At 65.9% G+C, this 55,365-nt stretch carries 61 protein-coding genes and 1 pseudogene (2 of these 62 running past the window's edge); 40 read left to right on the top strand and 22 right to left on the bottom strand.

What is annotated here, in order from left to right; genetic code table 11:
* From tsf to ACM608_RS08490, 13 genes are all read left to right on the top strand, one after another.
* Positions 1-657, top strand: the 3' portion of a protein-coding gene (gene tsf / locus ACM608_RS08430) for a translation elongation factor Ts (RefSeq protein WP_419682775.1). The gene continues 273 nt to the left of window position 1, outside the view; 657 of the gene's 930 nt are visible here — the last part of the coding sequence; the start codon falls outside the window, past its left edge; its stop codon occupies positions 655-657.
* Between the two features lie 96 nt (positions 658-753).
* A complete protein-coding gene (pyrH, locus tag ACM608_RS08435) occupies positions 754-1,485 on the top strand; it encodes a UMP kinase (RefSeq protein ID WP_419682776.1) in 732 nt (243 codons plus the stop codon).
* Complete coding sequence (frr, locus tag ACM608_RS08440) at positions 1,485-2,042, top strand: ribosome recycling factor (protein WP_419682777.1); 558 nt, start codon at positions 1,485-1,487, stop codon at positions 2,040-2,042. Before pyrH ends, frr begins: the two co-directional genes overlap by 1 nt.
* Positions 2,039-2,785 (top strand): isoprenyl transferase, encoded by a 747-nt coding sequence (locus ACM608_RS08445; RefSeq protein ID WP_419682778.1) that lies wholly within the window; start codon positions 2,039-2,041, stop codon positions 2,783-2,785. Before frr ends, ACM608_RS08445 begins: the two co-directional genes overlap by 4 nt.
* Positions 2,782-3,588 (top strand): phosphatidate cytidylyltransferase, encoded by an 807-nt coding sequence (locus ACM608_RS08450; RefSeq protein ID WP_419682779.1) that lies wholly within the window; start codon positions 2,782-2,784, stop codon positions 3,586-3,588. Before ACM608_RS08445 ends, ACM608_RS08450 begins: the two co-directional genes overlap by 4 nt.
* On the top strand, positions 3,585-4,742 hold the full coding sequence (locus tag ACM608_RS08455) for a 1-deoxy-D-xylulose-5-phosphate reductoisomerase (RefSeq protein ID WP_419682780.1): 1,158 nt from the start codon (positions 3,585-3,587) through the stop codon (positions 4,740-4,742). The genes ACM608_RS08450 and ACM608_RS08455 overlap by 4 nt, the downstream gene beginning before the upstream one ends.
* Positions 4,739-5,881 carry an RIP metalloprotease RseP gene (gene rseP, locus ACM608_RS08460; protein ID WP_419682781.1) on the top strand — a complete coding sequence of 381 codons (1,143 nt, stop codon included), beginning with the start codon at positions 4,739-4,741 and terminating at the stop codon, positions 5,879-5,881. Before ACM608_RS08455 ends, rseP begins: the two co-directional genes overlap by 4 nt.
* Before the next feature lie 138 nt (positions 5,882-6,019).
* On the top strand, positions 6,020-8,617 hold the full coding sequence (gene bamA / locus ACM608_RS08465) for an outer membrane protein assembly factor BamA (RefSeq protein WP_419685143.1): 2,598 nt from the start codon (positions 6,020-6,022) through the stop codon (positions 8,615-8,617).
* Positions 8,617-9,210: an OmpH family outer membrane protein gene (locus tag ACM608_RS08470; RefSeq protein WP_419682782.1), complete on the top strand. Its 594-nt coding sequence runs from the start codon at positions 8,617-8,619 to the stop codon at positions 9,208-9,210. The genes bamA and ACM608_RS08470 overlap by 1 nt, the downstream gene beginning before the upstream one ends.
* Before the next feature lie 7 nt (positions 9,211-9,217).
* The gene (gene fabZ / locus ACM608_RS08475) at positions 9,218-9,697 is read left to right on the top strand and encodes a 3-hydroxyacyl-ACP dehydratase FabZ (RefSeq protein WP_419682783.1); all 480 of its coding nucleotides are present in this window, start codon (positions 9,218-9,220) and stop codon (positions 9,695-9,697) included.
* A 99-nt stretch (positions 9,698-9,796) separates the two neighbouring features.
* On the top strand, positions 9,797-10,027 hold the full coding sequence (gene rpmE / locus ACM608_RS08480; RefSeq protein WP_419682784.1) for a 50S ribosomal protein L31: 231 nt from the start codon (positions 9,797-9,799) through the stop codon (positions 10,025-10,027).
* Positions 10,028-10,096: 69 nt separating this feature from the next.
* Positions 10,097-11,491, top strand: a complete 1,395-nt coding sequence (gene rmuC / locus ACM608_RS08485) for a DNA recombination protein RmuC (RefSeq protein WP_419682785.1) — start codon at positions 10,097-10,099, stop codon at positions 11,489-11,491.
* Between the two features lie 42 nt (positions 11,492-11,533).
* Positions 11,534-11,938, top strand: coding sequence for a hypothetical protein (locus tag ACM608_RS08490; protein ID WP_419682786.1), 405 nt, complete (start codon positions 11,534-11,536; stop codon positions 11,936-11,938).
* Between the two features lie 42 nt (positions 11,939-11,980).
* On the opposite strand, the gene ACM608_RS08495 is transcribed toward ACM608_RS08490, so the two are convergent.
* The 8 genes from ACM608_RS08495 to ACM608_RS08530 form a co-directional block, all read right to left on the bottom strand.
* Positions 11,981-12,784 (bottom strand): TrmH family RNA methyltransferase, encoded by an 804-nt coding sequence (locus tag ACM608_RS08495; RefSeq protein WP_419682787.1) that lies wholly within the window; start codon positions 12,782-12,784, stop codon positions 11,981-11,983.
* 16 nt (positions 12,785-12,800) lie between these two features.
* Positions 12,801-13,073 (bottom strand): HPr family phosphocarrier protein, encoded by a 273-nt coding sequence (locus tag ACM608_RS08500; protein WP_419682788.1) that lies wholly within the window; start codon positions 13,071-13,073, stop codon positions 12,801-12,803.
* Positions 13,070-13,474 carry a PTS sugar transporter subunit IIA gene (locus tag ACM608_RS08505; protein ID WP_419682789.1) on the bottom strand — a complete coding sequence of 135 codons (405 nt, stop codon included), beginning with the start codon at positions 13,472-13,474 and terminating at the stop codon, positions 13,070-13,072. Before ACM608_RS08505 ends, ACM608_RS08500 begins: the two co-directional genes overlap by 4 nt.
* A 60-nt stretch (positions 13,475-13,534) precedes the next feature.
* Positions 13,535-14,395, bottom strand: coding sequence for an RNase adapter RapZ (rapZ, locus tag ACM608_RS08510; protein ID WP_419682790.1), 861 nt, complete (start codon positions 14,393-14,395; stop codon positions 13,535-13,537).
* Positions 14,392-14,808 carry an HPr kinase/phosphorylase gene (locus ACM608_RS08515; protein ID WP_419682791.1) on the bottom strand — a complete coding sequence of 139 codons (417 nt, stop codon included), beginning with the start codon at positions 14,806-14,808 and terminating at the stop codon, positions 14,392-14,394. Before ACM608_RS08515 ends, rapZ begins: the two co-directional genes overlap by 4 nt.
* Entirely contained in the window at positions 14,805-16,379 is a 1,575-nt protein-coding gene (locus ACM608_RS08520) for an ATP-binding protein (RefSeq protein WP_419682792.1), read from the bottom strand. Before ACM608_RS08520 ends, ACM608_RS08515 begins: the two co-directional genes overlap by 4 nt.
* Positions 16,348-17,055, bottom strand: coding sequence for a response regulator (locus ACM608_RS08525; protein WP_419682793.1), 708 nt, complete (start codon positions 17,053-17,055; stop codon positions 16,348-16,350). Before ACM608_RS08525 ends, ACM608_RS08520 begins: the two co-directional genes overlap by 32 nt.
* Before the next feature lie 82 nt (positions 17,056-17,137).
* On the bottom strand, positions 17,138-17,599 hold the full coding sequence (locus ACM608_RS08530; RefSeq protein ID WP_419682794.1) for an NfeD family protein: 462 nt from the start codon (positions 17,597-17,599) through the stop codon (positions 17,138-17,140).
* A 185-nt stretch (positions 17,600-17,784) separates the two neighbouring features.
* On the opposite strand from ACM608_RS08530, the gene guaB reads away from it, so the two are divergent.
* From guaB to ACM608_RS08595, 13 genes are all read left to right on the top strand, one after another.
* Positions 17,785-19,245 carry an IMP dehydrogenase gene (gene guaB, locus ACM608_RS08535; RefSeq protein WP_419682795.1) on the top strand — a complete coding sequence of 487 codons (1,461 nt, stop codon included), beginning with the start codon at positions 17,785-17,787 and terminating at the stop codon, positions 19,243-19,245.
* A 117-nt stretch (positions 19,246-19,362) separates the two neighbouring features.
* Positions 19,363-20,550: an RsmB/NOP family class I SAM-dependent RNA methyltransferase gene (locus ACM608_RS08540; RefSeq protein ID WP_419682796.1), complete on the top strand. Its 1,188-nt coding sequence runs from the start codon at positions 19,363-19,365 to the stop codon at positions 20,548-20,550.
* Between the two features lie 32 nt (positions 20,551-20,582).
* The gene (locus ACM608_RS08545; RefSeq protein ID WP_419682797.1) at positions 20,583-21,113 is read left to right on the top strand and encodes a tetratricopeptide repeat protein; all 531 of its coding nucleotides are present in this window, start codon (positions 20,583-20,585) and stop codon (positions 21,111-21,113) included.
* Between the two features lie 203 nt (positions 21,114-21,316).
* Positions 21,317-22,339 carry a lytic murein transglycosylase gene (locus tag ACM608_RS08550; RefSeq protein WP_419682798.1) on the top strand — a complete coding sequence of 341 codons (1,023 nt, stop codon included), beginning with the start codon at positions 21,317-21,319 and terminating at the stop codon, positions 22,337-22,339.
* Positions 22,340-22,460: 121 nt separating this feature from the next.
* Positions 22,461-23,279: a septal ring lytic transglycosylase RlpA family protein gene (locus ACM608_RS08555; RefSeq protein WP_419682799.1), complete on the top strand. Its 819-nt coding sequence runs from the start codon at positions 22,461-22,463 to the stop codon at positions 23,277-23,279.
* 26 nt (positions 23,280-23,305) lie between these two features.
* A complete protein-coding gene (locus tag ACM608_RS08560) occupies positions 23,306-24,469 on the top strand; it encodes a D-alanyl-D-alanine carboxypeptidase family protein (RefSeq protein WP_419682800.1) in 1,164 nt (387 codons plus the stop codon).
* Positions 24,470-24,471: 2 nt separating this feature from the next.
* Positions 24,472-25,095 carry a dTMP kinase gene (gene tmk, locus ACM608_RS08565; RefSeq protein ID WP_419682801.1) on the top strand — a complete coding sequence of 208 codons (624 nt, stop codon included), beginning with the start codon at positions 24,472-24,474 and terminating at the stop codon, positions 25,093-25,095.
* On the top strand, positions 25,092-26,060 hold the full coding sequence (locus ACM608_RS08570; RefSeq protein ID WP_419682802.1) for a DNA polymerase III subunit delta': 969 nt from the start codon (positions 25,092-25,094) through the stop codon (positions 26,058-26,060). The genes tmk and ACM608_RS08570 overlap by 4 nt, the downstream gene beginning before the upstream one ends.
* A 66-nt stretch (positions 26,061-26,126) precedes the next feature.
* On the top strand, positions 26,127-27,650 hold the full coding sequence (gene metG, locus ACM608_RS08575; protein WP_419682803.1) for a methionine--tRNA ligase: 1,524 nt from the start codon (positions 26,127-26,129) through the stop codon (positions 27,648-27,650).
* A gap of 3 nt (positions 27,651-27,653) precedes the next feature.
* Positions 27,654-28,430 (top strand): TatD family hydrolase, encoded by a 777-nt coding sequence (locus ACM608_RS08580; protein ID WP_419682804.1) that lies wholly within the window; start codon positions 27,654-27,656, stop codon positions 28,428-28,430.
* Positions 28,427-29,206 (top strand): MBL fold metallo-hydrolase, encoded by a 780-nt coding sequence (locus ACM608_RS08585; protein ID WP_419682805.1) that lies wholly within the window; start codon positions 28,427-28,429, stop codon positions 29,204-29,206. The genes ACM608_RS08580 and ACM608_RS08585 overlap by 4 nt, the downstream gene beginning before the upstream one ends.
* A gap of 144 nt (positions 29,207-29,350) precedes the next feature.
* Positions 29,351-30,775 carry an ISNCY family transposase gene (locus ACM608_RS08590; protein ID WP_419682806.1) on the top strand — a complete coding sequence of 475 codons (1,425 nt, stop codon included), beginning with the start codon at positions 29,351-29,353 and terminating at the stop codon, positions 30,773-30,775.
* A gap of 365 nt (positions 30,776-31,140) precedes the next feature.
* The gene (locus ACM608_RS08595; protein WP_419682809.1) at positions 31,141-31,395 is read left to right on the top strand and encodes a hypothetical protein; all 255 of its coding nucleotides are present in this window, start codon (positions 31,141-31,143) and stop codon (positions 31,393-31,395) included.
* A gap of 39 nt (positions 31,396-31,434) precedes the next feature.
* On the opposite strand, the pseudogene ACM608_RS08600 reads toward ACM608_RS08595, so the two are convergent.
* Positions 31,435-31,773 (bottom strand): annotated as a pseudogene (locus ACM608_RS08600) (AAA family ATPase); the annotation flags it as partial.
* Positions 31,774-31,836: 63 nt separating this feature from the next.
* On the opposite strand from ACM608_RS08600, the gene ACM608_RS08605 reads away from it, so the two are divergent.
* From ACM608_RS08605 to ACM608_RS08615, 3 genes are all read left to right on the top strand, one after another.
* A protein-coding gene (locus tag ACM608_RS08605; RefSeq protein WP_419681056.1) for an IS3 family transposase occupies positions 31,837-32,987 on the top strand; the annotation gives its coding sequence in 2 pieces (ribosomal slippage) (positions 31,837-32,089 and positions 32,089-32,987; 1,152 coding nt in all).
* A gap of 334 nt (positions 32,988-33,321) precedes the next feature.
* Positions 33,322-33,510 (top strand): hypothetical protein, encoded by a 189-nt coding sequence (locus tag ACM608_RS08610; protein WP_419682810.1) that lies wholly within the window; start codon positions 33,322-33,324, stop codon positions 33,508-33,510.
* Positions 33,511-33,854: 344 nt separating this feature from the next.
* Positions 33,855-34,262, top strand: a complete 408-nt coding sequence (locus ACM608_RS08615) for a nuclear transport factor 2 family protein (protein WP_419682811.1) — start codon at positions 33,855-33,857, stop codon at positions 34,260-34,262.
* On the opposite strand, the gene ACM608_RS08620 is transcribed toward ACM608_RS08615, so the two are convergent.
* Positions 34,259-35,440, bottom strand: a complete 1,182-nt coding sequence (locus ACM608_RS08620) for a thiolase family protein (RefSeq protein ID WP_419682812.1) — start codon at positions 35,438-35,440, stop codon at positions 34,259-34,261. The genes ACM608_RS08615 and ACM608_RS08620 overlap by 4 nt on opposite strands.
* 122 nt (positions 35,441-35,562) lie before the next feature.
* Here ACM608_RS08620 and ACM608_RS08625 point away from each other — a divergent pair, with 122 nt between their 5' ends.
* Positions 35,563-35,694, top strand: coding sequence for a hypothetical protein (locus ACM608_RS08625; protein WP_419682813.1), 132 nt, complete (start codon positions 35,563-35,565; stop codon positions 35,692-35,694).
* On the opposite strand, the gene ACM608_RS08630 is transcribed toward ACM608_RS08625, so the two are convergent.
* Entirely contained in the window at positions 35,674-36,207 is a 534-nt protein-coding gene (locus ACM608_RS08630) for a CvpA family protein (RefSeq protein ID WP_419682814.1), read from the bottom strand. The two genes, ACM608_RS08625 and ACM608_RS08630, sit on opposite strands and share 21 nt — an antisense overlap.
* A 9-nt stretch (positions 36,208-36,216) precedes the next feature.
* The gene (radA, locus tag ACM608_RS08635) at positions 36,217-37,590 is read right to left on the bottom strand and encodes a DNA repair protein RadA (protein ID WP_419682815.1); all 1,374 of its coding nucleotides are present in this window, start codon (positions 37,588-37,590) and stop codon (positions 36,217-36,219) included.
* Between the two features lie 206 nt (positions 37,591-37,796).
* On the opposite strand from radA, the gene ACM608_RS08640 reads away from it, so the two are divergent.
* Positions 37,797-38,270: an Hsp20 family protein gene (locus tag ACM608_RS08640; RefSeq protein ID WP_419682816.1), complete on the top strand. Its 474-nt coding sequence runs from the start codon at positions 37,797-37,799 to the stop codon at positions 38,268-38,270.
* Between the two features lie 59 nt (positions 38,271-38,329).
* Here ACM608_RS08640 and ACM608_RS08645 read toward each other — a convergent pair whose 3' ends face one another.
* From ACM608_RS08645 to ACM608_RS08655, 3 genes are read right to left on the bottom strand one after another with little or no spacing between them, the layout of a single operon-like run.
* Complete coding sequence (locus tag ACM608_RS08645; RefSeq protein ID WP_419682817.1) at positions 38,330-38,890, bottom strand: Smr/MutS family protein; 561 nt, start codon at positions 38,888-38,890, stop codon at positions 38,330-38,332.
* Positions 38,865-40,097: a murein transglycosylase A gene (locus ACM608_RS08650; RefSeq protein ID WP_419682818.1), complete on the bottom strand. Its 1,233-nt coding sequence runs from the start codon at positions 40,095-40,097 to the stop codon at positions 38,865-38,867. Before ACM608_RS08650 ends, ACM608_RS08645 begins: the two co-directional genes overlap by 26 nt.
* Positions 40,098-40,102: 5 nt before the next feature.
* Complete coding sequence (locus tag ACM608_RS08655) at positions 40,103-40,753, bottom strand: Tim44/TimA family putative adaptor protein (RefSeq protein WP_419682819.1); 651 nt, start codon at positions 40,751-40,753, stop codon at positions 40,103-40,105.
* A gap of 172 nt (positions 40,754-40,925) precedes the next feature.
* Here ACM608_RS08655 and secB point away from each other — a divergent pair, with 172 nt between their 5' ends.
* The 4 genes from secB (at position 40,926) to ACM608_RS08675 (ending at position 45,243) form a co-directional block, all read left to right on the top strand.
* Entirely contained in the window at positions 40,926-41,429 is a 504-nt protein-coding gene (gene secB / locus ACM608_RS08660) for a protein-export chaperone SecB (RefSeq protein WP_419682820.1), read from the top strand.
* A gap of 120 nt (positions 41,430-41,549) precedes the next feature.
* Complete coding sequence (murJ, locus tag ACM608_RS08665) at positions 41,550-43,112, top strand: murein biosynthesis integral membrane protein MurJ (protein WP_419682821.1); 1,563 nt, start codon at positions 41,550-41,552, stop codon at positions 43,110-43,112.
* A 196-nt stretch (positions 43,113-43,308) separates the two neighbouring features.
* On the top strand, positions 43,309-44,319 hold the full coding sequence (trpS, locus tag ACM608_RS08670; protein ID WP_419682822.1) for a tryptophan--tRNA ligase: 1,011 nt from the start codon (positions 43,309-43,311) through the stop codon (positions 44,317-44,319).
* Between the two features lie 258 nt (positions 44,320-44,577).
* Positions 44,578-45,243 (top strand): DUF4136 domain-containing protein, encoded by a 666-nt coding sequence (locus ACM608_RS08675; RefSeq protein ID WP_419682823.1) that lies wholly within the window; start codon positions 44,578-44,580, stop codon positions 45,241-45,243.
* Positions 45,244-45,344: 101 nt separating this feature from the next.
* On the opposite strand, the gene dnaA is transcribed toward ACM608_RS08675, so the two are convergent.
* From dnaA to mutM, 3 genes are all read right to left on the bottom strand, one after another.
* Entirely contained in the window at positions 45,345-46,754 is a 1,410-nt protein-coding gene (dnaA, locus tag ACM608_RS08680) for a chromosomal replication initiator protein DnaA (RefSeq protein ID WP_419682824.1), read from the bottom strand.
* A 418-nt stretch (positions 46,755-47,172) separates the two neighbouring features.
* On the bottom strand, positions 47,173-47,436 hold the full coding sequence (gene rpsT, locus ACM608_RS08685) for a 30S ribosomal protein S20 (protein ID WP_419682825.1): 264 nt from the start codon (positions 47,434-47,436) through the stop codon (positions 47,173-47,175).
* 96 nt (positions 47,437-47,532) lie between these two features.
* A complete protein-coding gene (gene mutM / locus ACM608_RS08690) occupies positions 47,533-48,342 on the bottom strand; it encodes a bifunctional DNA-formamidopyrimidine glycosylase/DNA-(apurinic or apyrimidinic site) lyase (RefSeq protein WP_419682826.1) in 810 nt (269 codons plus the stop codon).
* A 46-nt stretch (positions 48,343-48,388) separates the two neighbouring features.
* Here mutM and ACM608_RS08695 point away from each other — a divergent pair, with 46 nt between their 5' ends.
* From ACM608_RS08695 to ACM608_RS08710, 4 genes are all read left to right on the top strand, one after another.
* The gene (locus tag ACM608_RS08695; protein WP_419682827.1) at positions 48,389-49,120 is read left to right on the top strand and encodes a class I SAM-dependent methyltransferase; all 732 of its coding nucleotides are present in this window, start codon (positions 48,389-48,391) and stop codon (positions 49,118-49,120) included.
* A gap of 142 nt (positions 49,121-49,262) precedes the next feature.
* Positions 49,263-50,795, top strand: a complete 1,533-nt coding sequence (gene ubiB / locus ACM608_RS08700; protein ID WP_419682828.1) for a 2-polyprenylphenol 6-hydroxylase — start codon at positions 49,263-49,265, stop codon at positions 50,793-50,795.
* Positions 50,796-50,839: 44 nt separating this feature from the next.
* Positions 50,840-51,448 (top strand): TetR/AcrR family transcriptional regulator, encoded by a 609-nt coding sequence (locus tag ACM608_RS08705; protein ID WP_419682829.1) that lies wholly within the window; start codon positions 50,840-50,842, stop codon positions 51,446-51,448.
* 91 nt (positions 51,449-51,539) lie between these two features.
* On the top strand, positions 51,540-51,920 hold the full coding sequence (locus ACM608_RS08710) for a hypothetical protein (RefSeq protein ID WP_419682830.1): 381 nt from the start codon (positions 51,540-51,542) through the stop codon (positions 51,918-51,920).
* A 270-nt stretch (positions 51,921-52,190) separates the two neighbouring features.
* On the opposite strand, the gene ACM608_RS08715 is transcribed toward ACM608_RS08710, so the two are convergent.
* Both ACM608_RS08715 and ACM608_RS08720 read right to left on the bottom strand, forming a co-directional pair.
* The gene (locus tag ACM608_RS08715; protein ID WP_419682831.1) at positions 52,191-52,802 is read right to left on the bottom strand and encodes a thioredoxin domain-containing protein; all 612 of its coding nucleotides are present in this window, start codon (positions 52,800-52,802) and stop codon (positions 52,191-52,193) included.
* A gap of 83 nt (positions 52,803-52,885) precedes the next feature.
* A complete protein-coding gene (locus ACM608_RS08720; RefSeq protein ID WP_419682832.1) occupies positions 52,886-54,520 on the bottom strand; it encodes a CTP synthase in 1,635 nt (544 codons plus the stop codon).
* A gap of 124 nt (positions 54,521-54,644) precedes the next feature.
* Between ACM608_RS08720 and ACM608_RS08725 the strand changes: the two genes are divergently transcribed.
* Positions 54,645-54,788 (top strand): hypothetical protein, encoded by a 144-nt coding sequence (locus tag ACM608_RS08725; RefSeq protein WP_419682833.1) that lies wholly within the window; start codon positions 54,645-54,647, stop codon positions 54,786-54,788.
* Here ACM608_RS08725 and ACM608_RS08730 read toward each other — a convergent pair.
* Both ACM608_RS08730 and gatB read right to left on the bottom strand, forming a co-directional pair.
* Positions 54,739-55,266: a serine acetyltransferase gene (locus ACM608_RS08730; protein ID WP_419682834.1), complete on the bottom strand. Its 528-nt coding sequence runs from the start codon at positions 55,264-55,266 to the stop codon at positions 54,739-54,741. The two genes, ACM608_RS08725 and ACM608_RS08730, sit on opposite strands and share 50 nt — an antisense overlap.
* Positions 55,266-55,365 carry the 3' end of an Asp-tRNA(Asn)/Glu-tRNA(Gln) amidotransferase subunit GatB gene (gene gatB, locus ACM608_RS08735; RefSeq protein ID WP_419682835.1) on the bottom strand. It continues 1,391 nt past the right edge of the window, so 100 of the gene's 1,491 nt are visible here — the last part of the coding sequence; the start codon falls outside the window, past its right edge; the stop codon is at positions 55,266-55,268. Before gatB ends, ACM608_RS08730 begins: the two co-directional genes overlap by 1 nt.

Consider the following 55,365-nt stretch of genomic DNA (forward strand, 5'->3'; position numbering starts at 1 on the left):
TTCGTTCGCACCGTGTCTCAGCTGGCGCTGACCACCGGCGACAGCATCGAGGCGCTGGCGGCGGCCCCGTATCCGGGCACCGAGGGCAGCGTGCAGGACAAGCTGACCGCGAACGTCGCGACGATCGGCGAGAACCAGCAGCTGCGCCGCGCCAAGGTGGTGTCGGTGAACGAGGGCGCGGTCGTGTCCTACGTCCACAACGCCGCCGGCACCGGCATCGGCAAGATCGGCGTGCTGGTCGCGCTCGAAGGTTCGGCCCCGGTCGAGAAGATCGAGGCGCTTGGCAAGCAGCTCGCCATGCACATCGCTGCCGCGTCGCCGCTGGCGCTGCACGAAGAGGGTCTGGACGAGGCGCTCGTCGAGCGCGAGCGTGCCATCGCCGCCGAGAAGGCCGGCGAGAGCGGCAAGCCCGCCAACATCATCGAGAAGATGATCGAGGGTGCGATAGCCAAGTTCCGTAAGGAGAATGCGCTGCTCAGCCAGCTCTTCGTCATGGACAACAAGACGAAGATCGCCGACGTGATCCAGGCGGCGGCCAAGGATGCCGGCGGCTCCATCGCGCTGACGGATTACGTCCGGTTCCAGCTCGGCGAGGGAATCGAGAAGGAAACCAGCGACTTCGCGGCGGAAGTTGCGGCGGCGGCTGGGGTCAACTGAGGGCAAACCTCGGTTCACCTTAGGAATGCTTGTGAGCGGCGCGGACCTCTTCTAAGGTCCGCGCCGCTTTCATTTTCAGCCACGGAAAACGCCTTAGTGACGCAGCGCCCGCGCTATCAACGCATCCTGCTCAAGCTGTCAGGCGAGGTCCTGATGGGCCAGGGCGCCTTCGGCATCGACTCGATCACCGTCGCGCGGGTGGCAGGCGAGATCGCCGCCGCGCGTGAAGCGGGGCATCAGGTCTGCGTGGTCGTGGGCGGCGGGAACATCTTCCGCGGCCTTGCGGCGGCTGCAAAAGGTTTCGAGCGGAGCAGCGCCGACTACATGGGCATGCTCGCCACGGTGATGAACGCGCTGGCCGTGCAGAACGCGCTGGAGCAGATCGGCGTGGATACGCGCGTCATGTCGGCCATTCCGATGCCGCAGGTGTGCGAGGCGTATATCCGCCGCCGCGCGATCCGGCATATGGAGAAGGGCCGTATCGTCATCTTCGCGGCGGGAACCGGCAACCCGTTCTTCACCACCGACACCGGCGCCGCGCTGCGTGCCGCCGAGATGAACTGCGACGCGCTGTTCAAGGGAACCTCGGTCGACGGCGTCTACGATGCCGATCCCAAGAAGGTGCCGGATGCGACGCGCTATGAAACAGTGACGTTCAGCCGGGTGCTCAGCGATGACCTGAAGGTCATGGACGCGAGTGCGGTGGCACTCTGCCGCGACAACGACATCCCGATCGTCGTCTTCAACATCCGCGAGACCGGCAATCTGGCTTCGGTCCTTGCGGGCGAGGGGACCGCCACGGTCGTGCTCAACGAAGGAAATGCATGATGCCCGCTTACGACAAGGCTGATCTCGAGCGCCGCATGAACGGCGCGGTCGAAGCGCTGAAGAGCGATCTCGTAGGCCTGCGGACCGGGCGGGCGTCGGTCAACCTGCTCGATCCGATCACCGTCGAGGTCTATGGATCGCAGATGCCGCTCAATCAGGTGGCGACGGTGTCTGCGCCGGAGCCGCGCCTGCTGTCGGTGCAGGTCTGGGACAAGTCTTCGGTCGGGCCGGCCGACAAGGCGATCCGTTCCGCGGGCCTGGGCCTCAACCCCATCGTCGATGGCCAGACGCTTCGCATCCCGATCCCCGACCTGACGGAGGAGCGCCGCAAGGAACTCGCCAAGCTGGCCGGGCAATATGCGGAAAAGGCGCGCGTCGCCGCCCGCAACGTTCGCCGCGACGGCATGGACAACCTCAAGACCGACGAGAAGAAGGGCGAGATCAGCGAGGACGAGCGCAAGAAGCGCGAGACCGAGGTGCAGAAGCTGACCGACAGCACGATCGCGGAGATCGATGCCGCCGCCGCCGCCAAGGAAAAGGAAATCCTCGGCAAGTGAGCTCCGCGCCGGCACCCGCGATACCGCCGGCAGGCGGCGGCGCCGGGCCGGTGCCGCGCCATGTCGCCATCATCATGGACGGCAATGGCCGCTGGGCGAAGCGCCGGCACCTGCCGCATTTGGCGGGCCATCGCCAGGGTGCGGAAGCGGTGCGCAAGACCATCGAGGCGGCGGCCGAGATGGGGATCGAGGCGCTCACCCTCTACGCCTTCTCATCGGAGAACTGGCGGCGTCCGGAGGATGAGATCAGCGGCCTCATGTCGCTCCTCAAGCATTTCCTGCGGATGGAACTCGGCCGCTTCCATAAGAACGGTCTCAGGTTGCAAGTGATCGGCGACTACCGCTGCTTTCCGGCGGATGTCGTGGACATGCTGGACGACGCCGTGGCGCATACCGCGCCGAACAGCGGGATGATCGTGGCGCTCGCGCTCAACTACGGATCGCAGCGGGAGTTGACGGAGGTCGCCCGCTCGATCGCGCTCGACGTGCGCGATGGGCGGCTGCGCGCCGAAGACATCGACGAGCGCGCGATCGAGGCGCGGCTCGATACGGCGAGCCTGCCGCCGCTCGATCTCTTGATCCGCACGTCCGGGGAGGTGCGGCTGTCGAACTTTTTGCTCTGGCAGGCGGCTTATGCCGAGTTCCTGTTCATCGATACGCTTTGGCCGGATTTCGACGGCGAGACGCTGGCGGCCGCGTTGGACGTCTTCGCGCGTCGTGAGAGGCGGTTCGGCGGTCGATGACCGATGCGGTCATCAAGCGTTCCGACCTTCCCGTCCGCCTCGCCACCGGTGTCACGGCGATCGTGGTGGCGGTCGCATGCTTGTGGATTGGCGGCTGGGCATTCTGGGCGCTGGTTACCGCCGCCGCGCTGTTGATGGCAGCGGAATGGGCGGGGCTGATGCACCTGCCGCGCCCCGCGATCATCGGCACGGTGCTGGCGATCGCCGGGCCGATGATCGTGGCGTCGCCGCTGGGTGCCGGGCCGGGAGAGGCGGCACTGGCCGCCGCAGCGGTGGCAGCTTCGGTGCTTGCCATATTCGGCCGCAGCGCGAGGCTCGGCCTCGGTATTCTTTACGCAGGATTTCCGGCCATCGCGCTCCTCTATCTCCGCGGCTGGCATGCGGACGCGACGCCATTCCCGCTGCTTCTCACATTGTGGACGATGGGGACGGTGTGGATGACGGACATCGGCGCCTATTTCGCGGGACGTGCGATCGGCGGGCCGAAGCTGTCCCCGCGCATCAGCCCGAACAAGACATGGGCCGGTTTGGGCGGCGGGATGGTCGCGAGCGGGCTATTTGGACTGTTCTTCGGGACTCTTGCCGGTGCTCCGCTGGCGATGGCAGCCTGGCTTCTGCTGATCGGCGCGGGGCTCGCGGTGCTGGCGCAGATGGGCGACCTCTTCGAGAGCTGGCTCAAGCGTCAGGCGGGCGTGAAGGATAGCGGTCGTTTCCTGCCCGGCCATGGCGGCGCGCTCGACCGCCTCGATGGGCTGGTGCCGGTCGCCTGCGTCGTCGCTCTGCTGGTGGCGGCACGGGGATGAAGACGATCACCATCCTGGGAGCGACCGGCTCGATCGGCACCTCGACGCTGGATCTTGTCGAGCGGGAGCCGGACCGGTTCGAAGTCGTGGCGCTTACCGCCAACAGCGATGTGGCGGGACTCTCCGCCGCTGCACGCAGAACGGGTGCCAAGTTCGCGGCGATCGGGGATGCTGCCCTGCTCGGCGAACTGCGCGCGGCACTTGCCGGAACCGGAACCGAGGCGGGGGCGGGGGAGGGTGCCGTGGCCGAAGCCGCATCAATGGGCGCGGACTGGACGATGGCGGCGATCGTCGGTGCGGCCGGGCTTCGCCCCACCATGCGCGCGCTGGAAGGCGGCGGGACGGTCGCGCTGGCCAACAAGGAATCGCTGGTCTGCGCGGGCGCGGTGATGACGCAGGCCGCCAGGCGGCATGGTGCGACGCTGCTGCCGGTGGATTCCGAGCACAACGCGATCTTTCAATGCTATGACCACGACGCACCCGAGCGGATATCGCGCGTCATCCTGACGGCGAGCGGCGGACCGTTCCGGACATGGACGACGGAGGAGATGCGCAGCGTCCCGCCGGAGCGCGCGGTGCAGCATCCGAACTGGTCGATGGGCGCGAAGATCTCGATCGATTCCGCGACCTTGATGAACAAGGGTCTGGAGCTGATCGAGGCGCATCACCTGTTCCCGATCGGCGCGGAAAGGTTCGAGGTGCTGGTTCACCCGCAGTCGGTGGTCCATTCGATGGTGGAGTATGTCGACGGGTCGGTCCTCGCCCAGTTGGGCACGCCCGATATGCGCACCCCGATCGCGCATACGCTCGCCTGGCCCGATCGGATGGAGACACCCTGCGCCCGCCTGGATCTCGCGAAAGTGGGCCGGCTCGACTTCGAAGCGCCGGATCTCGGTCGCTTCCCCGCATTGGGCCTTGCCCTTGCCGCCCTGAAGGCGGGCGGCGCGCGGCCGGCGGTGCTCAACGCGGCGAACGAAGTAGCGGTTGCCGCTTTCCTTGGTAAACGGCTCGGTTTCCTCGATATTGCCGCAATCGTGCAGGAGGTTCTGGACGACATCGATCCGCCGGCGCCCGAGTCGCTGGACGATGTTTTCACGGTCGACGCGCTGGCCCGTGCCGCCGCCGCCCGCCGGATGGAGAGGCTCGCCGCATGACGGTTCAGAACCCCGGTCTGCTGTGGACGGTGCTCAGCTTCGTCCTGCTGATCGGCCCGCTCGTCTTCATCCATGAGATGGGGCACTATCTCGCCGGGCGCTGGTGCGGAGTGAAGGCGGATGTGTTCTCAATTGGCTTCGGACGCGAGCTGATCGGGTGGGACGACCGTCGGGGGACTCGGTGGAAGGTCTCGGCCCTGCCGCTCGGCGGGTATGTGAAGTTCGCCGGTGACATGAACCCGGGTAGCCAGCCCGATCCGAAATGGCTGGCCCTGCCGCCCGAAGAGCGCGCGCAGACGTTCCAGGCGAAAGCGATCTGGCAGAAGCTGATCATCATCGCGGCGGGACCTGCCGCCAATTTCCTGTTCGCGATCGCCGTCTTCGCCGTCCTGTTCGGCACCTACGGCGTTCCGCGTACCCCGGCCATCGCGGGCAGCGTGATGCCGCAATCGGCGGCGGAACAGGCGGGCATTCAGCCGGGCGACCGCATCCTCAGCGTCGGTGGCAGGACGGTCGAGCGCTTCGAGGACATCCAGGAGGTCGTCTCGATCCGCCCGGCGACCGCGCTCGACCTGGAATACAGCCACAAGGGCCGGATCGTCTCGACCACGGTCACGACGGGCGTCGACATCCGTCGGGACAATTTCGGTAATGAGGCACGTATCGGCCTGCTCGGCTTGACGCCCGCCGGCCGCGCCATCGTGCCGCTGAAATGGTACCAGGTGCCTGGTGAGGCGGTCGGCTACACCTGGGCGATCGTCAAGGTGATGGTGGTGACCACCAAGCAGCTGATCCTCGGCGAGAGATCAGTCAAGGAGATGGCGGGGCCGATCGGCATGGCGCGGCTGGCCGGGCAGCAGGCGACGCTCGGCTGGCTCGACTTCGTCACCTTCATGACCTTGATCTCGATAAATCTGGGGTTCATCAACCTCCTGCCAGTTCCCATGCTGGATGGCGGGCATCTCCTCTTCTACACGCTGGAGGGGCTGCGCGGACGGCCGATCGGCCAGAAGGTGCAGGAATGGGCGTTCCGGTCGGGCCTGGCATTGCTGCTCGCCTTGATGATGTTCGTCACGCTCAACGATCTCAATACCATCGGGCTATGGCGGGGTATCGCCGGGTTGATTGCAGAGGGCTGATCGGGCAGGGGGCTTTCCGGGCAGGCTCGCCGCAACGAAGCGGCAACAAGGTTCCAGAGCGAGGGCTGAAAGCGCGTGACATCTTCTGACGTTCGGAGCGGCGGACGCCGTTACGCTTCGGCCCTCCTGATCGGCACCATGCTGGGCGGTATCGCGCTTCCGGTCTCTGCGCAGGACGCACCAGCTGCTTCCTCAAGCCTGGCTCCGCCCGCCGCCGGCGGGATCGTGTCTCAGATTCAGGTCGTCGGTGCCGAGCGACTGGAGCCGGATACCGTCCGCTCCTACCTGAAGCTGCGCCCCGGCCAGCCTTATACCAGCGCCGACCTCGACCAGGCGCTGAAGGACCTTTACGCGACCGAGCTGTTCACCGACGTTCAGATCCGCGACAATGCCGGCACGCTGGTCATCACCGTGCGCGAGAACCCGGTGGTCAACCGCATCGTGCTGGAAGGCAACAAGCGGCTGAAGGAAGACAAGATTCGGCCGGAGATCAAGCTGGCGCCGCGCCAGATCTTCAGCCGATCCAAGGTGCGCGCCGACGTCGCCCGCATCGTCGAACTCTACCGCCGCCAGGGCCGCTTCGCCGCGACGGTCGAGCCGAAGATGGTCACGCTCGACCAGAACCGCGTGGACGTCGTGTTCGAGATCAGCGAGGGGGCCAAGTCCAAGGTCCGCCAGATCAACATCATCGGCAACGAGAAGTTCTCCGACGGGCAGCTGCGGTCGCAGATGGCGACCAAGCAGGCCCGCTTCTTCCGCATCTTCTCCTCCGGCGACAGCTATGATCCGGATCGCCTTGCCTATGACCAGCAGAAGCTCCGCCAGTTCTACCTGACGGAGGGCTATGCCGACTTCCGCGTCGCCTCGGCCGTCGCAGAGCTGACGCCGGACAAGCGCGACTTCATCATCACCTATGTGGTCGAGGAAGGCCCGCGTTATAAGTTCGGCGACATCGACGTTCAGAGCGACATCCGCGACCTGAAGGCCGAGACGCTGAAGCCGCTGGTGCCGGTGAAGAAGGGCGACTGGTACAACGCCAAGACGATCGAGGACACGGTCGACCGGATGACCGAGACGGCGGGCCTGGTCGGCTACGCCTTCGCCGAGGTCAATCCCGACTTCCGCCGCGACAAGGACGCGCTGACCATGTCGGTGACCTTCAAGGTCGCCGACGCGCCGCGCGTCTATGTCGAGCGGGTCGACATCAACGGCAACACCAATACCCGAGACAAGGTGGTTCGCCGCGAGTTCCGGCTGGCCGAGGGCGATGCGTTCAACAGCGTGCGCGTCAAGCGCTCGACCGACCGCATCAAGTCGCTCGGCTACTTCCAGGAAAACTTCGAGATCGAGCAGAAGCCAGGCTCGGCGCCCGACCGCGTCATCCTGGAGGCGAATGTCGAGGAGAAGTCGACCGGCGAACTGCAGGTCTCGGCCGGCTATTCCAGCCTTGAAAAGTTCATTGTCGATCTCAACGTCACGCAGCGCAATTTCATGGGCAAGGGCCAGGAACTGCGCACCGGCGTCAGCTGGTCGAAATACTCCAAATCGGTCAATGCGGGCTTCACCGAGCCTTATCTGTTCGACAAGAACATCGCGCTCGGCTTCGACGTGTTCCGTCGCGAGTACAACTCGTTTAACTATCGCGGCAACGGCGACCGCAACACGACGTACGAGCAGACGACCACCGGCTTCCAGATCCGCACGGGCATCCCGTTGACCGAATTCTGGTCACTGGCGCTGCGCTACGGCTTGTCCTTCGACGACGTGAGCTTGGACAAGGATCAGTTCTACTCGGACCGTGTGACGCCGGGCGTACCGGAGTGCGATCCGATCCTGGCCGGCCGCTATCTCTGCGATGCGATCGGCAAGCGCACCACTTCTTCGCTCGGCTATTCGCTGGTCTACAGCACGCTCAATAACGGCATCCGGCCGACGAGGGGCCACCGGTTCGTCTTCAGCCAGGATTTCGCGGGCGTCGGTGGCAACGTGAAGTATCTGCGCACGCGCGCCGAGGCGTCGAAGTACTTCAACCTGGGCAGCGGCTTCATCTTCTCGACCTCTGCAGAGGGTGGCTACATCAAGGGCCTGGGGCAGCAGGTGCGCCTCGTCGATCGCTTCCAACTGGGCCAGCCGGAACTGCGCGGCTTCGACATCCGCGGCGTCGGGCCTCGCGTGCTGCGCGTGCCGTACAACACGGCCATCAAGGGCTTCGTGGCCGAGAACGACGACAGCGTTCGCGATGACGCGCTCGGCGGCAACGCCTATTACCAGGGCCGTCTCGAACTCGAGATCCCGATCGGTGCCGGCGGGCGCGAGATGGGCCTAAGGCCGTCGCTCTTCATGGACATGGGCGCCGTCTTCAACGTGCGGAAGCCGGAACTGGTCAATGAGGATGGTGCCCAGACCGCCGACTTCGATCTGGGTCCTTTGCTCGATACCGAAGGTCGTCAGCTGTATCTCGCTGGCGGTACGACATACACCATTTGCCCCAAGGGTTTGCCCGACAGCAACGGCGTGTGCCAAGGTACGACCTCAAACGCCATTCAGCGCCGGACTTTTCCAGCATTCCAGGAGCGTTTCTACGGCGACACCTGGAAGCCGCGTCTCTCCATCGGCTTCGGCGTGAACTGGCGTTCGCCTTTCGGACCGTTCCGTATCGACATCGCCAAGGCCCTGCTAAAGTACAAGGGCGACGACACCAAACTCTTCAGCTTCAACGTGGGAACGCAATTCTGATGAAGAACATCCTGACCATTGCCGCGCTGGCCGCTTCCGCCGCCGCGCTTCCGACCGTCGCCGTGGCGCAGTCGGCCCCGAATGCAGTCATCGTCACGGTCGACACCCAGCGGATCTATGCCGAGTGCACCGCCTGCAAGGCCGCCCAGGCGCAGCTTCAGTCGCAGGCGCAGGCGCTGCAGGCGCTGGCCCAGCAGCTGCAGACGCCGCTGCAGACCGAGGCCGAAGGCCTTCGCACCGCGCTCGCGGGCAAGACGCCGGAAACCGCCGACGCCGCCACCAAGGCGCGCATCACCGCGTTCCAGACGAAGCAGCAGCAGGCTCAGCAGCAGCTTCAGCAGCGTGAGCAAAGCGTTCAGCGCAACCGCGCCTATGTGCTGGAGCAGATCAACAACCGCCTGAACCCGATCGTCACCCAGGTGATGCAGGCACGGAAGGCCAATCTCGCCATCGATACACAGGCGACCCTGGCCGCGGCTTCGTCGATCGACGCCACCAACGACGTGCTGGCGCAGCTCAACAGCCAGCTGCCGAGCGTGGCGACCACGGCGCCGGCCGCCGCCGCCGCGCCTGCCGGCCAGCCGTCGCGCTGATCGCCGTATGAGCGAAGGCGAAGCGCCGGCGTCGCGCGGGCCGATCGACGTGGCCGGCGTGATGGCGGCCTTGCCGCACCGCTATCCGATGCTGCTGGTCGATCGTGTCGAGGAGTTGATCCCCGACCGATCGATCGCTGCGATCAAGGCGGTGACGATCAACGAGGGCTTCTTCCAGGGGCATTTCCCTGGGCGGCCGATCATGCCGGGTGTGCTCATCGTGGAGGCGCTCGCCCAGGCGGCGGGCGTGCTCGCGGTCGAGTCCCTCGGGCTCTCCGGCTCCGGCAAGCTCGTCTACTTCATGGCGATCGACGAGGCGAAGTTTCGCGTCCCCGTCGAGCCGGGGTGCCTGCTCCGGCTTGAGGTCGAGTTCGTGCAGAAGCGGGCGAGCGTCTGCAAGTTCTCGGGCAAGGCGCTGGTCGACGGCAAGGTCGCGGCGCAGGCGAATTTCACCGCGATGATCGCCGATCCGCCGAAGGCCGGATAGCCTCTCCACCGCCCGATTGACCTTTTCACCCGCGCCCGCTATCGGCGCGGCCTTCCTCCGCACCCGGTCGGAAACCGGGCGCTTTCCGGAGTTTGTGACATGAAGAAGAACATCCACCCCGACTACCACATGATCAAGGTGCAGATGACCGACGGTACCGTGTACGAGACCCGCTCCACCTGGGGCGCGGAAGGCGACACGCTGCTCCTCGACATCGATCCGCTCGCGCATCCGGCCTGGACCGGTGGGCGTGGCCAGATGCTCGACACCGGCGGTCAGGTGGCGCGCTTCAACAAGCGCTTCGGAGGTCTCACGCTCGGCAAGAAGTAAGCGTCGGGCGGGCTTGCCCGCCGGCGTTTGCCAAGCTACGTTCGCGCTTCGTTCTGATCCGAGGCGCGCGTGGACCTACTTGTCGTCCTTCTACCGATCGTTGCCATCGTCGCGCTGCTGATCGGCTACCTCATGGGTGGCCGACCAGCCGCGGCACTTCGTCGCGATCTGGACGCGCAGGGCGCTGTGCTGCGTGCGGCCGAACTGCGCGCGGTCGAGGCGGAGGCGCAGGGCAGGGAGCTGCCGCCGCTCCGTTTGATCGTCGACGAGGTCCGGCGGGAGCGGGATGCCGCCCTGACCGAACTCGCGCGCGCCGACGAACGGCAGCGCGCGCATGAGGCGCAGGTGGCCGCGCTCCGCGACGCCAAGGACGCGCTCTCCGCACAGTTCAGCGAGATCGGCCAGCGGCTGCTCGGCGACGCGCAGAAGGCCTTTCTGGAGCGCGCCGACCAACGCTTCGCCCAGGCAGGCGAGAAGAGCGAGGAGAAGCTCAAGGCGCTGCTCAATCCCGTTGGCGAGACGCTGAAGCGCTACGAGGAGGGCCTCGCCAAGGTCGAGAAGGAGCGGGCGGGAAGCTATGGCGAGCTGAAGGAGGCGATCACCCAGCTTACCCAAGGCAACGACCTCGTCAGGCGCGAGACGCAGCGGCTGGCCAATGTCATGCGGTCGAGCCCCAAGGCGCGGGGGCGCTGGGGCGAGGAGCAGTTGAAGAACATCCTCGTCGCGGCCGGGCTCGCCGAGAACGTGGACTTCGCGCTGCAGACGTCGGTGAGCGACGGAGAGCGGCAACTGCGCCCTGATTGTATCGTCAATCTGCCCGGTGAGCGGTGCATCGTCATCGACGTCAAATGCCCGCTGGTTCATTTTGAGCAGGCCTTCGATGAGGAGGATGAGGGGCGTCGCGGCGAATTGCTGCTCCAGCATGCGGGCGCGTTGAAGAGCTATGCCAACGACCTTGGCCGAAAGGGATATTGGCGGCAGTTCGATCGCTCGCCCGATTTCGTCATCATGTTCGTGCCCGGCGAGCATTTCCTGTCCGCTGCGGCCGAACGTGCTCCGGACCTCATCGAGAGCGCGTTCAAGAACGGGGTCATCGTCGCCTCGACCATCAACATGCTCGCGCTTGCCAAGGTGATGGCGGGCATGTGGCGCCAGGAGTCGCTGGCGCAACAGGCGCAGGAGATCGCCGTCCTAGGCAAGGATCTTTACGCCCGCCTGACGACGATGGGCGGCCATGTCGCGAAGCTCGGCCGTAATCTCGGTCTCGCGAGCGGTGCCTATAACGATTTCGTCGGCAGCTTGGAGAGCCAGGTGTTGACGCAGGCGCGCCGGTTCGAGGCGTTGAAGATCGAAACGGGCGGCAAGACCATCGACACTCTGCCGGTCGTCGAGGCTGCGATCAGGCCGCTGACGAAGCTCGCAACCGTAGAAGAGGGCGATCGTTCAGCGGCGCGACAGACCTGACCGGATATCGAGCGGCGGGTACAAGCAACGGGAGAGGTTGCGATGATGAAGGCATTTGCGGTCGGCATGGTTTTGGGTGGCGTGATGACCCTCGGGCTGGCGCCGGCCGACGCGAAGACACGGCAGGAGCGGAGGGAGGCGGCGATCGCCGCCGCCAAGCCGGCCGGTGACCCGGTCAGCTGCATCCCGCTGAACCAGATCCGCGAGACGCGGGTGCGCAGCGACACCATCATCGACTTCATCATGGATGGCCGTAAGGCCTATCGCGTGACCCTCCCCAACAGCTGCCCGGGCCTCGGTTTCGAGGAGCGCTTCTCCTACAAGACCTCGCTGTCGCAGTTGTGTTCGACCGACATCATCACCGTGCTGCGGACGGGTGGTCCGGGCCTGATGCCCGGTGCCTCATGCGGGCTGAGCGAATTCCAGCCTGTGACCGGCGTGAAGTAGCGGTCCGGACCGGCTTTCGTCACTGGCTGATCGAAGGTCTGGTCAGCCGCCGCGCCGCTGTCGCAGAACCTCATACGCCATCACCGCCGTGGCTACGGCCGCGTTGAGGCTGTCCGCCTTGCCGAGCATCGGGATCTTGACGAGGCGATCGCACGCCGCCTCGTACTCCGGCGGGAGACCGGATTGCTCGTTGCCGACAACGATGAAGGTCGGGGCGGGGCCGAGCGGCTGGGTGTAGTCGGCATCGGTGTTGAGGCTGGTGCCGACGAGCTCGCCCGGTCCTGCACGTAGCCATGCGAGGAAGGTTTCCCAGCGCGCCGCGGCGATCGTCTGCGTGAACAGCGCGCCCATCGAAGCGCGCACCGCCTCGACCGAGAACGGATCGGCACAGTCGTCGACCAGGATCACGCCGCCAGCCCCCACCGCGTCGCCCGTGCGCAGCAGGGTGCCGAGATTGCCGGGATCACGCAGGCTCTGCGCAACCAGCCAGATATCGGAGGCTGTGCGGTCGATCTGCGTCAGCGCGGTCCTGAACTCGCGATAGACGCCGACCACTGTTTGCGCGTTGTCCTTGCCCGACATCTTGCTGAGGATGTCGCGGTCGGTCTCGATCGCTTCGCCCCCGGCCGCTTCCGTGCGGACGATCAGGTCCTGCGCGAGCGGATGCGCCGCGCCCTCCCCAGTAAAGAAGAGGTATTTGGGCAGCCGTCCCGCCTCGCGCGCTTCGGTCAGGATGCGCAGACCCTCGGCCAGGAACAGCCCTTCCTTGCGCCTGGCCTTTTTGTCGCGAAGCGCGCGGACGCGCTTGACGAGCGGATTGGAAAAGGCGGTAATCGAGCGGGGCATGGAAGGGAGAGGGTGCTCAGTCTTCGCCGAACTTGGCTTCGACGAGACCCGCAAGCGCGCCGACCGCGTCATCGGCGCCGTTGCCCGCTGCCGAGATGACGATCGAGTCGCCCATCGCCGCGCCGAGCATCATCAGGCCCATGATTGAGGTGCCGGCCACTCGCGATCCGTCCTTCTCCACCTCGACAGTGGCGCTTTGCTGCGCGGCGAGGGTCACGAACTTCGCGCTGGCCCTTGCATGCAGGCCGCGGCGATTGGTGATGCGGACGGTGCGGGACGTTTCGCTCATGCCGCCTCGCCCAGAACCTCGGAAGCGACGGAGATGTACTTGCGCCCGGCTTCGCGCGCGGCGGCCACGGCAGCCTTGACCTTCATCGTCTTGCGCGCACCTTCCAGGCGGATCAGCATGGGCAGGTTGATGCCCGCGATCACCTCCACCCGGCCGGGCCGCATCAGCGAAATGGCGAGATTGGAGGGGGTGCCGCCGAACAGATCGGTCAGGATGATGACGCCATCACCCCCATCCACGTCGCCGACTGCGGTGGCGATGTCGGCGCGTCGCACCTCCATATCGTCATCCGGGCCGATACAGATCGACTCGATGGCGTCCTGTGGTCCCACCACATGCTCCATTGCCGTCACGAACTCGGCGGCCAAGCGGCCATGCGTTACCAGCACCAAACCGATCATCGAGCCACCCGAAACCTGTGTTTCCTGTTGAGCCTTCTCATCGTCTCCGGGTGCCTGATGCTACTCTGGCGGCAGGTCACGATGCAGGATGGTGGGCGAAAAACCCGAGTCACGCAACCGCTTAGCCATTGCTTCGGCGAAGTGGACGGAACGGTGCCTTCCTCCGGTACAGCCGAAAGCGACCGTGACGTATGATTTTCCCTCAGCGTGGTAGCGCGGGAGCAACAGTTCGATGAGGCCGCCAATCCGATCGAAGGCCGCTTCATAGGCGGGATCGGCGCGCACAAAGTCGCCGACACCCGAGTCCAGGCCGGTGAGCGGACGCAGGTCGGGATCCCAATGCGGATTGCGGAGAAAGCGCATGTCGAAGACGAGATCGGCGTTGCGCGGCACGCCTCGGGCGAAGCCGAAGGACTGGATCGAGAGGGTGAGCCCATCGCCCGCGCCACCGAAGCGATCGCGGAGGGTTTGCTGGAGCCGGTTGGTGGTCGTGCCAGTGGTGTCGATCACCATGTCCGCTGCATCGCGCAGCGGATCCAGCAACTCGTGCTCGCGCAGGATGCCGTCGGTGACCGGCCGTTCGAGGGCGAGAGGGTGGCGCCGCCGCGTTTCGGAGAAGCGGCGCTCCAACTCGGCGGCACCGCAGTCGAGGAACAGAAGCTCGACGACGCGCTCGCCGGTACGCCGGAGGCTCTCGATCTGCCGGAGGATGCGGACAGGCTCGAAATCGCGGGTGCGACTGTCGATACCGAAGGCGAGGGGGCGATCGGCTTCGCCTGCGGCCGGCATCGCAAGGAGGCGGTCGAGAAGGCGGATAGGAAGATTGTCGACCACCTCCCAACCAAGATCCTCGAAGGTCTTGAGCGCCGTGGTCTTGCCGGCGCCAGCAAGTCCGGTGACGAGGAGGATGCGATCGGTCATGGGGCGATGCCGTGCTTCAGGGCGAGTTCGACCTTGATCGGAGCGCTCCCTTCGAATGGCGCGATCGAGACGAGCGGCACCGTCACGCCTTCATGGGTCCAACAGGCCGGATGTGGCATACGTTCCACCGAGGGGACCAGGGTGACGGCCAACGCCACTTCGATGTTGACGGTGAAAGCGACGGGCGTGATGCCGATGCCGCGCACCTCGATCTTCCCAGCGATGTTATCGGGAGGTCGCGCACGAAGGCCGCTGCCGCTGACGGTAAGAACGGTATAGTCGTCGCTGATCAGTATCGCGCCGCGATCGATAAGCCGCAGCGCCAAGTCGGACTTGCCCGACCCCGATGGACCCAAGATGAGGACGCCCCGCCCGCCGATCGCAACCGCGCTGGCATGGATGGGTGTGCTCACAACGCCGCGATCGGCAGGCGGAAGACAAAACGGGCGCCGGGCTGACCATCGTCTCGATCCTCGACATGGATGGTCCCGTGGTGCCCCTCCAGGATCGACTTCGCGATGGCAAGGCCAAGTCCGGAATGTCGCCCGAACACCTCGTTTTCCGGACGGTCGCTGTGAAAGCGTCTGAAGATCGTCTGCCGCGCGTCGGGCGGTACGCCGGGGCCTTCATCATCTACCGCCGCCACTACGTCCGGTCCGTCGCGTGTGACGCTGACCTGGACGAGGCCGCCTGCGGGCGAGAAGGAGACGGCGTTGTCGATCAGGTTTTCGAACACACGAGCAAGGCGCGACCCGTCGCCCAGGACCATCGCGGTCCCGGCATGGGGCCGGGCGAAGGCGACACGAACGTTGCCGTCTACACCCCGGTCCTCACGCGCGGCGACCAGCGATTGCGCGAGCAAGCCCAGGTCGATCAGCTCGAACCGGGTGCGCGACAGCTCGGCATCCATCCGCGTCGCCTCCGAGATGTCAGTGATCAGCCGGTCGAGCCGGGTCACGTCGTTGCGGATGACAGCGAGAAGCTGCGCCTGAAGGGACTCGTCCTTGACCATGCCCAGGCTCTCGATCGCCGAACGCAGCGACGCGAGCGGGTTCTTCAGCTCGTGCGTCACATCGGCGGCAAAGGCCTCCGTCGCGTCGATGCGGAGGCGCAGCGCCTGCGTCATGTCCGACAAGGCCCGGGCGAGCAGGCCGATCTCGTCATGACGCGACGGCAGGCGCGGCACCACCACATCGCGGGCGCGGCCGAGCCGCACGCGGTGCGCGGCGCGAGCAAGGCGACGGAGCGGGCGGACGATCGTCCGGGCGAGGAAGAGCGAGAGCAGCGTGGAGATCACCACCACCACCGCGAGCACGATTCCCAGTCGCAGCCGCTCCGCGCGGACGATCCGGACGATATCGCGCTGATTGGTGGTCAGCAGCAGCACGGCATTGCGCTGGCCCGGTATGGCGACCGCCGCGGAGATGACAGGGGTACGGTCCGGTGCGCGGCGGAGCTCGGTCGTCGCTTGGCCAGCTTCAATCGCGCGCCGCGCCTCCGGCCAATCGGCCAGAACCGTGTGGTCGCGTTCGCGGAAGCGGGCCGGCCGGTCGGCACCGGCCACCGTGTCGATGATCTTGTCCAGAAACCGGGCGACGTGGCGCTGCCAGGCCTCCTCGGCCGGATCGCGCAGGCGGTACGTCACGCGGCCGCGCGCCCAACTATCGAGTGCCTGCCGCTCGCCTTCGAACACGCGCAGGCGGCTGCGGGTCGCGGCACCCAGTCGCTCCATCAGAGCGAGCCGATGGTCGGGAGTCGAGACGGCATAGGCGTTGGCGATCAGCGTGGCTTGCGTCGCCGCCTGGTCCATCCGCGCGTCGATCAGCTGGGCGCGGTAGCTGTCGAGATAGAAGAACCCGCCGGCCAGCATCGCCAGCGCGAAAATGTTGACCGCCATGATCCGGCGGGTGAGCGACCAGCGGCGCGAGAGGCGCAGCTCAAGATCGCCGTCCTCATTCCTCCGCAAAGCGGTAACCGACGCCATAGAGCGTTTCGATGCCGTTGAATTCCGGATCGACCTGGCGGAACTTGCGGCGGAGGCGCTTGATGTGGCTGTCGATGGTGCGATCGTCGACATAGACGTCGTCCTGATAGGCCGCATCCATCAGCTGGTCGCGCGATTTCACGAAGCCCGGCCGCTGCGCCAGTGCCTCCAGGATCAGGAACTCGGTCACGGTGAGCGTGACGTCCCTGCCGCCCCAGCTGACCCGGTGCTTGGCGGGATCCATCGCTAGCCGACCGCGGGTGAGCGGCTGGGCGCTCGGTTCAGCCTCCGGGCTTCCTGCCGGTGCTGTCGGCTCGGCGCGACGCAGGATCGCGCGGATTCGCGCGATCAGAAGGCGTTGCGAGAACGGCTTGGAGATATAGTCGTCCGCGCCCATCGCGAGGCCGAGCGCCTCGTCCAGTTCGTCGTCCTTGGAGGTCAGGAAGATCACCGGCATGGCCGACTTTTCCCGAAGCCGGCGAAGGAGTTCCATCCCGTCCATGCGCGGCATCTTGATGTCGAGCACGGCGAGATCCGCAGGCGTCTCGCCGAGCGCCTTCAGCGCGGTTTCCCCATCGGTATAGACGCGCACGGAGAAGCCCTCGGCCTGGAGCGCGATCGACACGGAGGTGAGGATGTTGCGATCGTCATCGACGAGGGCGATCGACGCCGACATGAGCTATTCGCCCTCTTGGCTGGCAGGGCGGCCTGACTAGCCGAGCGCGGGGAGGAGGGTCAACCGGGCGGACGTTCCGCCGTCAACGACGCCTGGAGCGGCCCGCCGGCCCGACGACCATGGTGTCGCCTTCCACCGCCAGGATGCGGGCCTCGGCACCCTGAACCATGTACGGGCCGCGCGCCGCCCAAATGCGATCGTCCAGTTCCACCCGTCCCGCTCCATCAACGATCGCCTCGACGACCAAAGCACGACGGCCGACCGTCCGTCGAACGCGGGGCGGGGGAGCGGCGACCGGCGCGGGGAGCACGGAATTTCGCCTGCGCAGCCAGATCGCGGTGCCGAGTGAAAGAGCCAGGAAGAAGGCGAAGAGCAGGAACTGTACGGAGACCGGAACAAAGATAGCAAGGATCACGCCGCCGACTGCGAGCGCAGCAAGGCCGACCCAACCGAGAAAGCGCCGCGGCAGGAACAGCTCGGCACAGGCGAGGCAGGCCCCCGCCAGCAGCCACACCCATTGCGGGTCGATCCCCTCCTGTTCCATCCTCCGACTGCCCTCAGAAGTCTTTTCGCTTGCCCATGCCGACGCAGTTCGCGGCAGCGTAGGGTGGCCGCAGCTTAGTGCGGTTCGCAAGCGACCGGCAACGCGGAACGCTACCCAAGGGGTCTGGAAACCGTCACAGGCCCCACTTATAGAGCGGCACCGACTCCCGGAAAGGCGCGCGTATCATGGACATCAGGCTGGGACTCACCTTCGACGACGTGCTGCTGCGGCCCGGCGCGTCGAGCGTGCTGCCGAGCCAGGCCGACACGCGTACCAAGGTGACGCGCGCGATCAGCCTCAACATTCCGTTCCTGTCCTCCGCCATGGACACGGTCACCGAGGCAGACATGGCGATCGTCATGGCGCAGATGGGCGGGATCGGCGTCCTCCATCGCAATCTGACGCCGGAGGATCAGGCGGCCGCCGTCCGCGCGGTTAAGCGCTTCGAAAGCGGGATGGTGGTGAACCCGATCACCATCCAGCCGAACCAGACGCTTGCCGAGGCGCAGGACCTCATGGTCCGCCACAAGATCTCGGGCATTCCGGTGGTCGAGGCGTCGGGCAAGCTGGTCGGCATCCTTACCAATCGCGACGTGCGCTTCGCCGAGAACCCCGCCCAGCCCGTGTCGGAGCTGATGACCAGCCAGAACCTCGCGGTCGTGCCTGCCGGCGTCACCTCGGGCGAGGCGCGTCGGCTGCTGCACCAGCGCCGGATCGAGAAGCTGCTGGTGGTGGACGACGCCTATCGCTGCGTCGGGCTGATCACCGTCAAGGACATCGAAAAGGCGGTAAACTACCCGAACGCCACCAAGGACGAGGGCGGCCGCCTGCGCGTTGCCGCAGCCACCACCGTCGGGGACAAGGGCTATGAGCGCACCGAGGCGCTGATCGACGCGGAATGCGACCTGATCGTGATCGACACCGCGCATGGCCACAACATCGAGGTCAGTCGCGCGGTCGAGCGGGTGAAGAAGTTGTCGAACTCGGTGCAGATCGTCGCCGGCAATGTCGCGACGGCCGAGGCTGCGCGGGCGCTGATCGATGCGGGTGCGGACGGGATCAAGGTCGGCATCGGCCCGGGTTCGATCTGCACCACCCGGGTCGTGGCGGGCGTGGGCGTGCCGCAGCTGACGGCGGTGATGGAGGCAGCCGAAGAGGCCGCCAAGTCGAACGTGCCGGTGATCGCCGACGGCGGTATCCGCACCTCCGGCGACGTCGCCAAGGCGCTGGCGGCGGGCGCCGGCACGGTAATGATCGGCTCGCTGCTCGCCGGGACCGAGGAAGCGCCGGGAGAAACGTTCCTTTATCAAGGGCGTGCGTACAAGTCTTACCGCGGTATGGGAAGCGTGGGCGCGATGGCGCGCGGCTCGGCCGACCGCTATTTCCAGCAGGACATCAAGGACCAGATGAAGCTGGTGCCGGAGGGCATCGAGGGGCAGGTGCCGTATAAGGGGCCGGCCAAGGACGTGATCCACCAGCTTGTCGGCGGCGTGAAGGCGGCGATGGGCTATACCGGTGCGGAGACGATCGCCGATCTGAAGGAAAAGGCGAGCTTCATCCAGATCACCGGCGCGGGCCTGCGCGAGAGCCATGTCCACGATGTGACGATCACCCGAGAGGCGCCGAATTATCCGACGCGGTCGTAGTGGGTGCGGTGGTAACAGCCCGCCGTTCGTCCTGAGCGAAGTCGAAGGACGGCTCGCGAGGAGGGCGCATGTGACCCGCACTTCGACTTCGCTCAGTGCGAACGGCATGGACCTGACATGACCCCCCAAGCCCGCGTCCAGGCCGCGATCGACATCCTCGACGAGGTGATTACCGCAGCGCGTGGCGGCGGGGCGGCGGCGGACACGATCATCGCCCGCTATTTCAAGGCGCGGCGCTATGCCGGGTCGAAGGACCGTCGTGCCGTGCGCGATCATGTCTACGCCGCGATCCGCCGGGCGGGCGAGATCCCGGCGGATGGCCGCGCCGCGATGATCGGTGTGGCGCGTGACCGGCCCGAGATCGCCGCGCTTTTCGACGGAAGCGCGCATGGCCCGCAACCGATCGAACCCGGAGAGCTGTCCGCCAGTTCAGGCCTGGTGCCTCAGTGGCTGGAGGCACGTCTCTGTGAGAGCGTCGGTCTTGATGGCGTGGCTGCGTTGCTCGATCGCGCGCCGCTCGACTTGCGCGTGAACACGTTGCGGACGAGCCGGGATGCACTGCTCGACAGGCTGCCGGAAGCCCTGCCGACGCCGCATGCCCGCAACGGACTCCGCCTGCCGGAGGGGACCAATGTCGAGGCCCTCGATATCTGGACCGAAGGCCTGATCGAGATCCAGGACGAAGGCAGCCAGCTTCTTGCGCTCGCCGTGGGAGCGGGGGCCGGACAGACGGTTGTCGATCTTTGCGCCGGGGCAGGGGGCAAGACGCTCGCACTGGCGGCGGAGATGGGCGGGCAGGGGCGGCTGATCGCCTGCGACGCGGACCGAGGCCGCCTGTCACGGCTTGCTCCACGGGCGGCGCGGGCGGGCGCGGCGACGATGATCGAGATGCGCCTGCTGGATGGCGGGCGGGAATTGGAGGCACTCGGCGATCTTGTCGGAACGGCGGACGCGGTGCTGATCGACGCGCCATGCTCCGGCACCGGCACCTGGCGCCGCAATCCGGAGGCACGCTGGCGGCTCACGCCTGAAAGGCTCGCAAAGACCGTGGCGTTGCAGGCGCGGCTGATCGAGGTCGGCGCGGCGCTCGTGGCACCCGGCGGAACGCTGACCTATGCGGTGTGTTCGGTGCTGGACGAGGAGGGCGCGGCGCAGGTTGCGGCCTTTCTCGACAGGATGGATGGCTGGTCGGTCGATCGTCCGTCCTTGCCGGCGGGCCGGTCGCGGGGAGCGGGGATGATGCTCGATCCCGCCCATGACGAGACCGACGGCTTTTTTGTCGCGAGGCTCAGGCGAAGATGCTAGCCTTTGACTCGCAACGGATTTTGGAGATCGTCATGCGCTTCACCCCCGTAACGCTGGCCATGGCTCTCGCGCTCGCCACCGTGTCCAGCATGGGACAAAGCGCCAAGCCCGATGACCAGATCGATCCCCGCTCGACCGCGCTGGTGACCGAGGCCGAGGCGGCGCGGGTGGGCGGCAACCTGACCCGCGCGCAGGATCTTCTGGAAACCGCACTCGCCGTCGATCCGCGCAACCGCAAGGCCTATGTGGCGATGGGCCGCGTCGCACGGGACCAGGGTCTGCCGGGCAAGGCGATCCGCGTCTATGGCGATGCGCTGCAGATCGATCCCAACGATGTCGCCGCGATCGCGGGGCAGGGCGAGGCGATGGTGCAGAAGGGTGCTGTCGAGCGCGCCCGGCTGAACCTCGCGCGCTTGCAGAAGCTCTGCAAGGCGCCTTGCCCCGCACAGACGCAGTTGGCCGCCGCGATCGAGAAGGGTCCGCCGCCGGTCGTCCAGACGGCTGCCGCCGCGCCGACCGCCGTTCCGCCCAAGGGGCAGGAAAAGACTACAACGCAGCAATAGGGGCTGCTCTCCCTCGGCCGCTCACGCCCAATCGGTTCGCACTGAGCTTGTCGAAGTGCTAGCGCGACCGTTTCACTGGCGCTCCGACAGGCTCAGCGCGAGCGAGCGGATGGCGTGGATCGGACGGTTCGATTCTCTCGTGCGACAAACCGGGATTCACCTTGCATCTTCACTGTGCCAAGGTGCCGAAAAGGGGATTATTCGTGCGACCTTTCCGCCACCTTATCGCGGCGCTGTGCCTGACAGCAGCCCTCCCCGCCGCCGCGCAGGATTCCGGTGCCGGTTTCGCTACCTTCGTCCAGAGCCTACGCGCCCGCGCGATCGCGGAGGGCGTGAAGCCGGGCACCTTCGACAGCGTCGCGCCGACGCTCACCTACAATCCGCGCGTCGTGGAGCTGGATCGCGACCAGCCCGGGCCCAGCCGCCCCGGCACCGCCATCGCGCCCTTCGCACCGTACCGCGACAAGCATGTCGATGCCGCGCGGATCGGCCGGGGCCGGACGAAGTATCAGCAGCTGCGGCCGCTGCTCTCAAACATCGAGCGGCAGACCGGCGTTCCGGAATCGATCATGGTCGCGATCTGGGGCCATGAGACGAACTACGGATCCTATACCGGCGACTTCGACCTGCTTCGCTCGCTCGCGACGCTCGCTTACGATGGCCGGCGACGCGAGTTGTTCACCGAGGAGTTCATCGCCACGCTGAAGCTGCTCGACAAAGGCTTTCCGCGCGGGACGCTGAAGGGCAGCTGGGCGGGGGCGACCGGTTATCCGCAATTCCTGCCAAGCATGTACCTCCGCCTCGGCAAGGACGGCGATGGCGACGGCAAGGCGGATATCTGGACCAGCTCCGCCGATGCGCTCGCCTCGATCGGCAACTATCTGACCAATGCCGGTTGGAAGCCGAACACGATCTGGGGCATCCCCGTCGCGACCCCCGCCGGACTGAATCGCGATGCGCTGAAGCCCAAGCTGCTCAGCCCGCGCTGCCCCCGGGTTCACGAGCGCCACAGCCACTGGAAGACGGTGGCCGAGTGGAAGGCACTGGGTCTCACCGCGCTGGGCCGCTGGCCTGCCGAGGGCGAGTTGATGGCGCTCATCGAGCCGGACGGGCAGGGTGCCACCGCCTATCTCCTCAGCACCAATTACCGGGCGATCCTCGACTACAATTGCTCGAACTTCTATGCGCTGTCGGTCGGCCTGCTCGCAGATGAAGTTTCCCGTTAAATCATCGTGTTGGGCGTCGTCTCTGGCAGCCGCTCTTGCCCTCGCAGCCTGTGGCGGTACGCCCGATCGGCCACGCACCCCGTCCAAGCCGACTCGCCCGCGCGGACCCGTCAGCGACGGCGTGCCGAAGGTCGGCAGGCCCTATCAGATCGGCGGCGTCTGGTATGTACCCGCCGATGCGGTGAACTACGACGAGGTTGGGCTGGCCAGCTGGTACGGGCCGAACTTCCACGGCGCGGCGACGGCCAATGGCGAATATTACGACATGGGGTGGATCACCGCCGCGCATAAGACGCTGCCCTTGCCCAGCTATGTCGAGGTGACCGCGCTCGACACCGGACGCACCATCTTGGTCCGCGTCAACGATCGCGGGCCGTTCGTCGCGGATCGAATCATCGATCTGTCGAAAGGCGCGGCGCAGCAGCTCGGCGTGGCGGCGAAGGGCGTCGCGCGCGTGCGCGTGCGCCGGGTTTATCCCGCCGATCACGATCGGCTGGCGCTTCGCTCCGGCCGGTCCGTCCCGCTCAGGAGCACGCCGCCCTCGGTCCAACTCGCCGCCTTCAAGCAGAAGCTGATGGAGAAGCCCAGGCCGCCGCTAGTCACCACACCGGCTCCGCAGCAACCCGGACGTCTCGCCGATCTCGCGGGCATCATTTCCGAAGCGCGCGCGGCCGAGATCGACGCACCGACCGCGCCACCCACCACCGCGCGCAGCTGGTACGTGCAGGTCGCAGCCGTGTCGCGCCAGGACAGCGCGCAGGTTCTCGCCGCGAGCCTGAATGCCGTGGGGCGTACCCGCGTCGATCTGGCGGGCGGGCTTTGGCGCATCCGTATCGGGCCTTACGGCGACGAGCCGAGCGCGCTCGCCGCGCTGGCGCGGGCGCGGGCGGGGGGCTATCAGGATGCACGGATCGTCACCGACGTGCCGCCTCCGCCGTGAGTTTCGAAAAGCAGAACGGAAGACCGATGAAGCCCGCTTATCTCGCCGCCTCCGCCCTCGCCCTGATCGCCGTGCCCGTTTCCGCGGCAGCCCCGCCTTTCGAGACCCAGGCGCGCGTCGCGTTCATGAAGGACCTGTCGTCGGGCGCGATCCTCTACGCCAAGGATGCGGACTTGAAGATGCCGCCGGCGTCGATGGCGAAAATGATGACGGTCTATGTTGCCTTCGACCTCATCAAGAAGGGCGAGCTGAAGCTGAGCGATATGGCGACGGTCCGTCCGGAGACCTGGAAGCAGTGGCACGGCCCGGCCGCCGGATCGACCATGTTCCTGTCGGCAGGAGAGCAGGTCTCCGTGGGCGACCTCCTGAAGGGCATCGTCGTCCTCTCCGGCAACGACGCCTGCGTCGTGCTGGCCGAACATATCTCCGGGACTGAGCCGGCCTTCGTGGCGCTGATGAACCGCAAGGCCAAGGAGATCGGGCTCAAGAGCAGCAATTTCGGCACCTCGAACGGGTGGCCGGACAACGGCGTGACCTACGTCACCGCGCGCGATCTGGCGGAGCTTGCGGCACGCACGATCCAGGATCATCCCAAGCTTTATAAAAGCTTCTACTCGATCCCTAACTTCACCTGGGGAAAGACGCTGGGTTCCGGCGCGGACATCACCCAGGCCAATCGCGATCCGCTGCTCGGGCGTGTACAGGGTGCCGACGGGTTGAAGACCGGGCATACCGAGGAGGCGGGCTACGGCTTCACCGGTTCCGCCGAACAGAAGGGGCGGCGCCTCGTGATGGTCGTCGCAGGCCTCACCTCGTTCAACCAGCGCGCGCAGCAGTCGGTCGCCTTCATGGAATGGGGCTTCCGCGCCTGGCAGTCGAAGAAGCTCGTCGCCGCCGGAAAGCAGGTGCAGACCGCCGAGGTGCAGATGGGCGACGCCTCCACCGTTGGGCTGGTCGCGCCGAAGGATCTGGCTGTCACCGTGCCTGCCGGCCTCGGCCAGGACGTCAAGGCGACGGTCGCCTATAACGGCCCGATCAAGGCCCCCATCAAGAAGGGCCAGCACATCGCCGATCTCGTGGTCCGCACCCCCGACGCGCCGCCGCAGCGCCTGCCGCTCGTTGCCGCGAACGATGTGGGTGAAGCGGGCTTCTTCGGCCGCATCTGGAATGGCCTGAACTCGTTCTTCTGAGCGTGGCACGGGGGAGGTTCATCACGCTGGAAGGCGGGGAGGGGGTCGGCAAATCGACCCAAGTCCAGCGTCTCGCCGAAGCGTTGCGGGCGCGTGGCCTCTCCGTGGTCACCACGCGGGAGCCGGGGGGAAGCGAGGGCGCGGAGGCGATCCGCGCACTACTCCTCAACGGCGATCCGGGGCGCTGGTCCCCGCGGGCGGAGGCCCTGCTGTTCGCGGCGGCGCGGGCGGATCATGTGGAGAAGACGATCCTACCGGCATTACAGGAAGGTAGCTGGGTTCTCTGCGACCGCTACTTCGATAGCTCTGCCGCCTATCAGGGGCAGGGAAGCGGCGTGACCGAAGACGAGCTTGGCACCCTTCACCACATCGGCGCCGGCCTCATGCCCGATCGCACCTTGGTGTTGTCGCTACGGATCTCGGACGCCTCCTCGCGCGAGTTCGTGCGGGATGGCGGGCAACTGGACCGGTTTGGCTCTCGGGACAGCGCCTTCCACGAGCGGGTTCACGGCTACTTCGAAGCGCTGGCCGAACGCGCGCCCGACCGCGTGAGGAAGGTTGCTGCGGACGGCACTCAGGCCGAGGTCACCGAGCGTCTGCTCGGCGCGTTGGCGGACTATCTGTGACCACCGTCACCGGCCACGCAGACCAGATCGCCGCCTTTCGCGAGGCGCTTGATTCCGGGCGCGTTCACCATGCCTGGCTGCTCGCCGGGCCGGCGGGTGTGGGCAAGGCGACATTTGCGCGGGCGGCGGCGCTGCGGCTCCTGGCCGAGGCGGCGGGGCCCAAAGGTGCTTGGCCGGGGCTCGATGTTCCCAGCGATCACCGCATTGCCGTGCTGATGGAGGCGGGAAGCCATCCCGACCTGAAGATTTTGGAGCGTCTTCCGAAAGAACGCGGTGACGGCCTTGCCCGCAGCATCACCGTCGATCAGGCGCGAGGCCTCGGGCGCATGTTCGGGCTGACGCCGTCGCTGTCCGCCGCCCGAGTGGTCATCGTGGACGCCGCCGACGATCTGGAGCGGGGCGCCGCCAACGCGCTGCTCAAGAACCTGGAGGAGCCGCCCGCGGGGACGATCTTCCTGCTGGTCAGCCATGCGCCCGGCCGATTGCTGCCGACCATCCGATCGCGCTGCCGCGTCCTGCGCTTCGGACCTTTGAGCGACGGGGACACCGCCGCCGTCCTCCGCCACACCGATCCGGGGTTGAGCGGCCCGGAGGTGGAGGCGCTCGTCCGGATCGCCAACGGCTCACCCGGCCGCGCCTTCGGTTTCGCCGGACTCGACATCGCCGGTCTCGACACGGTGCTGGCGGAACTGAGTACCGTGGGCGACCCGCATAACGAGGTTCGGGTCAGGCTCTCGCGCGCCCTTGGCCCGGTCGCGGCACAAGCGCGCTATGAGGCCTTTCTGGAGCGCGCGCCGGCTCATATCGCCGAAACCGCCGGTCGAAGGCAGGGAATGGCGTTGCAGGACGCGATCAAGCTCTGGGAACGCTCGCGTGACCTGGCCGGCGCCGCGCGCGGGCTGTCCCTTCCGGCGGAGAGCGTGACGTTCGAAATGGCGGGGATCGTGGCCGCGTTAGCACTCTAGCTGTAACGCAAGGCGGAGACGCAGAGCGTTGCCCCTCCGCCGCCGCTCGCCTAGACCGGCCGGGTCATGGCCGAACCCTATTATATCACCACCGCGATCAGCTATCCGAACGGCCGTCCGCATGTCGGCCATGCCTATGAGGTGATCGCCGCCGATGCGATCGCCCGCTTCCAGCGCCTCGACGGACGCGACGTGTTCTTCATGACCGGAACCGATGAGCACGGGCTGAAAATGGCGCAGACCGCCCGTAAGCAGGGAGTGGAGCCGCGTGTCCTTGCCGACGAAATGTCGGGGTATTTTCAGGAGATGGTGCGCGTTCTCAACATCTCGAACGATCGCTTCATCCGCACGACGGAGCCCGCCCATTATGCCGCCAGCCAGGCGCTCTGGCAGGCGATGGTCGACGCCGGTGACTTGTACCAGGGACGGTATGAAGGCTGGTACTCGGTCCGTGACGAGGCCTTCTACGATGAGAAGGAACTGACCGAAGGGGAAGGCGGCGCGAAGCTTTCGCCGCAGGGGACGCCGGTCGAGTGGACGGTCGAGGAAAGCTGGTTCTTCCGCCTTTCGGCCTTCGCTGATCGTCTGCTGACGCATTACGAGGCCACACCCGGCTTCATACAGCCGGAGAGTCGCCGCAACGAGGTGATCTCGTTTGTGAAGGGTGGCCTTTCCGACCTTTCCGTATCGCGGACTAGCTTCGACTGGGGCGTGCCGGTGCCGGGTGCCGATGGCCATGTCATGTACGTCTGGGTTGATGCGCTGACCAACTATCTCACCGGGGTCGGTTATCCTAATGATACCGAAACTTACGAGAAGTTCTGGCCGGCCGATCTCCACGTCATCGGCAAGGACATCGTCCGCTTTCACGCGGTCTACTGGCCCGCCTTCCTGATGTCGGCGAAGCTGCCGCTGCCGAAGAAGGTGTTCGGCCACGGCTTCCTGCTCAACCGCGGCGAGAAGATGTCGAAGTCGGTCGGCAACGTCGCCGATCCGTTGGCTCTGGCCGAGGCGTTCGGCGTCGATCAGCTGCGCTACTTCCTGCTGCGGGAGGTCTCCTTCGGTCAGGACGGGAGCTACAGCGACGAGGCGATCGTCACACGGGCGAACGCCGATCTTGCCAACAGCCTCGGCAATCTCGCCCAGCGCAGCCTGTCGATGATCGCCAAGAACTGCGGCGGTGTGGTGCCGTCGCCGGGTTCGACAGCCGACCCGTTAAACCTTGCCGACCGGCTCTCCGATGTGAAGGCCGCGATGGCGGATCTGGCACCGCATCGCGCGTTGGAAGTAATCTGGGAGGGCGTAGCCGAGGCGAACCGCTACTTCGCCGACGCAGCACCCTGGTCGCTGCGCAAGACCGACCCGGCAGCGGCCGATGCGGTGCTCTACTGGACCGCGGAGGCGGTGCGGGTGCTCGCGATTCTTACCAGCTGGGCGATCCCGGCGGCGGCGGGCAAGCTGCTCGATCAGCTGGCGCAGGGACCCGAGGCACGGGACTTCGTCGCGCTCGGAACGGCGCTGAGGAGCGGCATAGAACTCCCTGCACCTCAAGGGGTATTCCCGCGCTTGGCATTTGAAGGCGCGGCCTGAATCATGCTGGTCGATAGCCACTGTCATCTGATTTATCCCGGCCTGATCGAGGATCAGGCGGGCGCGCTCGCCCGCGCGCGGGCGGCGGGTGTGGGCAGGATGCTCAACATCTCGACGCGTGAGAGCGAGTGGGACGCGGTGGTCGCCGTCGCGGAGCGGGAGGCGGATGTCTGGGCCTCCATCGGCATCCACCCGCATGAGGCGGACCAGCATCCCGACGTCGATCTCGACAAGCTGCTTGCCCGCGCGACGCATTCCCGGGTCGTCGGGATCGGGGAAACGGGGCTCGATTTCTACTACGACAAGTCCGATCGCGACCGGCAGCGCCAGAGCTTCCGCACCCACATCGCTGCAGCGCGGGAAACGGGCCTGCCGCTGATCGTCCACACGCGCGATGCGGAGGAAGACACCGCCGAAATCCTGCGCGACGAAATGGGGAAGGGGGCCTTCCCGGGGGTTATCCACTGCTTCACCGCAAGCCGCGAGTTCGCCGACATCGCGCTCGATCTCGGCTTCTACATCTCGCTCTCCGGGATCGTAACGTTCAAGAACGCGAAGGACCTTCAGGAGACAGCGAAGGAGATCCCGGCCGATCGCCTGCTGGTCGAGACGGATTCACCATTCCTCGCGCCTGTCCCACATCGCGGACGGGCCTGTGAGCCGGCCTTTGTCGCGGACACGGCACGCTTCCTGGCGGCGCTGCGCGGGGTCGATCCTTCCGAACTGGCCGAAACGACGACAGCCAACTTCCTGCGTTTGTTCGACAAGGTCACTGCGTGAAGGTTACGATTCTCGGCTGCGGCACGTCTTCCGGCGTGCCGCGCATCGGCGGGAACGATGGCCAGGGTGAATGGGGTTCGTGCGACCCGGCGGAGCCGCGCAACAGGCGGCGGCGCGCGTCCATCTTGGTCAGGACGAAGGCGGCCAGCGTCCTGATCGACACCGCACCCGACATGCGTGAGCAACTGCTGGCTGCGCGCGTCGGCCATCTGGATGCCGTCATATGGACGCACGATCACGCTGACCACTGCAACGGCATCGACGACCTGCGACAGGTCTATCAGCTGCGCGGGAGCGAAGTGCCAGGCTATGCGCGTGCCGCGACGATCGCGGGCCTGAAGCAGCGCTTCGGCTATGTGTTCGAGGGCCGTGGCGGCTACCCGGCGACAGTGGCGATCGCCGAGCTGCCCGACCGTTTGGTGATCGGCGATCTTGCGATCCACGTCATCGATCAGCCGCACGGGCGTATAACCGCCGCAGGATTGGTGTTCGAACAGAACGACAAGCGGATCGGATATGCGACCGACTTCAACGAGATGACGGCGGAGATGCGGACGCTTTACGAGGGTCTCGACATCTGGATCGTCGATGCCCTGCGGCGCGAACCGCACCCGACCCATCCAACTCTCGCCGATGCGCTACGCTGGCGTGCCGAGTTGAACGTGAAGCGCACTGTGCTTGTCCATATGGACTGGTCGATGGACTACGCGACGCTGCTCGCTGAACTGCCGGGTGGGGTTGAGCCTGGGTATGACGGTCTGGTCCTAGAGGCTTAAGTTCTACCATCCAAGACTTACATAATGTATATTATCGTACTCGAGTTCTCTGTAAGCACCGGTTCGACAGGAGACACTTTCGCAAGTTCGAAAGGAGACTCCTGCCCTGAGCAGCCTTCCTGGGCTGTCACAAGGAGTTCGGCGATGAAGGATGCTGTCGAGCCGGTCGTAGATGACGGGTCTGGTTCCTATACAGGTAAGGCGATACAAGCCTACATCGATGGGACGATCACTGCTAAGGACCTCCAGGCATCCCTTGGTGTCGCCCGGGCCTATATGTACCGGCTCATCGATCGCTATCGCCACGAGGGCGAAGCAGGCTTGGTTTCAAAGAAGTACGGCAATAGAAATCGCGCTCGTTCCGAAAGGGACCGTGAGCGAATCATGAAGCTCGTGCGCGAGCATTACTCTGACTTCGGGCCGACACTGGCAGCCGAAAAACTTCTTGAACGTCATCGTGAGAAGGTCACAGCAGAGACACTGCGCCAATGGATGAAGGAAGACGGCCTCTGGACCGATCGCAGAAGCCGCGAGCCAAAGATTTACTCACCCAGAGAGCCTCGACCCTGCCGAGGGGAACTGGTCCAAGTCGATGGATCATATCATCGTTGGTTCGAAAAGCGTGGTGACGAATGTTGTTTGATCGTGTTCATTGATGATGCCACGAGTGAACTCAAACACCTTCAGTTTGTAGAGCACGAAACTTCGTACAACTACATGTGGTGTCTGAAAATATACATTGAACGTTTCGGCGTTCCTAAAGCGTTGTTCTCGGATCGCCACGCGATCTTCCGCGTCCCAAACTTAACCGCTGAAGGAGAGCGAGGACAGACGCAGTTCGCGCGTGCGTGTTCCCGGCTCGCTATTCAGACAATCTGTGCCAAAACGCCGCAAGCGAAAGGTCGGGTTGAGCGAGCAAACCGCACCCTTCAGAATCGTCTGATCAAGGAGATGCGGCTACGCTCCATCTCTACGATGGAGGAAGGCAACCGTTTCCTCGATGAGTATCGTCGGATTCACAACGAGAAATTTGCGCGTCAACCGCGAAGCGACGTGAACGCGCATGGGCCAGCGCCGAACCTCGATCTCAGCTCTCTGATGACCTACACGGTCGAACGTAAGGTTTTCAAAGACCTGACCGTGTCGTTTAACAAAATTAGGTATGTGTTAGATGAATCGGAGATCAGTCGTAAGGCGATCGGCAAGCGGGTCACCGTGGCCGTCCCGCTTGAGGGCGACGTTGAGATCATTTTCGACGAGGTCCCCCTCCCCTACAAGACCTTCGACAAGATTCGTCGAGTGCCGGGCACTCCTGAGGTCCTCGATCATAAGCAGCTCGGCGCAGCGTTCGTGCTTGCAAAGGCGATAAGTGGCACCGAGCCGCATCACTTCCAACGAAACGGTCACGTGCTCGCAGGTTTCCGAAAGCAGTTTTCCGACCCTTCTGACCTTAGGAGCAAGTCGCTCCAGGGTGCTTCCGCCTCGGTTCGGAAAAAATTTAACGGCCGTCCCCGAACGCCTCTTGGTCGTCATCCCATCGTCATCATCGAACCGGCTCGGCGCAAATGACGATCATGCCGCGGTCTTCGTATCCACGCCCCAGCTGATCGGCGACTTGATGCAGAAAGCCGCAGCGAGGTGGGCAGGACTTTGGGGCGTCGACTATGAGGCGATGCGTCACCTTGCCGTTCGCAGGGCACAGGTGCCGCAGGGATGCAACGTAGGGATGATCAAGCAGTTGCCTTCGGCGCGCGCTCTACTCCGCGGAACCCCGTCACCGGGTTTCCGCCCATGCGAATAACGATCGAACTAGGCCACAGCGGGCCGCCCTCGCGGACGGGCGTAGCTTGTGCGGGAAACCGCTCCAATGCTTAAGCGCGGTGCTTCCGCCGCCGGCTCGATCGGTCGTTGGGGCATAACGCTATCCCTTTTTATTGGCGGTGTCCTGGCCGGTCGCGTCATTTGCAATTCGCCTCACCTGCTTCCCAACCGCCTCCCCCGGCCCAGTCATCTATGAACCGGGGCCGGCGCTGATCCTCGCGGTCGCGATCGGGGCGGGCATCGCCATCACCGACACCGGCAAACACCGCCTTGGCATCTTGGCGCCGCTCGCGCTGTTCGCGCTGGTCGCCGGCACCGTCAGCCTCGCCATTGAGTTTAGCGCGGTCATCCATGGGCAATGGTTCTAGGGCCGTGTGGAGGGTGTGCCACGTGGCACACCCTTGCGATCATAACGCAACGCGCAGTCGCTTGGCGCGCTCGCGAAACGCCTCCTCGCCACCTTCGAGGATGCTGCACACGCTCTCGCGAATGGTTGGGTCTTCCAGCCCGCCAGAGAGGTAGCCGATTTCTGGAAGCTGGCCGGGACGATGCGGGCCGCACGTCGCCACGATCACCTGATCGGCATCTGTGTTAACGATGAGGTTGGCGTTGTGCGTCACGATGATGATCTGGCGGCGTTGCTTTGCCGATCGGAAGCGCTCGACCAACTCGACGAAAATCGAGCGCGGATCGAGATTCTCTTCCGGCTGATCGATGACGAGGGGGCGGTTGTCGTCAGTGTCGATGACGTGCTCCCCTGAAATGTGACCGATTTTGAGTAGAGTCCGACGCGAAGGAGTCGGACGAAGATGAAGCGCAGCAGGTTCAGCGAAGAGCAGATCATCGCGATCTTGAAGGAGCAGGAAGCGGGCATGGCGACGGCGGATGTGTGTCGTCGCCACGGGATCAGCGCGGCGACGTTCTACAAGTGGAAGTCGAAGTATGGCGGCCTGGAGGTGTCCGAGGCCCGGCGCCTGCGCACGCTTGAGGAAGAGAACAGCCGGTTGAAGAAGCTGCTGGCTGAGGCGATGCTCGACAACGTCGTGCTGAAGGATCTGGCCTCAAAAAAATGGTGACGCCCGGCGCTAAGCGGGACGCTGTCGCCCATGCTCGTGAGCATCACGGGCTGAGCGAGCGTCGGGCGTGCAACCTGGTCGGCGTGAGCCGCGGGGTGATCCGGTATCGGTCGTCACGGCCAGATGACGGTCCTCTACGGCAACGACTGCGCGAGTTGGCAGGGGAGCGGCGCCGGTTCGGCTACCGGCGCCTGGGCTATCTGCTGGCGCGAGAAGGCATGACGCCCAACCACAAGAAGCTGCTGCGGATATACCGCGAGGAGAACCTGCGAGTCCGACGCCGCGGTGGTCGCAAGCGCGCCTTGGGCACCCGGGCGCCGATGGTGCTGCCGGATGGGCCGAACCAGCGCTGGTCGCTGGACTTCGTCTCCGACACCCTGACGTGCAGCCGTCGGTTCCGCATCCTGTGCGTGGTCGACGACTACACGCGGGAATGCCTGGCGCTGGTGGCTGACACGTCGCTGTCGGGCGTACGGGTAGCGCGGGAACTGACGCGGCTCATCGGTATGCGCGGCAAGCCGCATACGGTGGTCAGCGACAACGGCACCGAGCTGACGTCGTCGGCCATTCTGCGCTGGTCGCAGGAGCGGCGGGTCGAGTGGCACTACATCGCCCCGGGCAAGCCGATGCAGAACGGCTTCGTCGAGAGCTTCAACGGCCGTCTGCGCGACGAATGCCTCAATGAGACGCTGTTCACGTCGCTGGCCCATGCCCGCTTCGTGCTCGACGCTTGGCGGCACGACTACAATCACGTCAGGCCGCACTCGAAACTGGGCGGGAGAACACCCGCCGAGAAAGCCGGCGAACCTGTCTGGGGGCATGCCCCCAGACAGGTTGTCATACACTCAACCAACCATCATGAAGGAGCCGGACTCTACCTCTGAATGGTAACAATCAGGGGAGCACGTCATTATCTCGGATAGTGGTGACCAGTCCGGAGACCCTATGTGCCTCTTCTTCACCTGAGCGAAAAGGCTATCCGCGTTGCCCTCTGGAGCGCAGAAGGTCCCTTCGGAGCACATTCCTCAACGGGAAAAATGCTCGGGCGGAGACCCTGAGTAGGAGGTCAAGTTGCTGGCCATGCCGGTCAAACCGCTTCAGCTATCGTGTAGCCTTCCCGCCCGAAAACGCCGAAGGTGTCGGCGGAAGCGGTGCTGTAGCGCCGATTGCTATGAAGGTCGTGCCAGCGTCCGAATTCTGCATCACGGAGCGGGAATGATGAAGAAAGATACCTTCAACGTCAGAGATCGACTCAGCGCTAAAGCCTGCTTGCGCAGTGCTGATGACGATGCTCTCGCGGAGGGTCGTATCTCAGCAATCGACCTCCAGCGGGCGAACGCGGCATTCCAGCACATCGACTTCTCTGCAGGTCGGATCGTGCTGCGGGAGGAAGATCCAATCCTGTGACAGGCTTAAGCGTCTATTCCTCTACCACTGGGCCGGCGTCATGCCGCCGCCGCCGCCAGCGCTTTGATCCGCGCGGCGGCGGCGGCATGACACCTTCGGGAGATGCGGTGAGGGAGTCTCCCTTCGAATTTGCGCAAAATGTCTCTTTTAGAACCTGCGCTAACAAGTTCTCTATGATCGGGGAGTATGGTCGCGTAGGGCCTCGGCAACCCCCCGACATTCGGAATAGCGCGACCATAGCGGCGGCCTATGGCCATATAGGCAGTCCGTCCGCCTACCGCCAGCTATGCGTAACGATGGGACAACCCATCTGGGCCGCGTGGCCGATACAGGAGGACGGAGGCGTGGCGACACCCCGCACCGAAGACGAGAAGGTCGTTCTGGAATTCCTCGACCTTTGGGAGCGCGGCGACGTGGATGCGCTGCTCGGCCACTTCACCGACGATGCCAGCTATATCGACATGCCGCTGCCGCCGCGTCGTGGGTTGGCCGAGATCAGGGCCTATATGGAAGGCATCTTCTCGGCATTTGGCGTGCGCATCGAGACCCTCTGCATCGCCTCACGCGGTCCGACGATCTTCACCGAACGCGTCGACTACCTGACGTCGGCCGCCGACCCGAACGTCAGCGTGCCCCTGCCAGTGACCGGCGTCATGGAAATGCGCGAGGGCAAGATAGCGCAGTGGCGCGACTATCTCGACCTGCGAACCGCTGAGGAAGGGCTCGGCATCACCATGCGGCCCAACGCCTAGACCAGCTCAAGTGCCACGGCGGTGCCCTCACCGCCACCGATGCAGATCGCGGCGACGCCCTTCTTGAGGCCACGGGTCTCGAGCGCAGCGATAAGCGTGGCGATGATCCGCGCCCCCGACGCGCCGATCGGATGGCCGAGCGCGCAGGCGCCGCCGTTCACGTTCACCTTGTCGTGCGAAATGCCGAGTTCCTTCATCACGATCATCGGCACGACCGCGAACGCCTCGTTGATCTCGAACAGATCGACGTCGTCCAGCGTCCAGCCCGCCTTGTCGAGAACCTTGCGGATCGCCGGCACCGGCGCGGAGGTGAACTTCTCGGGCGCCTGGCTATGCTGCGCCTTGGCGACAATGCGCGCGATCGGGGTGAGCCCCCTCTCCGCCGCGACATCTGCGCGGGTCAGGACCAAAGCCGCGGCTCCGTCCGAGATCGAGGAGGCGTTGGCCGCCGTCACCGTACCGTCCTTCACGAAGGCGGGCCTCAGCGTCGGGATCTTTTCGGGTCGCGCCTTACCCGGCTGCTCATCGACCTCGACGGTGACATCGCCGCCGCGACCCGAGACAGTCACCGGCACCACCTCACGCGCGAAGGCGCCTTCGCCGATGGCCTGATTGGCGCGCGACAGGCTGGCCAGCGCGTATTCGTCCTGCGCCTCGCGGGTTAGCTGATAGTCGCGAGCGGCATCCTCGGCGAAAAGGCCCATCGCCTTGCCGGTATAGGCGTCTTCCAGCCCATCGAGCATCATCGAGTCCTTGACGACGTCATGGCCGATCCGCGCCCCGCCGCGATGCTTCGGCAGCAGATAGGGCGCGCCGGTCATGCTCTCCATGCCGCCCGCCACCACCACATCCGCCTCACCCAGCGCGAGCTGGTCGAAGGCCATCATCGTCGCCTGCATCCCCGATCCGCACACCTTGTTGATCGTCGCGACCGGAACCGAATCGGGCAACCCTGCGCCCAGCGAAGCCTGGCGCGCCGGCGACTGGCCGAGCCCTGCCGGCAGGACGCAGCCCATATAGACCTGATCGACGGCGACGGGTTCGAGCCCCGCCCTCTCCACCGCAGCGCGGATCGCCGCGGCACCGAGATCCGTAGCGCTAAGGGCTGACAGCGAACCCTGAAACGCCCCCATCGGCGTGCGTGCGTAGGATGCCACCACGATCGATTCACCGGCCATCACGATCTTCCTTCATCTCGAATCAGTTGTGCCACAGATGGGCATATTTGCGCCGAAAACCAATCCTTCGGACCTTGCGGCGGCCGCGTTCGTTGAAGGCGCGGTAATCGAAGGAGGGCGTCATGCCAGGACCCGACCCGCGCGAAACCGTTGACGAACACGATATGGAGTTGCCCGTCGGCAATACGTCGACGGAAGAAGAGGCTGAGAAGATCGAGGATGAAGGCGAGCCTTCAGGCGCCAACTTCGCCTGACGAGGCTTTCCGCTCCCCACTCCGCCGTCGCGCCTCGACGAAATCGACGATGGCGCGGCTGCTGGCGCGCAGGAGCGGATATGTGCGGGATGTCGCCAGCCATTCGGGCCGATCTGCTTGCGCGCCGTAGACCGTGTCGTACGCCAAGTTGAACAGCAGGTAGCCGAGGCTCGCGACGATCAGCCCCTTCACCGCGCCGAAGCCGAAACCGAGGAAGCGGTCCACCGGCCCGAGCACCGACCGCTTCGCCGTTCCGCCGATCGATGACGCGGCGACCTTGCCAAGGATCCAGACCACACCCCCGATCAGGGCGAAGGCCGCGACACTCGCCCCACCCGCGCTGCCGATCGGGCCGGCGAGCAGCGCGCTGACCGGCGCATGTCCGAGCTTCAGAGCGAAGATGATCGCGATCCAGGTGAGGATCGACAGCACCTCGCTGGTGAACCCACGCAGCGCACCGAAGACACCCAATCCGCCGACAAGCAGAATGACGATGATGTCGAGCGCGGTCATGCCAGCTGGCTAGCCACGCCCCAGCAGATGGTCAACGAGCGCGACGAGCGTGGCGAAGCCCGACGCGCGCATCCCCTTCCCCGCCGCCTTGGCCGACGCGGGCAGCAGTGCGCGCTCGAAACCGAGCTTGCCTGCCTCCTTTAGGCGCAGCTCGGCATGGGCGACCGGGCGGATTTCGCCGGAAAGCGCGACCTCTCCGAAAGCCACGCAGTCGGTCGGCACTGGACGCTCGGCGAGCGCCGAGACGAGGGCAGTCGCCACCGCCAGGTCCGCCGCAGGATCGGAAATCCGGTATCCGCCGGCGACGTTCAGATAGACCTCGGCCGAGGAGAAGCTGAGGCCGCAGCGCGCCTCCAGAACGGCGAGGATCATCGCCAGCCGTCCGCTGTCCCAGCCGACGACCGCCCGTCGGGGCGTGGCACCGCTCGCCAGGCGCACGGTGAGCGCCTGGATTTCGACCAGCACGGGCCGCGTGCCCTCCAGCGCCGGGAAGACGGTCGCCCCCGCCACGCTTTCGTCGCGGCTGGTCAGGAACAAAGCCGACGGGTTGGTCACCTCCCCCAGCCCGCCCTCGGCCATCGCAAAGACGCCGATCTCATCGGTGCCGCCGAAGCGGTTCTTGATCGCGCGAAGGATGCGATACTGGTGGCTGCGCTCCCCTTCGAAGGCGAGCACGGTGTCGACCATATGTTCGAGCACGCGCGGGCCAGCGATCGACCCGTCCTTGGTGACATGGCCCACGAGGACAAGCGCCGTCCCGCGTTCCTTGGCGAAGCGGATCAGCTCCTGAGACGAGGCGCGGACCTGGCTGACGGTGCCGGGCGCGCCTTCGATCAGGTCCGAGTGCATGGTCTGGATCGAGTCGATGACGAGCAGCGCGGGCGGAGGCCCCGCCTCCAAGGTCGTCAGGATGTCGCGCACCGAAGTCGCCGCCGCCAGCTGGACGGGCGCCTTCCCCAGGCCGAGCCGCCGCGCGCGCAACCGCACCTGATCGGCGGCCTCCTCGCCGGAGATATAGGCGACCGGCAAACCGCGATTCGCCAGCTTCGCCGCGGCCTGAAGGAGGAGCGTCGACTTGCCGATGCCCGGATCGCCACCGATCAGCGTCGCCGATCCCGCGACAAAGCCGCCGCCCAGCGCGCGGTCGAACTCGGCAATGCCGGTCGGGAGGCGTGCGGGCAGCTCGACCTCGGCATCAAGGGCCACTAGTGACACCGACTGGCCGCCGCTGCGCAGGTGATGCTTCTGCGCGAACGGGGTCAGGAGCACGCCCGCCTCCTCAACCATCGTGTTCCATTCGGCACAGTCGGCACATTGCCCCTGCCACCGATGCGAGACCCCGCCGCAGGCCTGGCAGACATAGCGTTTTTGAGCCTTGGCCATGTCGCACTCCGAGTGAACAGAGAGGGAACATAGCTGAGAGCCTGGAAAAAGCAATCTGACGTAGTTCGGATGACCATACCCTTGAAACTGCCTGTACTATTCCCATCTTTCCGCGTGCCAGGGTCAGTCGCTTCGGGGCTGGCCGGCACGGTCCGGCGGATGTCCGCGGGCCGCAAACAACCTCATTCGCTGAAAGGGTTTGAGCTATGCGTACTTTGGATTTTGCCCCCCTCCTCCGCTCCTCCATCGGGTTCGAGAACCTGAACCGCTTGGTCGATTTCGCGACGCGTGGCGAGGGCGACGCCTATCCCCCGTACAACATTGAGAAGCTGAATGACGGCGAGTACCGCATCTCCATGGCGGTGGCCGGCTTCTCGCAGGACGAGATCGACGTCACGGTGCAGGACAACGTCCTGATCGTCACCGGACAGGGCGCCGACGAGACCGACACGGGCGAGCGTCAGTTCCTCCACCGTGGGATCGCGAAGCGCGCGTTCGAGCGTCGCTTCCAGCTTGCCGACGTCATCAAGGTGACGGGTGCCAGCTACGAGCACGGCCTGCTCAACATCGCGCTGGTCCGCGAGGTGCCGGAGCACAAGAAGCCCCGCAAGATCGAGATCGGCGGCAGTGCCCATGTGCAGCCCGCTGCGATTGAGGGCGAGGTTCGTCAGGCCGCGTAAGCATTACGCCTGACGAATGCTGAGGGGCCGGCCTGCGCCAAGCGGGCCGGCCCTTTTTGTCATCTTCGCCGCCTCAGCACGATGTAGAGCGCCCCCTGCCCGCCGTGGCGCGGATGGGCGTTGCGCACGGCGGCGATCCGGGACGCGTATGCAGAGCCGGCCAACCAGTCGCCCACCGCCGCGCGGATCGCGCCGCGTCGCGGGCCGAGCGCGTCATGACGCTCGACCGGCGGCTTGCCGGTTACCAATAGGATCAGCCGCGCCTCTTCAGCGACAGCGCGCGACAGGCTGGACTCCAGAAGCGCGTGAGCGCTGGCGAGGGTGTGGCCGTGGAGGTCGATCGAAATATCAGGGGCGACGAGACCGCGTGAGAGCCGGCGGTCCCAGGAGGCATCGAGAGTCTCGCCCGGCTTGGCGATCTTCCCACTCGTGCCTAGGGATGGCGAGGTACGCGTGACGACAACTGGCGTTTGCTGCCCGTCCCTCGACTTCGCTCGGGACGAACGAACTTCTGTCGTAACGGACGGTGCCAACGCCACCCGCTTCACAAGCGGGCGAACGCTGTCGGTCACGCGGCGCCAGAGCGCCTGTTCGTCAGGATCGAGCCGTCGCCCCGCCATGAGCCGCCCCCGCGCCGGTCAGCCGCTCCGCCGCCGCCTTCGGGAGCAGGATGTAGGCCTGGCCTCGGCCCGACATGCCCCCGGCAAGCACCCGCGCGTAGGTGCCCGCACCCCAGAAGGTGTCGAAGCGGTTCGCGCCCTTGATCGCACCGCCGGTATCCTGCGCGACCCACAGGCCTGTCGCCTCCACGCGGTCTACAGCGAGCCAAACGGGAGCGCCGAGCGGCACGAACTTCGGATCGACGGCACAGCTGACGCGGCCCGCCACCGGCTGGTTCATCGCGCCCAGCGGCCCGGCGCCGGTCAGCACCTTGAAGAACACGAAGCTTTTATTCTCGTTCATCAGCGCGCGGCCCTGTTCGGGGTTGGCGCGCAGCCAGGCCATGATGCCCTGCATCGATTGCGCCTGCCCCGGCTGGAACAGGCCGCGCTTCTTCATCAGCGAACCGATGCCGACATATTCGCGGCCGTTCTGCCCATCATAGCCGATCCGCATGATCGAGCCATCGGCGAGCCTGAGCCGGCCCGAGCCCTGGATCTGCAGGAAGAAGAACTCGATCGGATCGGCGGCATAGCCGATCTCCAGCTTCTTGCCCTTGAGCGCGCCCTCGTCGATCGCCTTGCGATCGGGATAGGGGATGAGCTTGCCGTCTTTTACCTTGCCGCGAATCCTGCGGCCCTTGAGGTCGGGCGAGAACTGGCCAAGATCGGCCTCGATCAGGTCGTCGGGACGCGCGTAGACCGGCGTGTCATAGCCGGGTGCCTTCTCCTTCGATCCGGCTATCTCCGGCTCGTAATAGCCGGTGGCGAAGGCCCTGCCCTCACCCACGACGACCGGGCGGAAGTGGCTGGAGAAGAAGGCGGGAGCGTCGCCGTCGGGCCAGGCCTTGGCCGCGCTGCAAACCGAATCCCAGTCGCCGCGCCGGGTCAGGCCGCTACTGTCCTCGCGCCGCATCAAGGCCGGGCAGGTCAGGCGAAACGCGCGGAGCGCGGGGGCGGCGCGGATCGGCTCGAGGTCGAAGCTGGCAAGCGAGGGGCCGGCCTTGACGCCGAGCGCTACGGCGGTCGTCGGCGGCGCGATCGGCTTGGGCGGCGTGACGGCGACAGGCGGCGGCGCGGGAGCGACCGCCACGGTCGGCGGCGGGACCGCTCGCCCCACGCAACCGGCAAGCAGAAGCGCGGCAAAGGCGGCCGCGACGCTACGCATCGAGGTCACGCCGCCTCGTCGGTCTCGGTCAGGATCCAGTTCGGGTCGGCAGCGCGGATGTTGCGGCTGAACGTCCACACGTCATCGGTGACGACGGCGTCGCTCAAGGAGCCAGCGACGACCTCGCCCTCCGCATTACGCGTGACGGCGGCAATGTCGGCCTTGAAGCGGACGGTGACATGCGCGGTCTGGCCATCGAGCTCGGCACGCTCGATCTGCGCGCGCTCGATCGAGATCAGCCGGTTCTCCAGAACCAGCCCGGCTTCCTTGCGACCGGCGATGGCCTCACGGAACGCGCTCGCCACCTCGGCATCGGCGAGTTGCGCGAGCTCCTTCTCATCGCCCTTCCAGAAGGCTGCGAGGATCATGCCGTAGGCGGAACGCGCACCTTCCAGGAAGGCGGCGGGATTGAACGTCGGATCGGCGGCGGCGATCTGCCGGACGCCGGCCGCAGCACTCTCACCAACGGCAGCGTCCACGACCGGAGCGCCGTCGTTGAGCGCGGCCTGCGTCGGGCGCAGCGCCGTTACAGGACGCGCCGCGCCTTCCAACGGCTTGGCGATCGGCTGCTCGTGCCCCGTGCGTTTGCCCAGCACGCTGTAGAGCCGGAGGGCGACGAAGCCGGCAACCATCGCCAGGAGAATGATCGTGACCACCGCAATCCCTTTATCTTCGCAGGCCAACATAGGCCCATGACACGAATCTTTCAAACGCCCTGCCCGGCCATATGGTCCGCCGCCCGTGCGGTGCGTTGCCCTGCCCCTTCCGCGCTGCTAGGCGCGGGCGGAAACGGGGCGACAATGCCCCTTCTATGACGGGATGTGAACGATGGCCGAACAGGATGGCACCTTCGATCTGGATCAGGTGCCCGGCAGCGAGGTGACCGATCAACCGCAGGTCGCGCTGATCGCGCAGTACGTGAAGGATCTGTCCTTCGAGAACCCGAACGCGCCCGCCGTCTACCAGTGGCAGACGCAGCCGGAGATCAACGTCAACTTCAACATCGCGTCACAGGTCGCGGGCGAGGACGTCTACGAGGTTCAGCTAAAGATCGACATCCACGCGACCGGCGGCGGCCAGACCGCCTTCCGTGTCGACCTGCTCTTCGCCGGCCTGTTCGGCATCCGCAACGTGCCGGAGGAGCAGCTCCAGCCGTTCCTCTTCGCCGAAGCGCCCCGGCTTCTCTTCCCCTTCGCCCGCCGCGTCGTTTCGGATTCGGTGCGCGACGGCAACTTCCCGCCGCTCCTCCTTGAGCCGATCGACTTCGGCGCGCTGTACATGCAGCAGCAGGCGCAGGCGCAGGGCAATCCCGGCGATATCGGCCAAGCTTGAGCATACCTGATCCGTCATGCTGAACTTGATTCAGCATCCATTCGCGCTCGCTTCTATAATAAGAGGAGCGCGAATGGATCCTGACTTTCGTCAGGATGACGGAGGACGGAACATCGGGGCATGACCCTCCTCCGCAAGACCGCCACGATCGGCGGCCTTACCCTTGTCAGCCGGGTGCTCGCCCTCGTCCGCGACTCGTTGCAAGCAACGTTCGTCGGCGCGGGGTTCGCGTCGGACGCCTTCCTGGTCGCCTTTCGTCTGCCCAACATGTTTCGCGCTCTGTTTGCGGAGGGGGCGTTCTCCGCCGCGTTCATCCCGATGTTCAACCGCAAGGTCGGGGAGACGGGCGAGGTCTCCGCCGGCATCCGCTTCGCCGAACAGGCATTGGCGGTGTTGTTCCCGATCCTCGTCGTCTTCACCGCCGCGATGCTGATCGCGGCGTACCCGCTCACCTGGGCGCTGTCCGGCGGGTTCAAGGATCCGACGCCGGAACAGTTCGCCTTCGCCGTCCTCCTGTCGCGGATCACCATCCCCTATCTGGCGCTGATCTCGCTGGTGTCGCTGCTCGGCGGCATCCTCAACTCGCTCGACCGCTTCTGGGTGAACGCCTTTGCGCCCGCCCTCCTCAACATCGCGATGATCGCCGGGCTGTGGTTCTTCCACGGCGACGATCCCTATGAGACCGCGCGTGTACAGGCGATCTCGGTGACGCTCGGCGGCCTGTTTCAGCTCGTCTGGCTTATGGTCGCCTGCCGCGCGGCCGGGGTAAGCCTGCGGCTGCGCGCCCCCCGCCTCGACGCGGATGTAAAGCAGCTTCTCCGCCTGATCCTGCCCGCCGCCGCCGGGGCGGGCGCGGTGCAGATCAACCTCCTGATCTCGACCGCGCTCGCGGGGCGGCTGCTCAATCCAGGGGCGATTTCCTACATCTACTATGCTGACCGGCTGAACCAGCTGCCGCTCGGGCTGATCGGCATCGGTCTCGGCACCGTGCTCCTGCCGACGATCTCTCGCCTGCTTTCGACCGGCAAGATCGCCGAAGCGATGGAGACGCAGAACCGGGGCATCGAGCTGGCGCTGTTCCTCACCCTGCCCGCCACCGTCGCCTTCATCGTCGCGTCCGAGCCGATCGTGCGCGGGCTGTTCGAACATGGCGCGTTCACCGCCACGGACACCGCCAACTCGGCCTGGGCGCTCAGCGCCTTCTCGATCGGCTTGCCCGCCTACGTCATGGTGAAGGTGCTGACCCCCGGCTTCTACGCGCGGGAGGATACGCGGACGCCGGTGCGCTACGCCACCTGGTCCGTCGGCGTGAACATCGCCGCGAACATCGTGCTGATCCCGCTGATCGCGCATGTCGGGCCGCCGCTCGCGACCGCCTTCTCCTCCTGCGTCAACGTCTACATGCTCTATCGCGAGCAGAAGCGGCGCGGCTACTTCGAAGCGGACGCGCAGCTCCGCCGCCGCATCCCTCGGCTTGCTGTCGCAGCCCTCATCATGGGAGCGGCGGTCTATGGCCTCGACCTCCTGCTGCTGCCCTATACCGGCGGCCCGGCGTTGATCCGCATCGCGGCGCTCGCCGGACTCGTCGGCGGCGGGGTTGCAGTCTACGCGGTCGCCTGCTTCCTGACTGGCGCGTTCCGGCTGGCCGATCTGAAGGCGATCCTGCGGCGGCGGAGGGCCTGAGGTAGGCCGAAGGTTCCGAAAGTTCCGGCAAAACGACAACAAAGCCATCGCAACTTCCACCCCGCGCATGGCGTCGGACAGGAAGAGGCGCGAGGCGGCTTGCATCGACCAGCCTATGCGCGGCGGCATCGGCTGTAGGACAGCGAAACTTGCGCGCCGCTTGACCGGACCGCCCGCCTCCGCAACAGCCCGCCTTATGGCAAAGCGCATCGTTTCGGGCATTCAGCCCACCGGCAACCTGCATCTCGGCAATTATCTCGGCGCGATCGCGCGCTGGGTGAAGATGCAGGACGAGCTGGCCGAGGGCGATCGGTGCTTCTTCTTCCTCGCCGACCTCCACGCGATCACGGTCTATATCGATCCGGCTCAGCTCGCCCGGAACACGCGCGAGATGGCGGCGGCGCTGATCGCCTGCGGAATCGACACCGATCGCTCGGTGCTGTTCAATCAGGCGCGCGTGCCCGCCCATGCCGAACTCTGCTGGCTGCTGAACGGCACGGCGCGGATCGGCTGGCTGAACCGGATGACGCAGTTCAAGGAGAAGTCGGGCAAGAACCGTGAGGGCGCGTCTATCGGCCTCTACGCCTATCCCGTGCTGCAGGCGGCTGACGTCCTCGTCTACAACGCGACGCACGTGCCGGTGGGCGAGGATCAGAAGCAGCATCTGGAACTGGCCCGCGACATCGCGACCAAGTTCAACACCGACTACAAGGTCGACCTGTTCACCCTTCCCGAGCCGATCATCGGCGCGGCGGCGGCACGGGTGATGTCGTTGCGCGACGGCACGGCCAAGATGTCAAAGTCCGACCCCTCGGATGCGAGCCGGATCAACCTGACCGACGACATCGATACGATCGCGTCCAAGGTCCGCAAGGCGAAGACCGATGCCGAACCGCTGCCGGAAACGCCGGACGCTCTCGCCGAGCGGCCGGAGGCGCGCAACCTCGTCGCGATCCTCGCCGCGGTGACGGGCCGCACGAGCGCGGAGGTGCTGGTCGAACATGCCGGCCAGGGCTTCGGCGCGTTCAAGCCTGTGCTGGCGGATGCGCTGGTCGAGACGTTCCGCCCGATCAAGGAGCGGCTGGACCGCCTGGCCGCCGATCCGGCCGAATTGGACCGCCTGTTGGACAAGGGCGCGGCGAAGGCGGCCGAGGTGGCGGCACCGACGCTGTCGGAGGCGTACAAGGCGCTGGGATTGCAGCGCTGACCTCATCCTCCCTGAGCTTGCTCGGGGAGGGGGACCAGCGAAGCTGGTGGAGGGGCGGCGCGAAGCACCGGCTTCGCCGACCCCTCCACCACCGGCTTTGCCGGCGGTCCCCCTCCCCACGCTGCGAGTAGGGAGGATGATTCTTGCCGCGCAACCGCTATGTTCCCGAAGCGTTCAACCACCATTAAGCTCGATAAGCCCATAACTTATCGTGCTGGCAGGTCCGTCCGAGACCTGTCGGGTCCGGAGAGTTCCTAGATGTCCCTCACCAAGAAATTCATGACCGTCGCGGCACCCGCCGCGCTGCTTTCGCTGGCCGCCTGCGCCACCTCGTTCAAGGCCGATGTCGCCCGTTTCCAGGCGATGCCCGCGCCGGTCGGCCAGAGCTTCTACGTCCAGCCGGAACATCCCGAGGATGCCGGCAGCCTCGAATTCGCGCAGTACGCCGCGATCGTCGGCCAGCGGCTGCAGTCGCAGGGCTACAGCCCCGCCGCCTCACCCAAGGCCGCGACCCTCGTCGTGATGATCGACTATGGAGTCGATAACGGGCGTGAGAAGGTGACTACCACGCCCGGCGGCTTCGGCCCGGGCTGGGGCGGCGGCCCCTGGGGCTACGGCGGCTGGGGCGGCCGAGGCTGGGGCTGGGGAGGCCGCGGCTATTACTGGGGCTGGAACGATCCGTGGATGTGGGGCGGCGGCTATCCCGACGTGCGCAGCTACACCGTCTACACCAGCTTCCTCGATATGACGATCAAGCGCGCCGGCGACGGCCAGAACGTGTTCGAGGGCCATGCTAAGGCGATGTCGCGCGACGACCAGCTGACGCACCTCGTGCCGAACCTGATCGACGCGATGTTCACCAACTTCCCCGGCCGTTCGGGCGAGACGGTGCGCATCACCGTGCCGCCGCCCGAGAAGCGGTAAGTTTTACACAGCCGTCACCCCGGCCTTGAGCCGGGGTCCCGCTGCCTCAGGTCGAACAAGAAGCAGGACCCCGGATCAAGTCCGGGGTGACACCAAAAAAGTTACCCCTCCAGCCGGCGCATCAGCAGGCGGACGTCGGCGTCCATCTCCGCGTCGGTCTGGCGCAGCTTCTCGATCTGCCGGACGGCGTGGATCACCGTGGTGTGATCGCGTCCGCCGAAGCGGCGGCCGATCTCCGGCAGTGAGCGCGGGGTGAGTTGCTTCGACAGGTACATCGCGACCTGACGCGGGCGGGCGACCTCGCGTGCGCGGCGGGCGGAGGTCATCTCGGCCTGGCGGATGCGGTAATGGTCGGCGACGGTTCGCTGGATCTCGTCGATGGTGATCCGCCGCTGGCTGGCGCGCAGCAGATCGGCAAGCGTGGTGGTCGCGAAGTCGATGTCGATCGTGCGGCCGGTTAGGGTCGCATAGGCGACGACGCGGTGGAGCGCGCCCTCCAACTCCCGCACATTGGCGCTGATCCGCTTGGCGAGGAAGGTCACCACCTCGGGCGGCACGGCGACGTTGGGCATCGCCTCCAGCTTCTTGGAGATGATGTTGAGGCGCAGCTCGAAGTCGGCCGGATTGACGTCGGCGACCAGGCCCCAGGACAGGCGCGAAAGGATGCGGCTTTCGACACCCTCCAGATCCTGCGGGCTGCGGTCGGCGGAGATGACCAGCGGCTTCCCCGCCGAAATCACCTCGTTCATCGTGTGGAAGAACTCTTCCTGCGTCGATTCTTTGCCGGCGATGAACTGCACGTCGTCGATCATCAGCAGGTCGGCCGAGCGCAGCCGGGTCTTGAACGAGAGCGTATCCTTGGCGCGCATGGCCGAGACGAACTCGAACATGAACTTCTCGGCCGACATGTAGACGACATTGGCGTTCGGATTGCGGCGCAGATGCTCCAGCCCGATCGCGTGCATCAGGTGCGTCTTGCCGAGCCCGGTCTGGCCGTGGAGGAACAGCGGGTTGAAAGCAACGCGGCCACCCTCGGCCAGGGTGCGCGCCGCGTTGTAGGCGACCTCGTTCGCCTTGCCGACGACGAAGGCCTCGAAGGTGTAGCGCGCCTCAAGACCGGCGGCCCCGGGCAACGCCGGATCGGTCGCAACCGGCTCGTCGGTCTGCACCTCGGCGACAGGCTCCGCTTCATAGAGCGCCGGCCGCGCGCTCGAATCCGCAAGCTCGATGCGGACCTGCTTGATCGACGGGATCATCGCGCGCCAAGCCTGCGTCAGGCGATCGAGGAAGTGCGATTCGACCCAGTTGATGAGGAACTGCGACGGCAGGGTCAGGCGAACCATCCCGAGATCGGGATCGCAGTCCGCCAGCTGCAGCGACTTCAGCCAGGTGTCGAAGGTGCGGACCCCGCAATCGCGGCGGAGCCCCGCGCGGATCATCTCCCAGGCGGCGTCCGCGGGCGAGCCCGTCGCAGCACTGGAATGTTCCGCACGATCAAAGCTCGCCCGCATCCGCCGTCCTTACCCCCCGGCCACGGCCGGAATTGATTAAACAAAGCTGCCCCGTCGCCCGGAAGAGCCCCCGCCCCGCCGCAGCCAAACCGTCACACTTCACGCTGACCAGCCGATTCGCGTCCGCCGGTGGGAGAGTTGTACGAAGCGCCCAAGACCCCGATCAACGCCGTTTTTGTCGCCGGACTGAAATATTGGTCATTGACACGATCCACGTTGAATTTTTCGGCGGAAGCGTACCAAGCCACTGTAAACAAGCGATATTTGCGATGTCGATCTAAGCTAGTGCTGCCGAATCACGGGAAATCAAAGGGCTGCGTCGCGAAGCCCAGACGCGCGTTGAAACGGCATAGTCACAAAACTGAAAAGGCCCGCCGGATCGCTCCGACGGGCCTTTTGGCTGTCACGAAACCGTCGTTCAGGCGAGTGCGGAGACCGCCTTGGTCAGCCGGCCGAACTTACGGGCAACGGTGTTCTTGTGGAGGACGCCCTTGGCAACGCCGCGCGCCATTTCCGGCTGGGCTGCTGCGAGAGCTTCGACGGCCGCGCTCTTGTCGCCCGCCGCCAGCGCGCTCTCGACCTTCTTCACGAAGGTGCGGATGCGGCTCACGCGGTTGCCGTTGATCTCGGTACGGCGCGCGTTGCGACGGATACGCTTCTTAGCTTGCGGCGTGTTCGCCATTCTTCGTCCTCGGTCGTGTTCAAAGGGGTAGGCGGCACAAGGTCACCCCGTGCCGGGAGGCCGCGCCTATACGCAGGACACCCTGTCACGTCAACGTCATCGCTGGCATTTCCCGCAGTGGAAGGTGGAACGTCCGCCATCCACCCGGCGCAGGACCGGCGCGCCGCAATCGCACGCCTCCCCTTCCCGCCCGTAGACGCGGAATTGCTTGGAGAAATAGCCCAGTTCCCCATCCGGCCGCGCATAGTCGCGCAGCGTTGATCCGCCCGCCTCAATGGCCGACAGCAGCACGGTACGTATGGCGTCGACCAGCCGCCCTAGTCTCGCGAGCGAAATGCGCCCTGCTTCGCGCGTCGGTGCGATCCCGGCCATGTGCAGAGCCTCGCACACATAGATGTTGCCGAGGCCCGCGACGATCCGCTGGTCGAGCAGCATGACCTTCACATTGGCGACGCGGCCGGCAAAGGCGCGCTTGAAATGCGCGGCGGTGAGGTCGGGCCCAAGCGGCTCCGGCCCGAGCGCGCGAAAGGCGGGGAACGCGGCGACCGCTTCCGTGTGCACCAGATCCACCGATCCGAAGCGGCGCGGATCGTTGAGGGCGATCCGGTGCGCCTCCGTGTCGATGACGAGATGGTCGTGCTTGCCGACCTCCGCCGGGTCGATCCGCCAGCGGCCCGACATGCCGAGATGGAAGATCATCGTGTCGCCACGATTGGTGTCGATCAGACCATATTTGGCGCGCCGGCTGAGACCGGTCACCACCGCGCCGGTCAGCCGCTGGCGAAGATCGACGGGTATCGCGCGGCGCAGGTCGGCACGCCGCGGTTCGACCGAGACGAGGCGCTCCCCCTCCAGCACCGGCCGCAATCCGCGCACCGTGGTCTCGACTTCGGGAAGCTCGGGCATGCCGATCCCCTATCCCGGCGGCGCGCCGGACGCTACAGCCCCTCCCATGACCGACACCGTTTCCTTCGGCTACGAAGACATCGCCGCATCCGAGAAGACCGCCCGCGTGGGCGAGGTGTTCCGTAACGTCGCACGCCGGTACGACGTCATGAACGACTTCATGTCGGGCGGCATGCACCGGCTGTGGAAGGACCGCTTCGTCCGCCGCGTGAAGCCGCGCCCCGGCGAGGTCATCCTCGACATGGCGGGCGGCACCGGCGACATCGCCTTCCGCATGGCGCGGCATGGCGCGCGGGTGACGGTCAGCGACATCAATGCCGCGATGCTGGGCGTCGGAATGGAGCGGGCGGCGAAGAAGGGGATCGAGGGGCTGACTTGGTCCGAGCAGAACGCCGAGACGCTGAGCTTCGCCGATCGCGCGTTCGACGCCTACACCATCGCGTTCGGCATTCGGAACGTCACGCATATCGACAAGGCGCTGGCGGAGGCTCACCGCGTCCTCAAGCGCGGCGGGCGGTTCTTCTGCCTGGAATTCTCGACCACCGAATGGCCGGGCTTCGCCGACGTCTACGATGCCTATTCGCACAAGCTGGTGCCGCAGATCGGCCGGATCGTCGCCGATGACGAGGCGAGCTACCGCTATCTTATCGAATCCATACGCCGCTTCCCACCGATGCCGAAGTTCCGCGCGATGGTGGAGGCGGCGGGCTTCACGCAGACCAGGGTCGAGCCGATCCTCGGCGGACTCGTCGCCATCCACAGCGGCTGGAAGATATGACCAACAATTCCTCCCCGGCACGGGGAGGGGAACCAGCGCAGCTGGTGGAGGGGGCGTGCAACAAGCACACCGGCTTCCTGGCTGAGAGCCCCCTCCACCACCGCTGCGCGGCGGTCCCCCTCCCCGGATCGGGGAGGATTTTTTGACCTCTCCCGCCATCCACCTCTTCCGCCTGCTGAAATGGGGTCGCACGCTCGCCCGCCACGGCGCCTTGCGAGGCATTGAGCGCGACCCGCTCGCGCCGACACAGGTCAAGCGGCTCCTCCGTATCGCCCGCTTCGGCGCGCGGGTGCCGGAGCGACCGAACTACGCCGACGCGTTCCAGTCGCTCGGCCCTGCGGCGATCAAGCTCGGTCAGGCGCTCGCCACCCGGCCGGATCTGGTCGGAGAGGAAGCAGCGGCCGACCTCCTCCGCTTGCAGGACGCCGTGCCGCCGGTCCCGTTCGAAGCGATCCGCGCCGCCGTGGAGCAGGCGCTGGAGCGCCCGCTGGACGTCGCCTTCGCCAGCTTCGATCCGGTGCCGATCGGCGCGGCCTCGATCGCCCAGGTCCACCGCGCCGTCACGACCGACGGCCGGTCGGTAGCCGTTAAGGTGCTGCGCCCCGGCGTGGAGGAGGAGATGGCGAAAGCCATCGACACCTATGAATGGGCGGCGGCACATGTGGAGACGCTGGGCGGAGAGGTCGCGCGCCTGCGCCCCCGCCTCGTCATCGCTACCTTTAAACAATGGACCGCGCGCGAGCTGGACCTGCGGCGCGAGGGAGCTTCGGCGTCCGAGCTGGCCGAGAACATGGCGGCCGAGCCCGAGTTCGACGTGCCGGCGATCGATTGGACCCGCTCCGCGCGCCGTGTCCTGACGATGGAATGGATCGACGGCATCAAGCTGTCGAGCCGCGACCGGTTGATCGCGGCCGGCCACAATCCGACCGAACTGGCCCACCGTCTTGTCCGTGCCTTCCTCCGCCAGTCTATTGGCGACGGGTTCTTCCACGCCGATCTGCATCAGGGGAACCTGTTCGCGCGGCCGAACGGCCATCTCGCCGCCATCGACTTCGGCATCATGGGGCGGGTCAATCGGCAGGCACGGCTCTGGCTGGCGGAGATCCTCCACGGCCTGATCACCGGCAATTACGCGCGCGTCGCCGAGATCCATTTCGAGGCGCAGTATGTCCCTGCCCACCACAACATCGCCGAGTTCACCACGGCCCTGCGCGCCGTCGGCGAGCCGATCCGCGGCCTCCCCGTCAAGGACATCTCGGTCGGGCAAATGCTCGACGGCCTGTTCGCGATCACGCGCGATTTCGACATGCCGGTGCAGCCGCACCTCCTTCTCCTGCAGAAGACGATGGTGATGGTGGAGGGGGTCGCCACCAACCTCGATCCCGATATCAACATGTGGGAAACGGCGGAGCCGTTCGTCCGCGAATGGCTGCGCGACGAGCTGGGTCCGGAGGCGTTTCTGGCCGAGCGGCTGCGCGACGGCGCCCGCGCCCTCATCGGCCTTCCCGATCTTCTCCGCCGGATCGAGGCACGGTTCCCGGCCGAGGGCGCTGCACCTCCGCCGCCCCCGCTCCCCGCCGTGCGGGTGGTGCGCGCAGGTGCGCTGGGCTGGCAGGTGACGATAGCGATGATCGCCGCTGTGGTCGGCGGCGTTGCCGGGGCTATCCTGTTCTAGCTGTGATTTGATTTCAGGCGCGACATGCCTATATACCGCTCGGTATGAATGCGCCTGCCACCATCCCGGCCAAAGGCCGCCCGCGTGAGTTCGACACCGATGTCGCGCTCGCCGCTGCCCTCCGCGTGTTCTGGAAGCACGGTTATGACGGCGCCTCAATGGCCGACCTGACTGAGGCGATGGGGATCACCAAGCCCAGTCTGTACGCTGCGTTCGGCAACAAGGAGGCGCTCTTCAACAAGGCGCTCGATCTCTACGAGCGCGAGAAGCTGGCCTATATGACAAGCGCCTTGAGCGCCCCGACCCTGCGTGGCGTTGCCGAGCGGCTTCTGACCGGTGCCTTGGCGCTGCAGACCAATGATTGCGATCCGAAGGGCTGCATGGCGATGTCGGCGATCACCTGCGGACCGGAGGCGGAGTCGATCCGCGCCGCGGTGATCGAGCGCCGCTCCTCCTCATCCGCCGCGCTCGTCGCACGGTTCGAGCAGGCGAAGGCGGAAGGAGAGCTTCCGCAAGGCATCGAGCCGATGGGCCTCGCGCGGCACCTTCTGTCGAACATTCAGGGGATGAACGCACAAGCTGCTGCGGGTGCCTCGGCCGCCGAGCTGAAGAGCCTGGTCGATACCGCACTCGCTCTCTGGCCGACTAAATAAGTAACGGGTGGTACAGAAAGCAATTGACGAGCCTCGACGGCACGTCTATACCGATCGGTATTGAACAACCGCCCTGCCGAGGGGACGCCGCATGGCCTATATCGACTTCACCGCTTTCTCGCTCGACGCCCGCACCGTAGCGGTCGAGGCATCTGCCTCGGCCCTGTCGCCGCTCGAATGGACGACCGTGGCGCTGGCACGCAACGACAGCCTCTCCAGCCTGACCGAGCCGAGCCGTCTCGCCCGCGCGCTCGGCGGCCTGTTCGGTCTGGGGAGCCAGTCACGCCTTGCCGATCCGCGCCTCGAGGCACTCCGCCGACTGGCGGTCAACGCCTGGCACCACGGCTACACTCTCCCCGTATCCGAGATTAAAGCCTTCGTCACAGCCGGCTTTACCATCGGACAGCTCGAAGCGGTGCTCGCCAGTGTCGGCAAGGCGCGCAACGACAGCGGTGATCGCCGCAAGCGCTGACCCGTTCTGTTGCCGATCAGCAACAACCGCCCGCGATATGTTGTCGCGGGGCAAATCGGTCATGACTCGCGGAACGTAAGACGATAGTCATTCCTCAACGGAACGCCGGCCTGGGCCACGGTTCGGGGAGGTTGCAGCTCCACCACGCGACAAAGCGTCGGGAAAGAGAGCGCGACCAACCAAAAGGGGGCTGACGAGCGATCGTCACGCGGACGCCTGAGCTGGAAACGGCTCAGGCGTTTGTGATTCCGGACCCTGTCAGCCGCGGATTCAGCTGTTCCCTTCCGCTTCTTCGCGCGCCTCTTCGATCAGCTTGCGCAGTTGTCCGCTATCCACGCCACCCTTCACCAGAAACGGCCCGACGAGGATCCCGGGCGTACCCGGCAAGCGCAGGTCGAGCGCCTCGCGCGAAATCTGCGCGAGGCGGGCCTCGATCGCCTCGGCATTGGCCCGCATGTCGTGGACGAGTCGGATCGGATCAACGCCGGCCCCCGCTGCAATGGTGGCGATACGCCCCTGATCGAGCGTCCCCGTGCTCCGCATCAGCGCGCGATGCATCGGCCAGTACTTTCCCTGATACTGCGCCGCGAGCGCCGCCCGGGCCGCCAGGACCGAGTCGTCACCCAGGATTGCCCAGTCCTTGAGGATGAAGCGAACACCCGTCCCCTTTACCATCCCCTTTTCGATGACCGCCTCCGTTCGCCGGCAAACCGGACAGCGATGGTCGGTGAACATGACGATGGTGACGGCGGCATCGGTCGGCCCCAGCGCGGGCGCCTGAAGATCGCCTGCGATGCGGCCGGCGAGCGGGCGGGCGACCGGCTCCGGCTCCATCCAGCGGGTGATCAGGATCGGCGGCAGGACGAAGCCGGCGATGACCACGATCCAAGCCCACCAGGGAAGGAGCGGCGCTCGTCTTTGGTTGGCCAACCTACCGTTACCCCATAGGTTTTGCAGCTTAGGCGCTAGACCAGGCGGCTCTGCTTTACCGCCGCCTCGATGAAGCTGGCGAACAGCGGGTGCGGGTCGAAGGGCTTGGACTTCAGCTCCGGGTGGAACTGCACGCCGACGAACCACGGATGGTCCGGCCGCTCGACAATCTCCGGCAGCTCGCCGTCCGGCGACATGCCGGAGAAGACGAGACCGCCCTTCTCCAGCGCGTCCTTGTAATGGACGTTGACCTCATAGCGGTGGCGATGCCGCTCCTGAATATCGGTCGCGCCGTAGATTGCGGAGACATGGCTGTTCCCGGCCAGCTTGGCGTCGTACGCGCCGAGCCGCATGGTGCCGCCGAGGTCACCGCCCTCTTCCCGCTTCTGCAGGCCGCCGGCGGTCATCCATTCGGTGATGAGCCCGACCACCGGCTCCTCGGTCGGACCGAATTCGGTGGTCGAGGCCTTGTCGATGCCCGCCAGGTTTCGTGCACCCTCGATACAGGCCATCTGCATGCCGAGGCAGATTCCGAAGAACGGAACGCTCCGCTCGCGCGCGAACTGGACCGAGCGGATCTTGCCCTCCGACCCCCGCTCTCCAAAACCGCCGGGCACGAGGATGCCGTGCATGGGCTCCAGCTCGGCGGCGATGTCGCGGCCTTCCTGCTCGAACAATTCGGCGTCCAGCCAACGCAGGTTGACCTTCACCCGGTTGGAAATGCCGCCATGGACCAGCGCCTCGCTGAGCGACTTGTATGCGTCCGGCAGGCCGACATATTTGCCGACGACGCCGATCGTCACCTCGCCTTCCGGGTTCGTAAGCCGGTCCATGATGTCGTCCCAGCGGCGCAGGTCGGGTGATGGCCCCGGCTCGATGCCGAAGGCGCGCAGCACCTCCACGTCGAGCCCCTCGCCGTGATACTGGAGCGGTACCGCGTAGATGCTTTTGGCGTCGAGCGCGGGGATGACCGCCTCCGGCCGGACGTTGCAGAACGCCGCGATTTTCGCCCGCTCCCCCGCCGGCAGCGGCCGTTCGCAACGGCAGACGAGGACGTCGGGCTGGATGCCGAGGCTGGTCAGCTCACGGACGGAATGCTGCGTCGGCTTGGTCTTGAGTTCCCCCGCCGCCGCGATGAACGGCACGAGCGTGACGTGGACGCTGATGAAGGCGCCACGGGACAGGTCGTTCCTCAACTGGCGCATCGCCTCGATGAAGGGCAGCGACTCGATGTCGCCGACGGTGCCGCCGATCTCGCAAAGCACGAAGTCGAGATCGTCCACATCGGTGCGCGCGAACGCCTTGATCGCGTCGGTAACGTGCGGGATCACCTGCACCGTCGCGCCGAGATAATCGCCCCGCCGCTCCTTGGCGATGATCGTCTGGTAGATGCGGCCGGAGGTCACATTGTCCGACTGGCGTGAGGGCACGCCCGTGAACCGCTCGTAATGGCCGAGGTCGAGGTCCGTCTCGGCCCCATCATCGGTGACGTAGACTTCACCGTGCTGATACGGACTCATCGTGCCCGGATCGACGTTCAGATAGGGGTCGAACTTGCGGATACGCACCTTGTATCCGCGCGCCTGAAGGAGGGCGGCGAGGCTGGCGGCCATGAGGCCCTTGCCGAGCGAGGAGACCACGCCGCCGGTTATGAAGATGAACCGGGTCATGGGAGAATGGGCTTAGTCGCCCGAATCCGGTGAGGGCAAGCGGAGACCGGTTCGCAGCGGGAATTTGCTGTGGATGAACCCCATCGCGAGCGCATCGTTATCCGCGCGAACACAGGAGAACGACATGGCCACCCAACCTGACTCGCCGCCGCCGACCACGCCCGACGTCCACCCCGACAGCGTGCCCGAGGATCAGCCCATGCCGCCCGAGGATCAGCCTATGCCGGTCGAGGATCCGGATCGTCCGGGTTATGTGAAGCAGGCCTGATCTTCGCAGGCACTCCGACCGCGGTGGCGCCGGCCGGCACGTCGGTCAGCACCACCGCGTTCGCGCCCACCTTGCAATGTTCTTGCAAAGTCACCGGCCCGAGTATTTTGGCCCCGGCACCACAGTCCACATGACCCATCAGGCGCGGCGCACCGACTTCGGTGGCGCCCAACGTCACCTGCTGCATAAGCAGGCAGTTCGGACCGATCTGAGCATCGGAATGCACGACGATGCCGTTGGGATGCGGCATGAGGAGACCGCCGCCGATCTTCGCGTTGATCGGAATGTCCGCACCGGTGACAGCCGCCCAGAAACGGTGGCGCAGCACGGCCCATTTCCGCCTGATGGGATGTCGCGATCGCTGATAGCTGCGGATGGCGGCCAGGAGCGACCGGGACGGATCCCATGCGAACGGACGCTTGTATTCACGGCTCCAGTCCGGTTCTGTGGCCGAGACCGTCGGACCCGCGCCCGTCATCAGCCGTCGAGCGCCTTCTTCAGCAGTTCGTTGACCACCGCAGGGTTCGCCTTGCCCGCCATCGCCTTCATCGTCTGGCCGACGAAGAAGCCGAAGAGC

The sequence above is a fragment of the Sphingomonas sp. ID0503 genome (assembly GCF_048565625.1).
GTDB lineage: Bacteria > Pseudomonadota > Alphaproteobacteria > Sphingomonadales > Sphingomonadaceae > JBLZUR01.

Coding starts and splice junctions, on each gene's coding strand:
- frr (WP_419682777.1), top strand. CDS start 1,485: ATGCCCGCTTACGACAAGGCTGATCTCGAGCGCCGCATGAACGGCGCG.
- ACM608_RS08450 (WP_419682779.1), top strand. CDS start 2,782: ATGACCGATGCGGTCATCAAGCGTTCCGACCTTCCCGTCCGCCTCGCC.
- ACM608_RS08455 (WP_419682780.1), top strand. CDS start 3,585: ATGAAGACGATCACCATCCTGGGAGCGACCGGCTCGATCGGCACCTCG.
- rseP (WP_419682781.1), top strand. CDS start 4,739: ATGACGGTTCAGAACCCCGGTCTGCTGTGGACGGTGCTCAGCTTCGTC.
- bamA (WP_419685143.1), top strand. CDS start 6,020: ATGCTGGGCGGTATCGCGCTTCCGGTCTCTGCGCAGGACGCACCAGCT.
- ACM608_RS08470 (WP_419682782.1), top strand. CDS start 8,617: ATGAAGAACATCCTGACCATTGCCGCGCTGGCCGCTTCCGCCGCCGCG.
- fabZ (WP_419682783.1), top strand. CDS start 9,218: ATGAGCGAAGGCGAAGCGCCGGCGTCGCGCGGGCCGATCGACGTGGCC.
- rpmE (WP_419682784.1), top strand. CDS start 9,797: ATGAAGAAGAACATCCACCCCGACTACCACATGATCAAGGTGCAGATG.
- ACM608_RS08490 (WP_419682786.1), top strand. CDS start 11,534: ATGATGAAGGCATTTGCGGTCGGCATGGTTTTGGGTGGCGTGATGACC.
- ACM608_RS08495 (WP_419682787.1), bottom strand. CDS start 12,784: ATGCCCCGCTCGATTACCGCCTTTTCCAATCCGCTCGTCAAGCGCGTC.
- ACM608_RS08500 (WP_419682788.1), bottom strand. CDS start 13,073: ATGAGCGAAACGTCCCGCACCGTCCGCATCACCAATCGCCGCGGCCTG.
- ACM608_RS08505 (WP_419682789.1), bottom strand. CDS start 13,474: ATGATCGGTTTGGTGCTGGTAACGCATGGCCGCTTGGCCGCCGAGTTC.
- rapZ (WP_419682790.1), bottom strand. CDS start 14,395: ATGACCGATCGCATCCTCCTCGTCACCGGACTTGCTGGCGCCGGCAAG.
- ACM608_RS08520 (WP_419682792.1), bottom strand. CDS start 16,379: ATGGCGTCGGTTACCGCTTTGCGGAGGAATGAGGACGGCGATCTTGAG.
- ACM608_RS08525 (WP_419682793.1), bottom strand. CDS start 17,055: ATGTCGGCGTCGATCGCCCTCGTCGATGACGATCGCAACATCCTCACC.
- ACM608_RS08530 (WP_419682794.1), bottom strand. CDS start 17,599: ATGGAACAGGAGGGGATCGACCCGCAATGGGTGTGGCTGCTGGCGGGG.
- guaB (WP_419682795.1), top strand. CDS start 17,785: ATGGACATCAGGCTGGGACTCACCTTCGACGACGTGCTGCTGCGGCCC.
- ACM608_RS08540 (WP_419682796.1), top strand. CDS start 19,363: ATGACCCCCCAAGCCCGCGTCCAGGCCGCGATCGACATCCTCGACGAG.
- ACM608_RS08545 (WP_419682797.1), top strand. CDS start 20,583: ATGCGCTTCACCCCCGTAACGCTGGCCATGGCTCTCGCGCTCGCCACC.
- ACM608_RS08560 (WP_419682800.1), top strand. CDS start 23,306: ATGAAGCCCGCTTATCTCGCCGCCTCCGCCCTCGCCCTGATCGCCGTG.
- metG (WP_419682803.1), top strand. CDS start 26,127: ATGGCCGAACCCTATTATATCACCACCGCGATCAGCTATCCGAACGGC.
- ACM608_RS08580 (WP_419682804.1), top strand. CDS start 27,654: ATGCTGGTCGATAGCCACTGTCATCTGATTTATCCCGGCCTGATCGAG.
- ACM608_RS08590 (WP_419682806.1), top strand. CDS start 29,351: ATGAAGGATGCTGTCGAGCCGGTCGTAGATGACGGGTCTGGTTCCTAT.
- ACM608_RS08610 (WP_419682810.1), top strand. CDS start 33,322: ATGAAGAAAGATACCTTCAACGTCAGAGATCGACTCAGCGCTAAAGCC.
- ACM608_RS08620 (WP_419682812.1), bottom strand. CDS start 35,440: ATGGCCGGTGAATCGATCGTGGTGGCATCCTACGCACGCACGCCGATG.
- ACM608_RS08625 (WP_419682813.1), top strand. CDS start 35,563: ATGCCAGGACCCGACCCGCGCGAAACCGTTGACGAACACGATATGGAG.
- ACM608_RS08630 (WP_419682814.1), bottom strand. CDS start 36,207: ATGACCGCGCTCGACATCATCGTCATTCTGCTTGTCGGCGGATTGGGT.
- radA (WP_419682815.1), bottom strand. CDS start 37,590: ATGGCCAAGGCTCAAAAACGCTATGTCTGCCAGGCCTGCGGCGGGGTC.
- ACM608_RS08640 (WP_419682816.1), top strand. CDS start 37,797: ATGCGTACTTTGGATTTTGCCCCCCTCCTCCGCTCCTCCATCGGGTTC.
- ACM608_RS08645 (WP_419682817.1), bottom strand. CDS start 38,890: ATGGCGGGGCGACGGCTCGATCCTGACGAACAGGCGCTCTGGCGCCGC.
- ACM608_RS08650 (WP_419682818.1), bottom strand. CDS start 40,097: ATGCGTAGCGTCGCGGCCGCCTTTGCCGCGCTTCTGCTTGCCGGTTGC.
- secB (WP_419682820.1), top strand. CDS start 40,926: ATGGCCGAACAGGATGGCACCTTCGATCTGGATCAGGTGCCCGGCAGC.
- murJ (WP_419682821.1), top strand. CDS start 41,550: ATGACCCTCCTCCGCAAGACCGCCACGATCGGCGGCCTTACCCTTGTC.
- trpS (WP_419682822.1), top strand. CDS start 43,309: ATGGCAAAGCGCATCGTTTCGGGCATTCAGCCCACCGGCAACCTGCAT.
- ACM608_RS08675 (WP_419682823.1), top strand. CDS start 44,578: ATGTCCCTCACCAAGAAATTCATGACCGTCGCGGCACCCGCCGCGCTG.
- dnaA (WP_419682824.1), bottom strand. CDS start 46,754: ATGCGGGCGAGCTTTGATCGTGCGGAACATTCCAGTGCTGCGACGGGC.
- rpsT (WP_419682825.1), bottom strand. CDS start 47,436: ATGGCGAACACGCCGCAAGCTAAGAAGCGTATCCGTCGCAACGCGCGC.
- mutM (WP_419682826.1), bottom strand. CDS start 48,342: ATGCCCGAGCTTCCCGAAGTCGAGACCACGGTGCGCGGATTGCGGCCG.
- ACM608_RS08695 (WP_419682827.1), top strand. CDS start 48,389: ATGACCGACACCGTTTCCTTCGGCTACGAAGACATCGCCGCATCCGAG.
- ACM608_RS08705 (WP_419682829.1), top strand. CDS start 50,840: ATGAATGCGCCTGCCACCATCCCGGCCAAAGGCCGCCCGCGTGAGTTC.
- ACM608_RS08710 (WP_419682830.1), top strand. CDS start 51,540: ATGGCCTATATCGACTTCACCGCTTTCTCGCTCGACGCCCGCACCGTA.
- ACM608_RS08720 (WP_419682832.1), bottom strand. CDS start 54,520: ATGACCCGGTTCATCTTCATAACCGGCGGCGTGGTCTCCTCGCTCGGC.
- ACM608_RS08725 (WP_419682833.1), top strand. CDS start 54,645: ATGGCCACCCAACCTGACTCGCCGCCGCCGACCACGCCCGACGTCCAC.
- ACM608_RS08730 (WP_419682834.1), bottom strand. CDS start 55,266: ATGACGGGCGCGGGTCCGACGGTCTCGGCCACAGAACCGGACTGGAGC.